The sequence below is a fragment of the Thermococcus camini genome (assembly GCF_904067545.1).
Taxonomy (GTDB): domain Archaea; phylum Methanobacteriota_B; class Thermococci; order Thermococcales; family Thermococcaceae; genus Thermococcus; species Thermococcus camini.
This window is the reverse complement of the sequence record NZ_LR881183.1, coordinates 1,481,786-1,530,933: the sequence shown is the minus strand read 5'-3', so window position 1 is coordinate 1,530,933 and position 49,148 is coordinate 1,481,786. Positions and strand designations below refer to the sequence as shown.

The window sequence follows — 49,148 nt, the reverse complement described above, 5'->3', positions numbered from 1 at the left end:
TCTTCCCACTTTGCCTTAAATAGAATCCTCCTGCCAACATGGGTAGCGAGAAAATCGAAAGCGGCGGAGCCACAGCTATCCCTATAATACCTGAGATTACTGCCATTCCCATCAGAAAGTTTCCCAGCTTCACCCTGAACTGTCCTTCTTCCCCGGTGTACAGGGGAGGTCTCATCAATCTCACCGGCGGTCTTTCAGAGCGAGCGCGTCCTTCAGAATCTTAGCGTGGTCGAAGGCCAGCGGCAGCTTTAGTGCCTCATCCATGGGGAAGACATGCACTTCTTTGGCGTCGTCCCCGGCCTTCAGTTTTCCGGTTCCAACCGCCAGAAATGCCGTCGTCACGGTGTGCCCCCTCGGGTCTCTGTTTGGGTCGGAGTAAACGCCGACGAGCTTGATGAGCCTCACGTCGAGACCTGTTTCCTCCTTCGCCTCCCTCTTTGCCGCGTCCTCAACGGTTTCCCCGTACTCAACGAATCCCCCGGGCAGGGCGTAGTGACCTTTGAACGGTTCGTGCTTCCGTTTTATGAGGACAACGCCGCCGTTGTAGAGTATCACAACGTCTGCGGTGAGGCCTATGCACCTATGTGACTCGACCTTGAGCTCCGGATGGGTTCTGGAGAGAAACTCTCTGAGCTCCTCCCTTACGGGGGTTATATCGTAGCCCTTCGGGGCCTTAACGAGCAGAACGTATCGGTCCATGCCATCACCTCAGGGAAGTCTCTCATCATTTCTCAGTATGCTGACGTTTCATCATCGGCGGTCATAATTATTCCTGAAGATTTATATCGTTAAGCCTTTCGACTGTAACTCTCCTCGCCAGCTCGTTCACTTCGTCCATCGGGAAGTCGAAGCTTCTGCGCTGGAGAAAAAGGGCCGTGAAGGCGCTGGCCCTCTTGAGTGCTTGAATGAAGGGGCAGTCCCGGTAGAACATGGCAAACGATGCCAGAAAAACGTCGCCCGCGCCGGTTGATTCCTCCACCGCAACCCTCGCTGGAGTGTAGGTGTACTTTCGTCCCCGGAGGTATGCCCGTCCAACGTCGGCACCCCGGGAGACCAGCAGCACTTCTATTTTGTCGGGATCGAGGTTTCTTACGAGCTGGGCCTCGGAGGCGTCGGCGTGGAGAACCCTCAGTCCGTTAAAGATGCCGCCGTCTACCCCCGTCAGCTTAAGTCTTCCAGGATTGGGCGACCTGATGAACCCCTGGACGTCTGCAGCAACGAAGTTGCTCCTCCTTTTGGCGAGTGCAACGGTTTCGGGTGTAACCTCGCCTGCAACGGGGTTGAGGATGATTATATCGTAGCTCCCTTGTGGCATGTCGGTTATTCTCTCCGCGACGGAGAGGAGGCTGAGTTCTCTTGTGTTCCCGTCAAGATAACGGAGGCGGTAGGATGTGCTGCTTTCCGCGGGTATCGTATGGAGCACTATGCCCTCTTCCTCAAGTTCCCTGAGCCAGCTTTCTGGGAAATCCTCCCCAACGCTGGTCAGGATCTCGACCGTGCAGAATCTGGACAGGGCCATTGCAGAATAGTACGCCCCGCCCCCGATGCGGTGCTCGACTCCAGAACTCTTAACGATGATATCCCTGACGAGATGACCAACGATTAGGCACCTCATTTTGCCCGCCCAATCTTTACTGTTAGCCACGCTTTCCATAAAAATCTTTTGGAAATTTGCGAAAAGTTTATAAGGGCAAAAACGAAAAGCTTAAAAGGATATGTCCTTTTGGGGTGGGGCTATGAAGCGCCTGGGTAAAGTTTCTCACTATGCAAAGCAGGGGTTCCTGGTTCTCAGGACCGACTGGGTTCCTTCACTCAACGACCCGGTGGTTGACAAAAAGCTCACCGTGGTCGGGGTAGTGAAGGATGTTTTCGGGCCGGTTAAGAGGCCCTATGTGGCCGTCAAGCCGCGGGTCAAGAATCCCGAGAACTACATCGGTGCGTTGCTGTACGTTGATTCCTCCAGGAAGAAATCCGGGTCCGGCAGAAAAGCTCGGTCCGGGAAGAAGCGTTTCAAGGGCAAGCGTTCTCGCCCTGCCCCCAGAAAGAGGGGGTGAGAGCTTTTGGCTGATAAGAATGTATGTCCGGTTTGCGGCTCCGATAAGCTGTTTTATGACCCGAGGAGAGGCGAAATCGTCTGTTCTGTCTGCGGTTACGTTGTTCAGCAGAATGTCGTCGATGAGGGTCCTGAGTGGCGCGCCTTCGATCCCGACCAGAGGGCCAAGCGCGCCAGGACCGGTGCGCCCATGACGCTGATGATCCATGATAAGGGCCTCTCCACCGACATAGACTGGCGCGATAAGGACATACACGGGAACCAGATAACCGGCATGTACCGGACCAAGATGCGCCGCCTGAGGATGTGGCAGAGGAGAATGCGCATAAACGACGCGGCCGAGCGTAACCTGGCCTTCGCCCTGAGCGAGCTGGACAGAATGGCCGCCCAGATGCGCCTCCCGAGGCGCGTCAAGGAAGTCGCGGCCTCGCTCTACAGAAAGGCCGTGATGAAGAAGCTCATCCGCGGGCGCTCGATTGAGGGGATGGTCTCCGCGGCGCTCTACGCGGCGTGCAGGATGGAGAGCATTCCCAGGACTCTTGATGAGGTAGCAGCCGTTTCGAAGGTCACGAAGAAGGAGATAGGAAGGAGCTACCGCTTCCTGGCCAGGGGCCTTGGCCTTAACCTCCGCCCGACCAGCCCGATTGAGTACGTTGACCGCTTTGGCGACGCTCTGAACGTTAGCGCGAGGACGAAGAAGAGGGCCAAGGAGATACTCCGGGAGGCCATTAAGAGGGGCATCACTAGCGGAAAGGGTCCTACAGGTCTCGCGGCGGCGGCACTCTACGTTGCCTCCCTCCTGGAGGGGGAGAAGAAGACCCAGCGCGAGGTGGCGGAGGTAGCGCACGTAACCGAGGTCACCGTGAGGAACCGCTACAAGGAGCTCGTGGAGAAGCTCAACATAAACGTCCCGATATGAGGGATGTCCGTGCTTATAGCGGTGACGAGCGACACCCATTACGGTGATAAGACCCGAAACCCTCCTTCCCTTCTTTTCCAGCACCTTGAGGAGAAAAATCCCGATTTGATACTCCACGCTGGCGACGTTACATCCCATGAGCTTCTGGAGGAGCTTGAGAGGTTCGCACCGGTGGTAGCCGTTCGGGGAAACGCTGATTACCTCAACCTGCCCGAGGAAAGGGTTATCGATGTTGACAACGTTGTAATCGGCCTTCTCCACGGGCCCCAGTTCTTCTCGCTCAACGCCCAGTTTCTGACGCTCAAAGCCCTTGACATGGGGGTCGACCTTCTCATATTTGGCCACACGCACCGTTTCTACCACGATACCTACTCAATCCATGGGAAAAGAGTGGTTCTCCTCAACCCTGGCTCGCCAACGTTCCCCAGGATGGACTCGCCGGGCTTTGTGTTTCTCGAGATTAAGGGAGAAAACATCCGTGTTGAAAGGATTACTTTCTGGTAGGTTCACATCAACTCCCAGAAAAGCTGAGTAAGGAAAAGAAAGGCCATCAGCTCTTGATGGCGAGCTTGATGTCCTCGGCCTTGACGGTCTTCCTGCCGGCGTGGTGGGCAAGGTCGACCGCCTTCCTGGCGATCTCCATGGCCTTCTCCTCGAGGTGCTCGGCCAGGAGCTTGGCGGCGTCCTCGCTGACGCGGGCGGCGCCGGCCTTCCTTATCAGCCTGTCAACTGGGGCAATCGGCAACTCAGCCATTTTCCCAACCTCCTAAACGTTGTTTTGCAGGTATCTGCGTTCTATTCTAGGAAGGAAGGCCTATATAAACTTTTCGGAAACAGGGCCTTCTGGGGGCGATAATCGGCTGTTTTTAGGTGGGGTGTTTAGAAATTAGGCATCCTTCGCCTGCCACCTTATGAACGGCCCAATACAAACCAGAGGGCAAAGTTTTGAAAAGGCAGATCTGCCCTTGAAACCCAGTTTGCCGGAGGGACACAGCTTTGATTTTCAAAAGCGGGGCAGGAGTTTGGAGCGTTGACGCAGGAAAAGTGTCCCCGATACTCATATGGGGGCAGGAGTGTCCCAATAATGAACCACAGCATTTTTATAGGTGGCGGTGCAATCTTTAGGCTACTCAGGAGGTGAAAGCATGGTAGAGAAGTTTGACAAGATATACGACTACTACGTGGACAAGAGCTATGAGCCCAACAAGAAGAGGGACATCATAGCCGTGTTCCGCGTAACCCCTGCCGAGGGGTACACCATCGAGGCGGCCGCGGGAGCGGTTGCTGCCGAGAGCTCAACCGGAACCTGGACGACGCTCTACGAGTGGTACGAGAGGGAGAGATGGGAGAGCCTCTCCGCGAAGGCCTACGACTTCGTTGACATGGGAGATAGAAGCTGGATAGTAAAAATAGCTTACCCTCTGGATATCTTTGAGGAGTTCAACATGCCGGCGTTTCTCGCGAGCATAGCGGGGAACGTCTACGGAATGAAGCGCGTGGACTGGCTCCGTCTTGAGGACATTTACCTGCCCGAGAGGTTCCTGCGCGATTACCCCGGCCCAGCCTTTGGAATAGACGGGGTGAGGAAAAAGCTTGAGATCTATGACAGACCCCTCTACGGCGTGGTTCCAAAGCCGAAGGTCGGCTATTCACCGGAAGAGTTATACCGGCTTGCCCTTGACCTCTTCACCGGCGGGGCAGACTACCTCAAGGACGACGAGAACCTCGCCAGCCCATGGTACAACCGCTTTGAGTCCAGGGTCGAGGTGGTCTCGAAGGCTATGGAAAAGGCGGAAAACGAGACCGGCGAGAAGAAGACCTGGTTTGCAAACATAACCGCACCCATTCTTGAGATGGAGCGCAGGCTTGAAATCCTCGCCGATTATGGTGTTCCCCATGCAATGATCGACATCGTCGTCCTCGGTTGGGGAGTCTTGGACTACATCAGGGAGCTGGCCGAGGATTATGGCATAGCACTCCACGCCCACAGGGCCATGCACGCGGCCTTTGACAGGAACCCGATGCACGGCCTCTCGATGTTCGTCTTAGCCAAGCTCGCGAGGGTTATAGGCGTCGACCAGCTCCACGTCGGAACGGCCGGAGCCGGGAAGCTTGAGGGAAGCAAGTGGGACGTCATACAGTACAAGAGGATCATTACCGAGAACCACTACGTGCCGGATGAAAAGGATGTCTTCCACCTGGAGCAGAAGTTCTACCACATGAAGCCGGTCTTCCCGACCAGCTCGGGTGGTCTTCACCCCGGAAACATTCAACCTGTCATAGAGGCCCTTGGAAAGGACATCGTTCTACAGCTCGGCGGCGGAACGATGGGCCATCCGGACGGACCGGCCGCTGGAGCTAGGGCAGTCAGACAGGCGATAGATGCCATCATGCAGGGCATCCCGCTTGACGAGTACGCCAAGAGCCACAAGGAGCTCGCCAGAGCCCTCGAAAAGTGGGGCCACGTCACTCCAGTCTGATACTGCCAACTTTTTTCTTCCATTTTCGTCTTCCGTTCAACTTTTCACCCGGAGGAGATTTAACGGGTGGGGATGTTCTTCCCCCGGTGGTGTTATGGTTCACCCTGGTGGATTCCTGGAGATCATAACAGGGCCGATGTTCGCGGGCAAAACCACTGAGCTTATAAAGAGGATAGAGCGGCAGACCTTTGCCAAGAGGAAGGCTGCCCTCTTCAAGCCCAGCATCGACAACAGGTATTCCGAGGATGACGTGGTTGCCCACAACGGTCTCAGGTATGAAGCCTTCGTCGTCCCCACGAACGAGGAGGGCGTTGAACTCATCGAGAGGATTACCCTGGGTGAGGGCTTCGAGGTAATCGGGGTTGACGAGGTTCAGTTCTTTCCGCCGGTAATAGTTGAGACGCTGAACCGCCTCGCCGACGAGGGAATCTACGTGATTGCGAGCGGCCTCAACCTCGACTTTAAAGCCGACCCCTTCCCGGTGACCAGGGACCTCCTTGTTCGTGCGGATAACATCGTCTACCTCACCGCCGTCTGCACGGTCTGCGGGAAACCCGCGACCAGGAGTCAGCGTCTTATTGATGGGAAGCCGGCCCCGAGGGACTCTCCGATAATCCTCGTCGGGAGCAGCGAGAGCTATGAGGCACGCTGCAGGGAGCACCACGTTGTTCCATAATCCCCCAATTTTTCTCCCGTATCCACCGAAAAGCTTAAAGTAATCTTTTCTTACATCAGGTTAGGGAAAGGGGGTGAGACCATGGAGTCAAATAAGAACATGGGGAAGTTACTTGACATACTGGGAAACGAGACGCGAAGGAGGATACTCATCCTGCTCACCAAGAGGCCTTACTTTGTGAGCGAGCTTAGCCAGGAGCTTGGGGTGGGCCAGAAGGCGGTCCTTGAGCATCTGAGGATACTCGAGAGCGCCGGGCTCATAGAGGGAAGGACTGAGAAGATACCGCGCGGCAGACCCAGGAAGTACTACACGATAAAGAGGGGCTTCAGAATGGAGGTACTGCTCACCCCGTACACCTTCGGCACTGAGATGTACGAACCGAAGGCCCCCAGGCGGACCAGGGAGTACAACCAGGCCAGGGCGCTCATAAAGTCCACCGAGCCCGCGGACGCCAAGATAGACGAGCTCCTGACGTTTCTAACGGAGATACAGGAGAGGATAAACGAGATAATCCGGACAAAGCAGGAGCTGGAGGAAGTCCGCCTGCTGACGGAGACGTACATAGAGAATTTCTTCAGAAGGGTGGCTCAGGAAAACGAACGGGAGTTCGAGAGGCTCCTGAAGGAGTTCGCCCCCAGGCTGCCGAGAAAGATACTTGAGGACCTGGAGCACTTTTAGGGCGGCCAGAAGGGCCGAAGAGAATAAATCCTAGAAAAGGGCTCAGAGCATCTTGCCCTCTTCCTTCATCCTCACGAGCTTGGTTATGTAGCCCGCTATCCTGTTTCTGATGGTCTTGCTGGTGACGTTGGTGAGTTCCTCAACCTTCTTCTTGTTGTGCTCGAAGTCCCTCGTGAACTCGTTCGGGTAGCGGTCAAACAGCTCGCGGGCAGTTCTCTTGATGAAAGTCTGCTTGATGTTTCCCATCATCAACCCCCCGTTAGCTTGATCCTTACAGCCGTAACTCACATCATAAGAGGCCTTTTAAAAGTTTTCCCAGAACAATTGAAAACAAAGGAGTTCTTCACTTTTTCCCGAACCTCCTGTGGAGGAGTTCGAGCACCTCAACGCTGGTTCCCCGGGGATAGACTTTCCCGAGGGAGTTTACCCTTACAACGGCAAATCCCGCGTGAACCCGCAGGAAACCCTTAACGACACGCCCCAGGCTCATCGTATCACCCGATGTAGTATTTTCTGGTCACACTTAAAAAGTTTTTCACTGGTTTGGCCGGAAATTTATAAACCCCCGCCCGAAGCTGGAACCATGTTGAGAGAAATCATCCGCTGCAGGGGACACGAGAACGTCAGGGCAACCCACAAATCGACGCTTGAGTTCACGAAGGAAAACTACCTCACGCCCCGCGGTGACTGCATACTGTGCATCGAAGCGGACAGGGGCATAAACGACCTGAGCGAGGATTTCAAACGCGCCCTCAAGGCCGGGAAGAGGCTCTTAATCCGCATCAGGGTGGGCGACCTAACCGACGAGGTCCTGGCCGAGGGGAGCCCGGAGCTGATTCTCGAGCACGAATACTCGATGGTCATCAGGAAGAGCACCTACGTGGACGCCAGAACCCTCGCGATAAGGGCCAACAAGGCCGCCAGGGACATAGACAGGAAAATAGTGGAGCTTCTGAAGAACGCCGAGACGATTGCCGAGATTGAGCTGGTGGTGCTCGACTGATTTTTAAACTTTGCAAACTATCTTTTCACATGACGCCTAAAGAAACGGCACTTGCCCTGATGGACGCGGCTCTGAAAGCCGCCGACCCGTACCTCGCGGTGAAAAGGAACCTTGGTATTGAGGGGAACAACCTGGTCGTTTCTGGCGAGAGGTTTCCTGTTCTGGGAAAGGTCTACCTCCTAGCGTTTGGCAAGGCCGCCTGCTCCATGGCAAAAGCTATAGTTGACCTCCTTGGGGAACGGATTGAGGAAGGTGTAATAATCACCAAGTACGGCTACGCCGAAAACTGCCCCAAGCTGGGAAGGCTTAAGGTCATCGAGGCCGGGCATCCTGTTCCGGACGGGAACTCCCTCCTGGGTGGAAGGCTCGGCCTCGAACTGGCGGAAAAGGTTGGAGAAAACGACATTCTCCTCGTCCTCATCTCCGGTGGCGGAAGTGCGCTCTTCCTCCTCCCGGAGAGGGGGATAACCTTGGAGGACAAAATTAGAACGAACGAGCTCCTTCTGAAGAGCGGTGCAAAGATATACGAGATAAACACAGTGAGGAAGCACATCTCGGCGGTGAAAGGCGGTAAGCTGGCAAAACGTGTAAAAGGTACCGTGATAAGTCTCATCCTCTCGGACGTCGTTGGAGACCCGCTTGAGGCGATAGCCTCTGGTCCGACCGTGAAGGATCCGACTACATTCCAGGACGCCTTCCGGATACTGAAGCTCTACGGCGTCTGGGAGAGGCTGCCGGAGAGCGTTAGGAGGCACATCAAGCTGGGACTTGAAGGAAAGGCCGAAGAGACCCTCAAGGAAGATCTGCCCAACGTCCACAACTTCGTAGTCGGAAGCAGCACCCTCGCCTGCGAATCAGCGCTGGCAAAGGCGAGGGAGCTCGGCTACAACGCGGCGATACTCACCACGACCCTCGAAGGCGAGGCCAGGGAGATAGCCCTGGCAATCGGCTCGATAGTCCAGGAGATAGCCAAATACGACCGCCCGGTTCCAAGGCCTGCCGTCCTGGTAGCCGGCGGAGAGTGGACGGTAACTATAGAGGGGGAAGCCGGTCTCGGCGGGCCGAACCAGGAGTTCGCGCTGAGCGTGGCGAGAAAAATAAGCGGTCTGAACGCGGTTGTTTTGGCCGTTGATACCGACGGGACGGACGGGCCAACTGATGCCGCCGGCGGGATAGTGGACGGGAAAGCGCTGGAGAAGCTCAAGAGCGAGGGAATAGATGTCGAGGAAGTCCTCAGGAGGCACGACGCATATAATGCGCTGGAAAAGGCCGGCGCGCTCCTCAAGACTGGCCCGACCGGAACGAACGTGAACTCGCTGGTGGTGGCTGTCATTCCGGAGATACATCAATAAATTTCAAAGCCCCACGAACTCCCAGCCTTCCCTGTGGGTCTCTATTCCCTCTGCCTTCACGTGTAGGCCTCTTATCTCCTTCTTCAGCCCCCACAGGAACTCTTCAAAGGCCTCATCACCGGTCAGGGCCTCGTAGCTCTCCGGATACTCATCGCGGAGGAGCTCCCGGAATTCCCTTCCGGAGGCGCGGAGGTTGAGCACTTCAAAGAAGTAGTAGTCCGAGAAGTCCCTCGTGTCCTCCACTACGGCGGAAACGTCCGTTATCTCTGGAATTATAGGGCTGACGAAGACGTACGTTTTCAGTCCAGCTTCGTGAAGTTCCTTAAGGGCGCTAACCCTCGCCTCGTGAACCGGCGTTAGGGGTTCGAAGAGCCTCTTTTCTCTCCCCCTAAAGCCGTTTATCGTGAGGCCGACCTCTATCGTTTGGAACTCCTTGAAAAGGGCGATGTCCCGGGTTGCCAGGGGGGACTTGGTGAGAACCGAGAGTTCGTTCCTCTTGTCCATGTAGCGCAAAACCTTCCTCGTAAGCTTCAACTCGGCCTCTATCGGCTGATACGGGTCGCTCACCGTTGACATGACGACGCTTCCGGAAACGTGCTTTCTAGCCAGCTCGGGCGCGTTGGTCTTGACTTCGACCCAGCTACCCCATCTCCCGTAGTCCTTCCACCTCGTCAGAAACTTGGCGTAGCAGTACTCGCATGCGAAGGCACAGCCGACGTACTGGTTGGCCACCCACTCTACGCCAGGAATTTTGGATCTGGTGTAGATGCTCTTGGCGCGCCTCTCTATAACCCGAACCTTCATAAGGACTTTTTATCCATTCTCCTTAAAAGGTGAGCGGCAATGCTGAGGGTTCGCCGTCGGCCGGTTAAGTACGCGAGGCTTGAGGTGAGGCCGGACGGGACGGTTGTCGTTACTGCTCCGGATGGTTTCGACGTCGATGCCCTGATCGAGAGGCACCGCGGCTGGCTTGAGGGCAAATTGGCCGAGATAGAATGCCTTCGCGAGATAGCCGAATCTGGCTTTCCCATCAACGGCGAGTTCTACCAAGTCATCCACGGGAGAAAGCCCAAGGTTCACGAGCGGTTCAAGACCGTCGTCCTCTCACCCAATCCCAGCGATGTCCTTGACTGCCTGAAGAAAATCCTCCGAAGGGAACTCCTGCCCCTCGTGGATTCCTACGCCCACAGGATGGGAGTTAAATATGGAAAGGTCTATATTCGCCATCAAAAGAGCCGGTGGGGGAGCTGCTCCCCCAGGGGGAACCTGAACTTTAACGTTCGCCTCATAGCCCTTCCCAGGGAGCTTAGGGAGTACGTTGTAGTCCATGAGCTCGCCCATTTAAGGTATCTCAACCACTCGAAGGCCTTCTGGGAGCTCGTCGAAAGGTTCTACCCCGACTACAAAACCGCGAGGAAGGAGCTCAAGAAGTGGTGGACGATAGTCGAGCTGAACCCCTACTGGAAGTGGCTGGCGAGGGGCGAGGTTTAAAAATGGGGCGTGTAAAAACCAGGAACCTTCTCAAGCTCCTCGCGCTGATGGCCGATGAGGTGATAGTCGGTATTTTCATATTCCTGATACTTCCAGGGATAGGCGTGGAGATTCCCCTCTGGGCAGGCTTGCTCGTGATAGCCGTTCTCTTGGCCAAGGACTTCCTCATAGCGCCCTTTGTTCTCGGCGGTGGAGCGGACAAAAGGCCCGAAACCGGCCCCGAGAGTCTGATGGGGAGAACCGCCCTCGTTGTTGAAGACCTTTCACCTGAGGGAGTCGTCAAAATTGACGGTGAACTCTGGAAGGCGGAATGCACGAACGGAACTGCAAAGGCCGGCGAGGGGGTCAGGGTGGTATCAGTTCGGGGCACTAAGGTGCTCGTGGAACGCCGAGGGTAGCTAAAACCCTTGCGACCTCCTCCGGGTTGTTGGTCGTGAACGAAATCGTCCAGCCCTTCCTCTGATGTATCGTGACGCAGCCCCTGGCCGGCAGGTTGAAGTGTATCGTCCCGTAGCAGGAGGTCCATCCCTCTCCAACCCTAAAGCTAGCGATGTTCTCGATGGGGATCGTTTTCCTGACCACAAGCCCAATGGCGCCCCTTATCCTCAGCTCGCGCTCGTCTATCTCGATTCTGATTGCAATGACATCGAGGAGCAGAACCGTAACTCCAACCGTGGTCGCGAGCATTATCTCAACGCCTTCGCCTGCCTGATACGTAGCGTAGAGGCCCGCGAACATCGCAAGGATCGGGGTCAGCATGATGATCTGAAATACCCTGTTCGTTAGGGTCTCTTCATAGAGTGCCATATTCTCACCGGAGGAACTTCCGGTTAGAGATTTAAACCCTTTTTTCAAACCAAAAGTTGGTGATAGCATGGTCAGGATAATGCCCGTAGACAGGCTGAGCGACGATGAGATTAAGGATATTTTGACGAAGTACAGAAAGATCGCCCTCGTGGGCGCTTCACCGAAGCCCGAACGCGACGCAAACGACGTGATGCGCTACCTAATTGAAAAGGGCTACGAGGTCTACCCTGTTAATCCCCGCTATGACGAGGTTCTCGGAAGGAAGTGCTACCCGAGCGTTTTAGAGGTTCCAGACGAGGTGGAGATAGTCGACCTCTTCGTAAGGCCGGAGTTCACGATGGACTACGTCGAGCAGGCGATAAAGAAGGGCGCAAAGGTCGTCTGGTTCCAGTTCAACACCTACAACAGGGAGGCGTTCAAAAAGGCCGGGGAGAAAGGTTTGGTAGCGGTTGCCCACCGCTGCATAAAGCAGGAGCACGCGAGGCTGATAGGTTAACCGATGCCCAGAATTTTGAGAAGTTCTTTCGTTGTTAGGACTTGGATTTCATCCACTTCTTTCAGTCTTTTATCGTTGCTCCAGAGTGGGGCGTTTATCTTTAAAGAGAGGGCGACAAAATCGACATCGTCTTTGTCTGGGGTTATCTCCAAAGCGAGTGGAATGAACTCGGCGTAGAACTCCTCTTCAACAAACATCACGTGCTCTCGCAGTGTTGAAATCAGAGACTCGAAGTCTTCTGGAGTTATCCTTGCCTTTTTCATTATTACATTTTTATGCTCGTACAGCTCTTCTATGGCGAATTTCGGACTGATAAGCCTTCCAGATAATAGGAAAATTAACTCCCTTGTGGTGGTGGATTTTCCGAAGAAGGAGAACAGCACGTTGGTGTTAACCACGAGAAGAGTATTTTCTCTCAAGGTACCCGCCCCGTCCAGCTTTTGCCTTTCTTCCGAGTTCTATCGCCTCTTCCTCTGTCAACTCTGAGTTCTTAAGGAGTTCGTTTACTCGCTCAAGGCTCTCCAAACGGCTAACTATGGTCTCTGCTATAAGTTTAGCGAGCTTTTCGTCCACTGTGGGGGGCACTCTCAGGACGATGTTTCCCATCCAACCACCAAGTAGAACTACTCACGTTTCCTTATAACAGTTTTTAGCCCCGATACCTCAGCACGTGGATGTCCCTGACGAGTTTGTGCCTCTCCTCGTAGTCAGTGTACTTTCCAAGAACTTCGAAGCCGAGCCTGGCCAGCCACTTCCTCTCCTTTCTGTATATTCCCCCTCCGCTCAGCCTGTAGGCAGGGAAGACGAAGACCACCCTTCCGTTCCTCTTGAGAACGTCGCCGAAGCTCTCGAAGACGGAATAGTAGAATCTGTCCAGCTCATTCGCCAATCTTATCGCTTCCCCCCTGCTCGGGTTCCTTTTGAGGGGCTTTCCGAGGTAGGGTTCCGTGACTACCGCGTCGAACCTCTGCCTGAAGCAGCGCTTCAGCTTTCTCGCATCGCAAACTTCAAGGTGAGCGGAATTTTTAAGGCGGAACTCCTTCCTGAGCCATGAGAGGTTCTTCTTAGCTTCGCTTATTCTCTCCGGATCTCGGTCGCTTCCATAAGCTGAAAGCCCTTGAAGGACAAACTCCTGGACTATCGTCCCTATGCCACAGAAGGGGTCGAGGAAGGCGCCCTTCCTCACCTCCGTCAGGTTCACCATTATCCTTGCGAGCCTGGGAGGGATGGAAAGGATGGGCCTCTGGACGGGCCTCTCCACGTCGAGCTTCTTCAGCTCGAACGGGTCGGTGACCTTCACGGTCTCTCCGACCCAGAAGCTCCCGTCCTCGCGGAAGAGAAAGACGAAGTCCTTAACCTCTGGAAGTCCCTTGAGGATAAGTTCCGCCGGCATCGCGTAAACTTTAGCCGGCTTAAAGAACTTTGAGGGCCCCTCGGCTTTGAACTCCCTCTTTATCGTGCTCCCCAGCTTCCGCCAGAGCTTCCAGTCGCCCTCACCGTAGAGGCTGACCGTGAAAAGCCTCGCATATTCGAGTTCTTTTATGGCATCCTCACCCTCGCCGGCTATCTGGACCAGTTTGAGTGAACCCCCCAGCCAGTGGAAGTACCTCTCCACCGCGGTGGATGACTCAAATACCAGCCAGTCCCGCGCGGACTCGATAACTCTAACTTTAAGGTTGAACCTTCTGGTGAATGCATAAAATTCTGCCTCACTGAGGCGTGGATTTTTGCCAAATATCACCGCGTACATGGTCGCATCCTTCGAGGGAGCCCTTAAAAACGTTCCGAGGGTTAGGTTAATAAGATGTGACGTGCAATAAGGAATAATGGAGGTGTGCAAAATCCACAAACGTACGGGGGATATGTGGCATGATTGTCAAGGAAATCCTCGCTTCCGTTGAGGTAATCCCGGACCCCTATATAAAATCGGTAACGTACGCTAAAATAGGTGAGAGGCTTGCCAAGGCCAGAGATGGCAGTTATAAAACCGCGTTTCTGAAGGCTCTCGAAACGGCGAAGGAGATAGATGATCCCGTGAAGATGTTCCGGGCGCTCCTGTCAGTCGGTTATTCCCTCGGCAGGGCGGGTCTGAAGTCCTCCAAGAGGATATACCTGGGTGTTCTTGAGGACTCACGCGTCCTTCCCGCACCTCCTAGAGACGTTATAATGAGGACTGCCGCCGCCTACATGCTTGCCCTGGGGGAGGTGGGCGAGGCTATCACCTACGCACTGGAGGTGAATGACCGTACCCTCCGGAACGAGATCCTTCTTGAGATCATCCGGACCAACACAAGGATGATTGGAAGGGAGCAGCTTAAGGTAGCCTCCCGCATCAGAAAGAGCAAGCTTGCCCTTGAGTACATTGACGATGAGCCCTATCGCTCCAAGGCCCTTCTCGAGCTGATCAAAGCATACCTCGCCCTCGGGAGCTACGAAAACGGAATCTCGCTGATACTGGAGATAGAGGTGAAGGAGTGGGCGAGGCACGCCTTCAAGGATGTGGCTTTCTACCTGAAGGACCGGGAGGTACTCGGTCACTACATAGATTCCCTTGAGGCCGTTGCCAACGGACTGATTGAGAAGTTTGGGGAGGAGTTCACTGAGGAGCTTGCCCTCGCATTCGCCTTGAGCGGCGAGGGGGTTTCTGCCGCCGAACTCATAAGGCGCCTGGAGAACAGCGATGAGGTGTTTGTTAAAATCGCCCTGGACCTCCTTGAAAGGGATCACAACGTTCTCCCGGCTTTTATCTCGGCCCTTGAAGAGGATGAAGCGGAACTCGTCGGGAAGGCCGTGATGAACCGCATCCTGGAAAGGCCCGAGCTCGGGGGATGGGAGATAATTAAGGCCATAGGCAAGAGCACGTCCAGCGAGGAGGTATGGGCCAAGATCGCCCGCTACTACGTCATTACGGGTGAGCTGGAGGGTGCTATGAAGGTTGGAAGCCTGCTGAGGGACGAGAGGCTTCGCTCGATAGTCATGGCCGACATCGCCCACCACCTGGTCAAGAATGGAGATATTGAGCGTGCCATCGATGCCGCCCTCGAGGTTCGCGACCCCAAATTCTCTTCGATCCTTGTCTCTGAAATCCTGATAAAAGCTCTCGAACAGGAGCTTCCGGGGAGGGTTAAGCAGTGGAACGGCTCAAAGCACTGAGGAAGTCGAGGAGCAATCGGGTAGAGTTTATAGCGGACATGATCTCCCTGCTCCTGGCCGACAAGGAGCTGTACTCCGACGAGGTTCTTTTCAGGGATGCGGTTGAGGAGATATATTCCATCCTGCGCTCGGAGGTCACCGAGAAAGGCAGAAGAGACCTCGTCGAGGCCTATGAGCTTGCGGTTCTCCTCAAGGCGGTAGTGTCCGGCAGGGTTAAGGGTGCCGAGGAGCTGCTGGTGGAGATCAGAAAGAACCTGCCCGGGTGATGGGATGCTCTTTGAGATCGAGGTTTCCACGGGGGAGAAGTTCCAGATAGTTGATATAACCCCCGAGGTCCAGAGGCTCGTCTATCGCTCCGGGGTTAAACATGGCATCGCCGTCATTTTTGTCAAACACACAACCACTGGCCTCCTGATAAATGAAGCTGAAAACGGACTTCTTCGGGACATCAAAGCTAGGATGGAAGAGCTGGTTCCGGAAGATGCCGGCTACGCCCACGACCGTATAGACAGCAACGCCCACTCACACCTGCGGGCGACCCTCTTCCTGAACCCCGAGGTCGTCGTTCCCATAGATGGGGCCGAGCTCCAGCTCGGGACCTGGCAGCGAATACTCTTCATCTAGCTGGACGGCCCGAGGCGCAGGAAGGTTCAGGTCATGGTGTGTCCATGTCCAGAGTTCCCTGAGGAGTAATGTGCCTTCAAACGTACTGGGCGTAGTACGCCAGCCTCTTGATTAGCTCATTGAATCCCTCATAGGTCACCAGCGAAAGCGGAATCGCCTCCTGCTCCAGGCGCTTCTTTATTATCTTTCTAAGCTCCTCAACACGCTCCCGCGGAACCAGATCAATCTTGTTTATGACCACTATGATGGGCTTCTCGTAGCGGAACTTGAGCATGTGGTGAAGCTTCTCCATGCCCCTGTGCAGGCCGACCGTGGCATCGACCATGTGAATTACTATGTCCGCGGAGACTATCTCCTCAATTATCTCCCGGAACTTCTCTTCGCTCAGGACTTTGCCCCTCAGCTCCCTCTGGGGGTCGAAGAGGCCGGCCGTGTCTATGAGGACGAACTCGTCGGCTCCTCCGAGGGGATTTTTCATGCTCTTCGGTATCTTGAGCTTTCCGAAGCGTCTCCGTATCGTCCCCTTGGTCGTCCCGGGGAGGTTCTCCACCTCGGAAATTCTACCTCCTATGAGGGCGTTCATGAGCGTTGACTTGCCGACGTTCTCGGCACCGATGATCGCAACCTTTATCATACCCTCACCCCACAGATATTTACAAGGCTGGCCTATAAAGGTGATGAGCATGCCCAAGCGGGTCAAACTCGGTCATCATTACTATTACATCGTTACGGTTGATGAGCTGAATTCATTCAGGGGTAAGAACGTCGTCATCGAGGGCACCATCGAGGACAAACCCCTGGTGGAGTTCCTCCCCATGGAGCTACCTGGTTACAGGACGACCTTTAAAGTTTCCGGGCTCAGGGTGGAGTTCTCTGGAAGTCCGTGCCTCGGAAAGGGCGAATGGGTGAAGGTCTATGGGAGATTCCTCGGCGACTGCATAATGGCGAGCGCCATCGAGACCGAGAGGGCAGTTTTCACGACGGAGGAGTGAGAATGTCCCTTCTCGACCTTTTTCTGGAAGCCGGAAACCTGAAGAGGCTCCCCAGAACCGGCTGGCTCCTTCGGGGTGTTTCAAACCCCGAGAGCATAGCCGACCACAGCTACCGCGTGGCATTGATAACCCTCTTTCTGGCCGATGAACTGAAGGCGAAGGGCTTTGAGATAGACGTTGAGCGGGCCCTCAAGATAGCCCTTCTCCACGACCTGGCGGAGGCGAGGGTCACAGACATACCCCTGACGGCGCAGTACTACCTCGACAAGGGCAAGGCCGAGAAGAAGGCCGCGATGGAGCTTTTCATTAAAACATCGAATCCGAGGGAGTACTTCAGGCTGTGGAGGGAGTACGAGGAGGGGCTTAGCTTGGAGGGCAGGCTTGTAAAGTTCGCCGACAAGCTGGAGATGCTGATTCAAGCGTATGAGTACGAAAGGACCGGCTTTTCCAATCTCGACGAGTTCTGGGGTGCTCTGGAAAAGCTCCGCGAGAGCGAGTTTTACGAGCACTTCCGGGATCTGGTGGAGGGGCTTGTGGCCTTGAGAAAACAAAATCGTTAACGTTAATTCTTTTGTTTGCTCAAAACGTTTAAATACACGCTTCTGCCCATTCCATTGGTGGTTCCAATGCGGTGGAAGGGCATTGCACTTATGGCTCTCCTCGTGCTGTCGGTTATTTCAGCTGGTTGCATAAACGGTTCCGGCAACTCCGAGCTAAAAGAAACCACCCTTGTGGTCTTTCATGCCGGTTCTCTGAGCGTCCCTTTCAAACAGTTAGAGGATGAATTTGCCAAATACGCGGAGGAAAACCTCGGTTACAGGGTCACCTTCCAGGACGAGGCGAGCGGGAGCGTTAAGGCCGTTAGAAAGGTCACCGACCTGGGCAAGAAGGCCAATATTGTTGCTGTCGCTGACTACACCCTCATTCCCCAGCTGATGGTGCCGAAGTTCACGGACTTCTACGTCCTCTTCGCGACAAATGAGATTGTCATAGCCTTCACAGAGAAGAGCAAGTACGCCGAGGAGATGAAGGCCCACCCGGAGAGATGGTATGAAATCCTCGCGAGACCCGGGGTTACCTTTGGTTTCTCCGACCCGAACCAGGACCCCTGCGGCTACCGCTCCGTCATGGTCATGAAGCTGGCCGATTACTACTACGACAAACCGGTATTCGAGACCCTGGTCGAGAGGAACACGAACATATACTTCAACGGGAGCATAATAGTTGCTCCAAAGGAAATCCAGGTGAAGAGCGATAAGGTCGTCATAAGGCCCAAGGAGACGGATTTAACGGCCCTCGTCGAGAGCGGGAGCCTGGACTACTTCTTCATCTACAAGAGCGTGGCGGAGCAGCACAACTTAACTTATATAACCCTCCCGGACGAGATAAACCTCAAGGACTTCAACAAGGCCGACTTCTACGGTAAGGTGGGCATCTACATCGGCTCCACCGGCAAGGTCATCAAGGCCAAGCCCATCGTCTACGGCGTTACCGTTCCGAAGGACGCGCCCAACAGGGAGCTTGCCATTGAGTTCCTCAGGTACCTCCTGGGCGAGAACGGCAAGCGGGTCTTCCAGGAGAACCACCAGGACTTCATATGGCCGCCGGTTGCCTTCGGCAGCGTCCCGGACGAGATAAAGTCCCTCGTCAAGGTTGAGGGGTGAGGTTTTTATTCACCTTATCCAACTCTATGGGGATCGCCATGGGGAGGGATTACACTCTCTACTTCTTTGCAGCCCTGGGGAGCTTTCTAATACTCTACATAGCCCTGCCCCTGCTCGTCATACTGGCAAAGCAGGCCTCGGACGTGGATATGCTCCTCAAAACCCTTCACGACCCCTACGTTATCGAGGCCCTCAGGAACTCCCTCCTTACAGCGACAGCGACTGCTTTGATAGCACTTCTCCTCGGCGTTCCCCTCGGCTACGTTCTGGCGAGGAAGGAGTTTCCAGGAAAGAGCCTCGTCCAGGCCCTGGTTGATGTCCCCATTGTCATCCCGCACTCAGTCGTCGGAATAATGCTACTCGTTACCTTCTCCAGCGCAATCCTCGACAGCTACAAAGGTATAATAGCGGCCATGCTCTTTGTTTCGGCCCCATTTGCGATAAACGCCGCGCGAGATGGCTTCTTAGCTGTTGACGAGAAGCTCGAAAACGTTGCCAGAACCCTCGGGGCGTCGCGTATGAGAGCGTTCTTCTCAATAGCGCTCCCGATGGCGTTTCCGGCCATAGCGAGCGGGGCCATAATGACGTGGGCTCGTGCTATAAGCGAGGTCGGTGCTATACTCATCGTCGCGTATTATCCTAAAACGGCTCAGGTTCTCGTTATGGAGTACTTCAACAACTACGGCCTGAGGGCCTCGAGACCGATTTCCGTTGTCCTTATCGTGATGAGCCTCACCGTTTTCGTTATCCTGCGCTGGCTCGTGGGGAGGAAGGCCAATGCTTGAGGTCAGAGAAGTCTCCAAGGACTGGAAGGAGTTCCGGCTGAGGGGAATAAGCTTTGACGTGAGCGAGGGGGAGCACTTCATAATCCTCGGCCCGAGCGGGGCCGGGAAGACTGTGCTCCTTGAGATAATAGCGGGCATAATCGAACCCGACGTCGGAAAGATAGTCCTCAACGGTGAGGACATAACCCACTTCCCTCCCGAGAGGCGTGGGCTCGCTTATATCCCCCAGAACTACGCCCTCTTTCCCCACATGAGCGTTTTCGACAACATAGCCTTTGGACTTAAGCTCCGGGGGATTCCAAGGTCTGAAATCGAGAGGAAAGTTGGGGAAATATCCGGGATTCTGGGAATAGGCCACCTCCTCCGCAGAAAACCGAAGACCTTGAGCGGTGGCGAGCAGCAGCGCGTGGCCATAGCGAGGGCCCTTGTTGTGGAACCCGAGCTTCTGCTCATGGACGAGCCATTCGCGAACCTCGACGTTCAGACCAGGGCGAAGCTCATAGGTGAGATGAAGCGCTGGAGGGAAGAGCTTGGCTTCACGGCTTTGCACGTCACCCACTCCTTCGAGGAGGCGGTTAGCCTGGGCGACAGGGTAGGCGTTATGCTCAACGGAAGGCTTGTGCAGGTTGGCCCCGTCAGGGACGTCTTTTCGAGGCCGACGAGCGAAGAGGTCGCTCGCTTCCTCGGCTTCGAGAACATCATCGAGGGCACCGTGGAGGGAAGAATTCTGAGGAGCAACGGGGTCGAGATAGAGCTTCCCGCCGAGACCATGGGAAGGGTTCGCGTTGGCCTAAGGCCGGAGGATATAATACTCTCCCTTGAACCCATCAGGAGCTCGGCCAGAAACGAGTTCAGGGCAACTGTCGAGTCGGTTGAAGAGCTCGGCCCGCTCGTCAGGGTTCATTTGAGAATCGACGGGTTACACCTCAGGGCCTTCATAACCCGCTCCTCGATGTTGGAGATGGGAATAACGAAGGGAAAAGAGCTCTACGTCAGCTTCAAGGCGAGTGCATTACATGTGTTCTGAGCTTGTCCTTTATCTCCACGGGCAGGTTCTCGTAGACATCTTTCAACGCCTCGATGAGCTCCGCTAACTCTTTCGCGGTAAGTGTGGTTGTCTTCGGCCCGATTTCAAGTATCAGCGCGTCGTACTCCTCTGGAGAAACCTCCTCAAGCTCGTCGAGGTGTTCTGCTTTTCTCGGGATAAGGTTCACCTCACCTATCATCCTGCCCTTTCTGATGTGGGCCTCCCTTTCTTCAATCGGAACCTCCTTCGGGCAGTCGTAGCGCTCGACGAAGATTTTGATGTCAACCACCGGGGTTTCGTCGAAGGCGTCGATATCGTCTATGTAGAGCCTCCTCCCTTCGATGCGGTGTATCCTGACGGTGTAGAGCGCCACCGGGTTCGGCCTGTAGGGTGAGCGCGTGGCAAAAACTCCCCTCAGCGGATTCTCCGGGTTGTTGTAGGGGTGAACCTTCAGGACGTTCCTCCTTTCCGGGGTGTCGCTGGCGTGGAACCAGAGGATCAGCTTTATCCAGTCGCCCTCGGCAAGGCCGTCCATAGCTTCCCTGAACTCCGGGAGGATCTCGATGAAGGTCTCTCCGTCCTTTCTCACGTAGCCAACGGGAACGAGTTTGAAGGGTTCGAAGTTCATAGTCATCACCCGAAAAGAAAAGGGACTCAGGTCCCGTGCTCCCAGCTTTCCAGGTATTTCCTCTGCTCCTCGGTGAGCTCCTCGATTTTTATCCCCATCGAGGCGAGCTTTATGCGAGCGACCATCTCGTCTATTTCCCTCGGGAGCACGTAGACCCTCGGTTCAAGCCTCTCGTGGTTGTTCAGTATGTATTCGGCCGCCTTCGCTTGCAGGGCGAAGCTCATATCCATTATTTCCGCCGGGTGGCCGTCTGCCGCGGCGAGATTTACAAGCCTGCCCTCAGCGAGAAGGTAAAGCCTCCTTCCATCTTTGAGCTTGTACTCGGTTATGTTCGGCCTCGGCTCGCTTATCTCGACCGCCAGCTCCTCGAGGTCCGGTTTGCTTATCTCCACGTCGAAGTGGCCGGCGTTGGCTAAAATGACCCCATCCTTCATGACCTCGAAGTGCTCCTTCCTTATGCAGTTGATGTCGCCCGTCGAGGTGATGAAGATGTCGCCCACCTTCGCCGCTTCCATCATGTCCATGACCAAGAACCCGTCCATTCTGGCCTCCAGAGCTCTAATCGGGTCAACCTCGACGACTATAACCGTTGCTCCGAGACCTTTAGCTCTCATCGCTATGCCCCTGCCGCACCAGCCGTAGCCGACTACAACCACGTTTTTTCCGGCAACGAGGAGGTTGGTGGTTCTCAGGATTCCGTCCCACGTTGACTGGCCGGTACCGTAGCGGTTGTCGAATAGGTATTTTGTGTAGCTGTCGTTCACCGCTATGATGGGGAACCTCAACACGCCGTCCTTCTCCATGGCGCGGAGCCTTATGACGCCGGTTGTCGTTTCCTCGCTCGCCCCCCAGAGTCCGTCTATCAGCTCGGTTCTCTCCTTCAGCACCGTCGAGACCATATCCGCGCCGTCGTCTATGATGATGTTCGGTTCTATGTCGAGCGCCTTGTGCAGGAACTCATAGTACTGCTCCCTGTCCTCCCCGCGAATCGCGTAGACCTTGACCCCTGCCTTTGCCAAGGCAGCGACAACGTCGTCCTGGGTTGAGAGCGGGTTGCTGGCCGCCGCCGAGACCTCCGCACCGGCAGCCTTGAGTGTGAGGAGCAGAAAAGCCGTCTTCATCTCAAGGTGCAGTGTTGCCGCGATCCTGACTCCCTTGAAGGGCCTTTTCTCCTCGAATTCCTTTCTTATTGCCTGGAGAACAGGCATAAACCTGGAGACCCAGTCTATCTTTTTCTCGCCGTCCGGGGCCAGGTTGATGTCCTTAACGCAGTAATCCCTCGTGCAGTTCATCATCATCACCGGTGAACCTATGGGGCCATACCTTAAAACACTTGGGCTACCATTTTTGTGTATTCAATTTCATATTTAATGTGGTTCATTCAACCTCCGGAAAGGTTTTTAGGGTGATGGCGCTATAACTGTTGGTGTTCCCATGATACTCGACCTCTCCCTCCCCATCTCGGAAAACACCCCAGTTTACCCGGACGACCCGCCCGTGAGTGTGAAGCTCTGGGCCGTCATCGACAGGGACGGCTACTACATGAACGTCCTGAAGATGGGGGAGCATTCCGGCACCCACGTTGATGCCCCTGCGCACTTTATTCCCGGTGGAAAGACGGTTGATGAGATGCCGCTTGAGAAGTTCATCGGTGAGGGCATCGTTCTGGATGTCAGGGAGGGGGATGGGCCTGTAGGACTCGACGAGATTCCTGATGGCGGCTACTTTGGAAAGATGGTGCTTTTCCTGACGGGCGGCAGGGAGCTCTCCCCTGAGGTGGCGCTGTTCCTGGTGGCGGAAGGTGCAAGGGCAGTCGGGACTGATGCCATGAGCATCGGGGACGACGCCGTTCACAGGATACTCCTGAGTGCGGAGGTCCCCGTTTTCGAGAATCTGGTCAACCTGGAAGTCCTCATCGGGATGGAATTCACCTTTGCAGCTTTTCCCCTGAGAATAGAGGGTGGCTCAGGAAGCCCCGTCAGGGCGGTGGCGATAGTTCAGCGGGGATTGGAATGATTTTCTGACGGTGCTTTGGCCCCCCGTCCATTTTCGACGGTTTCCCCCGTAAGGGAGGCTTTTCTACGCTCCTTCTGCTCCCTGATGTACGGGTACCTCGTTATGTGGCCGCAGTTGAGGCACTTAATGACAACGTGGCCGTTCCTGAGCCTCACCCTGGCGTTAACGCCCGGAACGAGGAAGGAATGGCATTTCTTGCAGTATCGCCTTTTCCACTTTCTCGGCATCCTTATCCTGGCCTTCTGCTGAACCGCGAGGGCTATCTCAACGTAGCGATTGGCCAGCTCTGGCTCATAGGGAAAAACCCTTTCTGCGAGCGTAAAGAGGGTCTCAATCCTCTCTCGGGCGATCCTGCGCTTTTCCCTCTGCTCCCTCTGGCGGATGAATTTTTTCTTGCTCATGGTATCACCGTATCAGTATCAGCTTTCCAGGAAACGGCTCGTAAATGTAGCCGGTGGCTATAAACTTTTCAATCAGATTGAGGGCGTCCCGTTCGTTAAAGCCGTTCTTCAGCATCTCTCTCAGGAACTCCTCCCGGGTAACTTCTCCGAGGGGACTTGTGGAGGCGAGGTCGTGGAAGATCTGGAGGGCCTTCTGGGCACGGGCATCATAGGGAATGTAGCGCTCGTACTCCCTTTCGAGCTTCATTATGACCTCGGGCCGCTTTCTAACGAGCTCACCAAAAACCACGTTCCACTCGTTCAGTATCGTATCATCGATCTCCCTGACGTCTTTAACCGCCCTATCTGTTACCTTTCCGTAGAACCGGGTGATGGCCCCAAAGAGCCTGCTGTCGAGATAGAACCTCATCCCCAGGTGAAGCACGCCGCTGGGTGTCGTCAGCTTCTCAAACGTTTCGCTGTACTCTCTCCTGCCCCATCTTCTCCATTTCAGGTGCTCGTCCCGCAGTTTGCTCAGCTCCCCGTGGTCCATTGATAGATAACGTTCCCTGTTGGTGAAAATCGTCACGAGAAGGTTCGGAATCAGCTGGCGGAATTCCCTGTTCTCCTCGAAGTATGGCTTCTCCTCCCACGGCATGAGCACAAAGGGCGTTTCAGAAATCTTTGCCAGGGGATCGGTTGGATTTGCCTCGACATCCCGGGGCAGCAGACCGATCGCCCTTTTGTTTACTATACGCCCTTCGCTCCATTTCGGCACTCCCGTCAGTCCTTTCCTCGAAGAAGGGATGTAGTATTTCATGTCTGTCCCGTTGGGGTTTCGCGCTCGGAAATCGATGTCCAGTACGGGGTCGCTTATTTCAAGGGCAGTCTCTTTCCTCAGGCGGACCTCCCACGGCAGGCTCGACTGGAAGTATTTCAGGGCCTTCCAGAGGGCCAGGAGCCCCATGTTTTCTTGGTACTTGTAGACGGTGTACTCAAAACCCTCGCCCCATTGGGGGGCCTCGCTTCCCCATAGGATATACGGGACGCCGTAGAGTGAATAGATAAGGGCCTTCATCATGTCCTTGCGGACGTAGATGGTCCTTTCGAATAGGTCAACCACCTCGCGTCTGCTCAGCGCGAACTCCCGGTAGTCCCTCCAGTACTCCGAGTAGTCCCTTCCTTCGATTGAAGCGGCGTGAATCATCCTCAGGTTTCCCCAGCGGTACGCATCTGAGGTTCCCTTCACCACGACGTAGCTCCCGGGCCTGACGTCCCCGCTGACCCCCGTTCCTTCCGTTGCCCGTATCACCAGGTACGTCCTGAACTCCTCCCTCCCGAGCCCCGCCAGCTCCGAGGGTGAGAGGGGGGACAGGAGGTAGTATGCGGCGTCTCTCGGGGCGTTGGGGGGCTTTCTGCCCAGCAGAAAACCTGCTATCTCAACGTCCTCGCCGTTTTTAAGCCGCTGGATTCTCAACTGAAACTCCCTGAGCCGTCTGCCGGGACTCAGCGGCTCCCTTGCCCTCTCCATCCTAAGCAGTTCCAGTATCTCCCTGTCCATCAAACGGTTCTATTGACCGTAAAGTTTATAAACCCTCCGCGGCAGGTATGTATCGGTACGGCGGTCATAGCGGCGGGGTCACACCCGGTCTCGTTTCGACCCCGGAAGTTAAGCCCGCCAGCGATCCCGGGTGTACTGCCCTCCGAGAGGGGGCGGGAAACCGGGGACGCCGCCGGCCACTATCTACCTTCTCACGCAGTTTCTCGCAAGTCTTAAATCGTTTGGGTGCATACTCCTTTTCGATGAGTTCGATGGTTTCCAAAGACGAACTCCTGAGGAGATGGGAGAGAACGGTTGAGAGGCTTTTTCGGGAGAGGGTTATACGAACCGAGGCCGTTAGGAGGGCTTTTCTTAAATACCCGCGCTACCTCTTCGTTGAAAAGCGCTACCGGGACTATGCCCACGTTGATGAACCCCTTCCAATTCCCGCCGGGCAGACGATAAGTGCCCCACATATGGTGGCGATAATGCTCGAGCTGGCGGAGCTGGGGCCCGGGATGACGGTCTTGGAGATAGGAACCGGCAGTGGGTGGAACGCGGCCCTTATAGCTGAGCTTGTAAAGACCGACGTTTATACGATAGAACGGATTCCCGAGCTTGTCGAATTCGCAAGGAGGAATCTTGAGAAAGCTGGGGTGGAAAACGTCCACGTGATTCCCGGGGACGGTACGGAGGGCTTTCCCCCAAAGGCGCCCTACGACAGGATAATCGTCACCGCTGGGGCGCCGAGGGTTCCCGAGCCCCTGGTGGAACAGCTGAAGCCGGGAGGAAAACTGCTGATACCCGTTGGGAGCTATCACCTGTGGCAGGACCTCCTGGAGGTCGTCAAGCTTCCCGACGGTTCAACTGAGACCAAGAACCACGGGGGCGTTGCATTTGTGCCGCTCATAGGGGAGCACGGCTGGAGGGGGTAGGCTTTTAAGCTCCCTCCGGGCTTTTCTTTAGGTGGTACTATGGTGAGGCTCATAGCCTTTGACCTTGAAGGAACTCTGGTCAAATCCATCTCCAGCTGGGTGGAGCTTCACAAGAGGTTTGGAACCTGGGAGAAGGGGAAGGAGTACGCCGAACTCTTCTTTGCGGGAAAGATAGACTACGTGGAGTGGGCCGACCTCGATGCCTCCCTGTGGAAGGGGCACACAAGAGAAGAAATAATGGAATGGGCGAACTCGGTCGAGTACATGGATGGGGCAAAGGAGCTCATCGAGTTTCTGAAGGAGAACGACTTCAAGATAGCGATACTGTCAAGCGGTCTCATGTGCTTGGCTGGAAGGATCGCCAAGGAGCTCGGGGTTGACTACGTTTTTGCCAACGAGCTGATCTTTGAAAACGGCGTCGTTACCGGAAAAGTAAATCCCCTCGTTGACTTCAAGAGCAAGGGGATTATACTCAGGGAGCTTAAGGATGAGCTCAAGCCCGAGCTGACGATAGCGGTTGGCGATGGATACAACGACCTGAGCATGTTTAAAGAAGCAGACGTCAGCATAGCGATAAACCCCCACGAGGGTGTTGAGGGTGACCACAACGTCGAGAGCCTCCACGAGGTCATGGAGATAATCAGGGGGCTGATAGAAGGACGGGGTCAGTGAAGGGCGTGCTCATCACAGTCAGCAAAGCAAAAGCTCGTCATCCCCCTGTTGGCCCGGCCGGAACCCCCGCCTCACTCCTCCGCGGGGTGGGCGGGCGCCGGGCCAGATAAAATTTCGACGGCGGTTTTAAATCCTTTTCTCACAGTCCCGCTATCTTGAGCTGGATCCACCAGAAGATGTCGCCCCAGAAGTAGCTTATCAGGAAGCCTAGGAAGAGCGCCGGGGCGAAGGGCATCGACTTCTTTCTCAGGAACCTGTTTTCAAGCCTTCCTTCCTCCACGAGGCGTCTGAGCTCTTCTATCTGCTCTTTCCTGAGGCCCTCCGCGGAGGATGATGCAATAACCCTCCCGTAGTCGGGCCGGAGGAGGGAGGGGTCCGCTGAGGTGACGGCGTTCTTGATACGCGTGAAGAGGTCGGCCCTGTCCCTGTAGATTTCTCCGTCCCTCTCGAACACGGTTTCCCCTAGTATATCCCACTCTTCAAGCGCTTCGACGGGCACCTCTTCCATCAGGACGCTCCTTCTCATAAACTTCACAAGGGAGAAAAACACCTTGAACAGGTACAGCACTGCGAGGAGCTTTAGGAAAGCCCTTGCCATCGGCAGCGGGTCGATGTATAGGAGATACGCCAGAACGGCTATTCCGATGACGTCCCCGACTTTCCTGAACTTGCCCAGGACGTATATCACCGCTACTGTGAGGATCCACGACCAGATTCCGGCTATAACCACTCCTGTCGTTTCGTAGATCATCAGCCGGAAGCCTAGTGCGGCCATTATCCAGAGGGCAACCTCAGCGGTCAGCCGTGCCCTGTCCGTGAATATCTTTCTTAGCTCCTCGAACTGCCTTCTGGCGATGATCACGCCGAAGGAGTAGATGAATATGAACGGGAAGACCGCTATGATGCTGTTCAGCAGCACGGTCAGTGGATAGAGCGGGTAGCCTATGGCATAGGGGGGCACCATTGACGCGGTCGAGGGCGGGTAAGGAAGCAGTGTGGAGAATCCGGCCAGTATTACGGCGTCGCCGCTGGCCCAGGCGCCGATGTAATAGAGCAGCAGGCCCAGAATAAGTCCCAGAATGAAACCCAGAACCCCGGAAACGGCCGGGATGGTGTTGTGCTGGGTGTGGAGTCCCTGGTAGAGGTAGTAAAGTATGCCAACTTCGACGGCTGGAATCGGTATCCTGTCGAGGAGCCCCTCACTTTCCTCGCTCTCCCATCCGAGGAGCTTTCCGATTAGTGCGAGGGTTGGAAAAACGTGTATATCATCTATGAATCCCGTTTTCATATCGGTATACGAAGTAACGACTCCCATAACCAGCCCCAGAAGAAGGGGAACGTATTCCATGATTTCACCTCAGAGGTCTTCGAGTATCTCCTGTCTCACCTGGGTCACGTAGTTGGAGATGGCCTCGTTCATGTTCTTAACACCGTTGAGCACCACTCTGGCAGCGATGAGCACGAGCACGAGCACTGCAGCCAGCATGAAAAGGTACTCAATGGCCCCCTGAGCGCTTCTTCTCATCTCTCACACCTGACTTTAATTCGGTGCTAAAGGATTTAAAAGTTTCCATCAGCCTTTTAAGCGGGGAGTGGAATCGGGGTCGTGGTGAAGATGAGAGTGTACAGGTTGAGGGTTCGCGAGGAGTACCTGGACTACATAAAGTCCGGGGAAAAGAGGATAGAGGTCAGGGTTGCCTATCCCCAGTTCAGGGGAATGAAGCCCGGCGACAAGATAATCTTTAACGATCAGGTTCCCGCCGTGATCACGGGCGTGAAGGAATACGAGACGTTCCGTCAGGTTCTGAGGGAGGAGCCGATAAAGAAAATCTTTCCAGACGAGCCGAGCTTTGAGAGGGCGGTGAAAAGGTTCCACGGTATGTATCCCAAGTGGAAGGAGAACCGCTACGGAGTCATAGCCATAAGATTCAAGCTCCTCGGTGAGGGGAGATGAGGCACCTAGAGTTCGACGGACGCTACGCAGAGGCGATACTGAGCGGAAGGAAGAGAGCGACGGTGAGGCTGGGCAGGAGACCGAACCTCAAACCCGGAGACGAGGTTCTTATCCATTCGGGCGGCTACGCAATAGGGAAGGCTGTTATCGAGAGGATCGAGAGCAAAACCGTTGGCGAGCTTACCGACGAGGACGCTTTTCTGGACGGTTTTTCGAGCAGGGAGGAGCTGATAAAGGCCCTCAAAAGCCACTACAGGCACGTTAACGACGACTCCATCGCCCACGTTATAGTCTTCCGACTCGTGGAGCGCTTTGAGAAGCCGGTCATGAGCTCGGACTACGCCTACGAGGGTAATCTGCCGGTGGAGATAGCCGAGAAGGCCCTGAAGTACCTAGACCTGTCGGAGGGGGACAGAAAACTCCTGGAACTTTTCCTCCAGGCGGGAAGTCTGAGAAAAGCAGCTTACAGGCTCGGGGGAATGAACAAGAGGTACTTGATTAGGGACGCCCTCAGGAGGGCCTACGAGGAGCTGAAAAAGAGGGGTATCATGGGACCGAATGTTTGAGCCCCTCGAGGACGTTCGTTTTTCCGCCGTTTTTAACGGCAGAAATCACAACCGGAATGAGCTTAAAAGTTCCGCCGTGTATCACACGCTTGAGGTCTCTCATGAACGTCTCCATCTCGAACTCGTCCCGGAATTCCAGCTTGGCTATGAAGTCGTACTCCCCGTAGAGCCAGTACCCTTCGACGGGGAGCTTTTCCAGAACCTCGTCCCGGACGCCCCAGACGAGGAGTATCGCCTCGATTTCCATCACCCCTGCCTCGTCCCCCGGGAGTGGATAAAAGTTTTTCTAATGTTTTTCCGTCATAGGTGCAACTTTCTGAAAGATTTTAGGGTCTAACTTGTCGTTCTGCCGGGCAAGTGTTTTAACGTCGGCCCCCAACTTCCCTGGGGTGGTTGTGATGCTCAGGGCAGTCTTCTTTGACTTCGTGGGCACGCTCATAACGAAGGAGGGTGAAAACGTTACCCATCAGAACATCGTGAGGGAGGTCCTCAGAAGGGCCGGGAGGGAGGGCCTCGATTACATGAGGCTCTGGGAGGAGTACGAGGCCGAAAGCTCCGCAATGTTCAAGGAGCTCGCAGGCAAGCCCTACGTCAAGATCCGGGACGTTGACACCGAGGCCATGCGGAGGGTGGCCGGGCGTTACGGCTTCACCGTTCCGGCGGACTTCTGGGAGATAAGCATCTCCATGCATGAGCGCTATGGGGGGCTCTTTCCCGATGCCGTTGAGACGATTAAGGCCCTCAAAGAGCTTGGCCTCCACATCGGGATCATAACAGACTCGGACAACGACTACATCGGGGCCCACCTCAGGGCCCTCGGTATCTACGACATGTTCGACTCCATAACGACCAGCGAGGATGCCGGTTTCTACAAGCCCCACGAGGGGCCCTTCAGGCTTGCCCTCGAAAGGGCTGGTGTTGAAGCTGGAGAAGCCCTCTACGTCGGCGACAACCCGTCAAAGGACTGCGTTGGTGCGAAGAAAGTGGGAATGCTCAGCGTACTACTTGATCCGAAGGGAGAAAAGAGGGAACTGTGGGGCAACTGCGACTTCGTGGTTTCAAAGCTGGGTGAGGTAGTTGAAATCGTGAAGGGCCTGATGGAAAAATGAGGGGTCGGCAACGGCAGGGCTCTTCATTGGCAAAGCCTCACCTAGCGAAATTCTCGTCATCCCCCTTCTTTTTCACTCCCTGAGCCTCTGGTAGGCCGCGTAAAGCCTCTGGAGAACGGTTATCCATGCGAGGATTGCGACGGCGTAGACACCGTACTCAACGTAGCCGAAGAGGGCTGTGATGATTATTATAAGCAATCTCTCGGCCCTCTCCGCTATGCCAACCGCTAACCTTCCTGAGCCGGCCAGCTCGGCCCTGCACCTCTCGTAGCTCACCAGGTAGCTTCCCATGAAAGCTATGAACGCAACGCGCCAGTCGGCTAGGTTTCCGAGGGCTATCCCGAAGAGCACAGCACCATCGCTTATCCTGTCGAAGGTGGAGTCAAGGAAGGCCCCAAAACGGCTCGTCTTTCCGGTGAGCCTCGCGAGAGTCCCGTCGAGCGCATCTATCAGCGAGCCGAAGAGCAGAACGAGGGCCGCTATGGCCTGTTCGCCGCGGTAGAAGAAGTAAGCACCGAGGAGGCTTATCAGCAGGCCGAGGACGGTTATAGTATTCGGAGTAACACCGGCCCTCGCGAGGGGCCGGACGATGGCTTCAAGGTAACCTCTGACGTTTTCACGGTAGTTATTGAGCACCATCCGCAACCCTCACTCAGGTTCGATTACCTTCTTCCCCTTCTCCTGCGGGATTATCTTTAGTCTGGCGTTCTGGAACTCCTTCCTCAAGCCCCCTCCTTCAAGGAGCCTGTCCAGGAAGACTGCCAAAGCGGCAACCTCGCTGTGGGGCTGGTTCCCAACGGCAACGTTGTAGTCCGCCATCTCGTAGACCTCTCTGGGCACCTTCTCGGCGCCGACGACAACTAGCATGTCCCTGCCTTCCTCCAGCTCTTCCCGGATTCTTGGAATGACGTCGTCTATGTGGATTCCGTACATCGTGAGGTGGACTATCGTCCCCCCGCGTTCCTTCCACTCGCGCATGAACTTCCTCCAGCCCGGGTCGAATGCTATCTCGAAGGGCCCTCCCCATCTCCGGACAACGTCCTCGACGCTGTCCCTCACGTGCTCGTCCACCTCGGCCGCGATGATGATTCTATCCGCCCCGAAGGCCCTCGCTGTTAGGGCCACGTGGGTCGTTATCCTCTTATCCCTCTCGGGTCTGTGTCCAAGGCGAAGGACGGTTATCATCCCACATCACCCGCGAATATTTTCCAGTAGCGCGTGAAATCGTCGCTCCACTCCATGTCCCTGTAAAACTCGTACATGGTTTTTACGTTTTGCTCTATTTTCTTGGTGCTGTACTCCTCCATCACCCTGTTGAGGTCATCGTTGTTTGGTGCCGATGAAAGAAGGAAGAGTGCGTAGAGCCTCTCGTTCTCGTTCAAATTGTTGAGGACCATGGTGAGCTTCGAGCGCAGCTCCGGCTTCAGCCTTCCGCTCACAACGCTTATGAGCCTGTCCTCGAGGTTCGCAATGAAGTCCCCCGTAACGTCAACATGCTCATGACCGCTGAGCTCCGTCGGGCTCTGGGCCACCATCCTGTAGCCGTTCTCGGTTATTATCTGATACAGTCTGGGGAAGTACGGACTGGCCAGGTACTCCTCGAGGGAGCCTATGAAGCCGTGCTCGATGTCCACGACGTACCAGCCGTCCGTGGTGTAGAACTCCGTTACGGGCCTCCGTGTGCAGTCCGTCCCGTTGTACAGCGTTACGATCCTCGCGGGGATATCTATGGAGCGCAACATTGCCGTCGTGAGTATCTGGCCCTCCGCGTAGCTCAGCCTGTCCTGGAGGAGTATCTTATCCGGCTCAAGGGTGGAGGTCGTGTCTCCGAAGGAGTAGGTGCGCATCATCCAGCCGTAGATGGCCTTCGCAGCGCCTGGCTCGGAGCTGGCGTTTCCAATTATCTTGAGGGTGAGGTTCCTGAGCTCCGTCCTGTTGAAAGTGGGAGTTGAGTTGTAGCGCTCGGACCAGTAGCCGTCAACGAGGTATCCGTCGGTGATCCAATGATATTTAAGGTCATACGCGTCCTTAAGCGTTCCGCTGTCCGCGTTCCATGGCCTCCACGTTACCTCAAGGGGCACACTTTCGATGACGCTCTTCTCGGAGCTCCCTATTTTGTATCTGAGTATCGTTGAGATGTATCCTTTCCTGTACGCGTACGGGGCCTTTACAGTGTACCTGAGGGTTATCTTCCCGTTCTCGCTTATGCTCTCCGGAAGCGCGTCCGCACTCACCACCCTCATCCCATCGAGGAGGTCGAGTCTGATATCCAGCAGGTCGATTGGAGCCTCCAGCTTGTTCTTTATTGTGACAGTTATCGTGGAGGTCTCACCGCCATGGAGGGTCTCGGGTCCGCTTATCCCGAGCCCTAGCTCGTCCGACGGGGCCGCGCCCTCCGAGACGAATACTCGGAACTGTCCGTAGAAGCCAGTCCAGGTTCGCTTAAGCTCATCGGTCAGTTCAAGTGATAGCTTGAGGTTGTAGTAACCGGGTATGGCAGGGGCCTTGAGTATCCAGACCAGCTGAACGGAGTGGCCCACCGGCAGTACGTCGGGGAACTTTGGTTCCTGGAGTATCTGGAAGCCCTCGTCGCCCAGGACGAGGGTTGCCCCGGTCAGACCCACCTTTCCGGTGTTGTTGACGAACACGATGACGTGGAGCGTTCCGTCGGGCGCGACGACCGTTCTGTCAATCGAGAACCTAACCTCCGCCGGCGGCTTGAAGAGGCATCCCGAGACCACCACTATGAGAATGAGGAGAGGAACCAGGATGGCTTTTCTCATTTTCATCTTCCAAACCCTTTAAAGCCCCCACCGTTAATAAGTTTTAGGTGGTGGCGATGATAACCCTGACGACTGACTTCGGCCTTAAAGGCCCCTACGTGGGGGAGATGAAGGTTGCCATGCTCAGGGTCAATCCCAACGCGCGGCTCATTGACGTTACCCACTCGATAAGAAGGCACTCCATCGTTGAGGGCTCCTTCGTCATGGAGCAGGTGGTGAAGTACTCGCCTGAGGGAACGGTTCACGTTGGCGTGATAGATCCTGGAGTTGGAACCGAGAGACGAGCGGTTATAATCGAGGGCGAGCAGTTCCTCGTCGTTCCGGACAACGGCCTGGCAACGCTTCCGCTCAAGCACCTCAAGGCGAGGAAAGCCTGGGAGATAGACCTTGAAAAGGTGAAGCGTTTCACGAAGTGGGAGGTAAGCTCGACCTTCCACGGGAGGGATGTGTTCGGTCCTGCGGGGGCGCTCCTCGACGCCGGCATTGAGCCAGGCCAGATAGGAACCGAAATTCCTCTAGAAAGTCTCGTCAGGCTCGACGTGGAGCCGAGGCGCGAAGGGGACTACTGGCTGCTCACGGTACTCTACATTGACGACTTTGGCAACGTTATCCTCAACCTCGAGAACTACGGAAAGCCAAAGGCCGTTGAGCTCACCGATTTCGGCTTGAGCATTCCCTACCTCGACACCTACGGCCAGGTGAAGCCCGGCGAACTGCTGGCTCTCCCAGGAAGCCACGACTACCTTGAGATAGCCGTCAACCAGGGGAGTGCCGCCCAAAAGCTCGGTCTGATGGTTGGAGATAAGGTGAGGGTTAGGTTGATTGGAGGTGATTGAATGGTCAAGCGCGGCCTCTTCGTCGGCCGGTTCCAGCCGGTCCACAACGGCCATATAAAGGCTCTCGAATTCGTTTTTTCGCAGGTTGATGAGGTAATCATTGGTATAGGAAGCGCCCAGGCGAGCCATACTCTAAAGAACCCCTTTACGACGAGTGAGAGGATGGAGATGCTGATTCGCGCCCTTAACGAGGCCGGTATGGACAAGCGCTACTACCTGATTCCGCTCCCGGACATAAACTTCAACGCCATCTGGGCGACCTACGTGGTGAGCATGGTTCCCAGCTTCGACGTCGTCTTCACCGGCAACTCCCTGGTTGCCCAGCTCTTCCGCGAGAAGGGCTATGAGGTCATCGTCCAGCCGATGTTCAGGAAGGACATCCTCTCTGCCACAGAAATAAGGAAGCGCATGATTGAGGGAAAGCCGTGGGAGGAGCTCGTGCCGAAGAGTGTGGCCGAGTTCATCAGGGAGATAAAGGGCTGCGAACGGATAAAGATGCTCGCGACGAACCTTGAGAAGAACGAGAAGGAGTTGCAAGCGCCGATAAGGATTCCGGAGTTTTGAGTTCCCTATGTCTTCAATTTTTCTTCAATGACCCTCAGAACGTCCTCCAGTGAAACCTCCTTGGAAGGCCGAACGTTATCCTTGGAACCGACGTGCTTATGATGTGGAAACGTTTCTACGTTTTTGTGATGGGGCGCGTTGTCCCAGCGGACTATAAGTTTTCCGTTTTTCTGCCATTGGAAAGAGTAGTTGTAATCTTCTTCCGATACAAATTCCCTGACGTAAAGAACGCTTCCATCTATTAGTTCTACCCTGATTTTCAGAAAGTAAAAACTGTCCCCCTCCTTGTAGTCTAGAATTTCGTAGCTTTTGACTGCTAAGCTCTTCTCAAGCAACTCTAACTCTCTGAGCATGCTCAATCTCCCTGAGCCTGCTTTTAAGCTCTTCCAGTTTCTTCACGTAGGCTTTCCACTCAATGTAGTCGTCCCATGCCTCGAAAGACTCCTCCGAGCTTTTGATTTTTTTCTCGAACTCTTCAAACTTCGTCCCGTATTTCTCCTCAAATAGCTTGATTTTCTCGCGTATAGGTGCAAGCTCGGAGATTACCCTCAGCCTCTCGTGGGCCAGCACGTCCCTCTTCGAAATCACAACCTCGCTCATTTCTATCACATCCCTAACTCGCGGTTTTTGGATAAATACCTTTCCCAGCCAGCCACCAGAACATAGCTCCGGCCGCCAAAAACAGCACCAGACTCGCCGCGTACGGGAGAGTCGCGTGAAGGCTTGCCAGTGCTCCGGCAACAAAGGGCGTGAAGAGGCCGAGGACCTTTCTGTAGCTCGATATCGCCGCGTGGAACTCGCTGGCCTCCTCTTTCGGGATAAGTTTGAACATCCACGAGCGGTAGAAGGGGAACCAGAAGGTGTTGCCGAAGTCTGAGAGCGCGTAAATAACCAGTACGAGCCAGAAGGGTGGTGAGAGCGCCATAACTAAGGCGTAGAAGGCGTTTATGAACATGCCCACGCCGATGGCCTGGAAGCCCCTGCCCTTCGGAACCCTCTCGCTGGCGTAGGTACCGATTATTGAGGCCAGACTGCTCGCGCAGGCTATGAGCGTTATCTCAAAGACGGTTTTCTTAAGCACGAAGACGACGTAGTTTATCAGCACTATCTCGGGCGCAAGCTCCCAGGCGAGGGTCAGCAAAGCCTCGAACGCCAGCAGGAGCTTGAACTCTCCGGCCCTAAACGTGAAGCCCTCCGGAGTAATGCGCTCCTCCCGGCCTGCTGAGGGCAGGAAGCGCCAGATGTATGCCACCGTTATCACCGAGAACAGACCGAAGAAGATGAAGGCCCAGCGGTAGTTCTCCGCGCCGGGGTAGAGGTAGCCGAAGATGTAGCCGAGGATGGGAAAGGTTATCAGCCTTGCTATCTCCGGAAGGCGCAGGTGCCAGGCGAATATCTCCTCGTACTTGTCCTCAGGATAGATTATCTGCTCGTAAGCACGGTAGAGAGGATAGAGCACCGTCGAGAGCTTTTCCACAGTCCTTCCGGCAAAGAGCATGAGGGGAGCAACTGCACCCTTCGCAAGGCCGTAGAGGACGTAGGCGATGCCGTCGAGGACATCTATTACAATCAGCCCCTTCTTGATGTCCCATCTGTTGAAGAGCCTGCCGAAGAGATACGTTAGAGGAATCGAGATGATGTTTACAGCGGTAAAGAACGCCCCGACCTCAAGAATGGAGTAGCCTGTCTCCATGAGGTAGAGCGGGAAGAGTATCCAGACGATTAGGCCGGGTGCTATGAGGGTGTGGTAGAGCATGTACGCCTTGGCGTCCTTTGGAATCTCACTCCAGCGCATCTGAAACCCCGTTCAGATTATAGTCGGGGGCTTAAAACGTTTTCCGGGCATTTAACTGGCCCTCTTCAAGAAAAATGCAAAGCCCAGAGCCATTTAGATGCCTTTTATCGAGACGGATTGTTTTCATACCGTTCACTCGGAGACGAGTTTCTTTCTGAACACCAGCACGTTCGGCTCCTCGGTCTCATCCCAGAGGAAAAGGCCGAGTCTCTTAATGCCCGGCAGGAGGGGTTTAACCCCGCTCGGGAGCATTACGTCGAACTCTTCCTTGCCCCTTTCCTTCGCAACCCACGCCATCGCTGGAAGCATGGCCTTTAGTGTTGCCAGGCCGATGTTGAGGGGTGTGAAGGTCGTTCCCTTCTTGGGAACCAAGAAGTGGAAGCCGTCGGTGTTGTAGAGCTCCGCGTTTTCTCTAATCCAGTCCAGGGCTTCTTCACTCCTCCTCGCAAAGCGCCAGCCGATGGGAATTAGACCCAGGGTGAGGTCTTCAAGTGCTAACTCTACTCGCTCCGGCTCCTCAGGCCCAAACTCTTCAGTTTTAGCCCCCAAGACAAAGAACCTGGCCTTGATGTGAAAGCCTGTTCTTTCTGCCATTGCTATGCTCTCGCGGTTGAGGAAGTAGGTCGCGAACTCCAGAGCATCTACCTTCCCCTCGCGGGCGAACTTCTTACCGAGATCCAGCATGAAGCCGTGGAGCTTCCTCCCGTAGCCCCTGCCCCTGTAGTCCGGATGAACCCTGAGGCCTTCGAGCCAGCCGACCTTTCCAGGCAAAAGCGTGAGCTTTGCCGTCCCGATGACCTTACCATCAAGCTCAAGGACGTAGAAGTTATCTCCGAGCCACTCGTCGAAGACCCTCGCAAGGTAATCCTCACCACCCCATGTTAGCTGTGCAATCTCCTCGATGAAGGGTTTATCCTCAGGTCTGGCTTCCCTTATGAGAGGTTCCATACCACCACCCGTTGCCTCATTTGGAAAAACCCTTTTAAGCACCTTTCGTTATTACGTTTGGTGGTGTTAATGAGGCATCTCGCGTTAATCATCATCTCAGTGCTCCTCATCGTTTCCGCCTCCCTCGGCTACGCATACCACGAGAAGAAGACAGAGGTTGATGATGCTGAGAGGGGCTTAATGGCCATCTCCAACACCGCCCTGTTCTGCCTTGAAGAGATGAATGCCCTCGGAATCATGCTCGAAAACAACGTAAGCAAAGACGTCCTTAGGGAAAGGGTGAGCCGGTATGCCTACTGCTCCGTAATGATGGAAAAGGCAGCGTTCTCCCTCTATCTGCTGAATGAAGATGAGAGGTACTGGAGGCTCCATGTGGCGGCCAGTAATCTGGAGGTCTACCTCCACACGGCCATGAACAGTCCAAATCCCGATGAAGTGCTCTCGGACGACGTGAAACTCCTCAATGAAATCTCAAGAGAACTGGGTGCGGTGCTCGAAAACGGAGGGGTGGGTGAACTGTCCCCCGCCCGCGCGGAGAGGCTGTTCAACCTGACGCAGAGGCTATCAAGCTGAGGCGAGGTTTTGGGGGTATCCTCATGGAGCGCTGGGACTTTGACAACTGGGCCGAAAGCTACGACGAGGATGTAACAGCGGAGGACTGGATACACAAGGATTACTGGAAGGTCTTGAAACTCGTGGCCGAGCGGGTTAAAGGACTTGTCCTTGACGTCGGTTGCGGAACCGGAAACATCCTGCGCTTTCTCAACTCTGAGAGCTACGTAGGCGTTGAGCCCTCCGCCGGGATGCGCGAAAGGTTCAGGGAGAAACACGGCTTCGAGCCGCTCGACAGCCACTTCCTGGCACTTCCCCTGCAGGATGGAGTAGCTGACACCGTAATAACCACCTACGCCTTTCACCACGTGCCGAATGAGGAGAAGGAGGACGCAATAAAGGAGATGCTTCGCGTTCTTAAGCCCTGGGGAAGATCCTTATCGCCGACGTGATGTTCGAATCTGAGGAGGAAAAGAGGCGTATATCCGAGGAGGACGACATAACCGAGGAGATAAAGGACGAGTACTTTGCGACCTTCGAGGGGCTGAGGAAAATCTGTGAAAAGCTCGGGATGGAGTGCCGGTTCGAGAGGGCGAACCGCTACGTCTGGATTACCGAGATGCTCACCCCTGACCGGAAAGACTAAATGATTGACCACTCTATGGACAATCATGCCCGATGAAGACCTTGCCAGGGAAGTTCAGGAGCTCAGGAAGGCACTTGAGGAGCTCAGGGAGAGCTTCGCGGTGGTTTCTCAGATGGCACAGGCCTATCTGAGGCTCATCAACCTCTACGCCCAGTACGGCGGGCTTGGCATAGAAGTTGCCGTCCCTGAGATAAAGCATGACCCCATATCGCGTGAAATCGTCCAGATTCTCTTCGACCTGAAGAGGGCCAACGTGAGCCAGATAGCGCGGGAGCTGAAGGGCAGGCGCGGAAAGGCCTCGCGAAATACCGTTCGGGTCAAATTGAAGGAACTCATGGAGCTCGGCATCGTTGTCGAGGTTCCCGGTGAGAGGGGAAAGGTCTATGCACTCTCCCGCGAAGTGGTCAAAAAGTGGCTCGAAATGATCGGAATGCCGATTAGGTTTGATCAGACTAACGATTATTGAGGTGGTTGAGATGGTGGACGAAAAGATGGGAACCCCGAAGAAGCTGGAGGAGCTCCTCGGCGAGCTGGTCGAGGGGATAAGGAACGCAAAGACCGAGGAGGAGGTCGAGCTCCTCAAAAAGAAGGCCGAGATCGTGGAAGACCTCATCGAGGCCTACGAGGGCGACAAGGACCTTGAGAAAATCCCGGCCATCATGGACAAGGTAGGGGACATGATAGAGGACATCCTCGTGCCGCTCAAGGAGCTCCTTAACGAGCTCTACAGCCCGGAGAGGGTTCAGGCGATGGGCAGGAGCGTGGCCGAGTTCTACAAGAACCTGGCCGAGGCTGGAATGGACAGGGATGCGGCCCTTGAGCTGACGAAGGAGTACATGGATGCGATAAACCCCGGCAAGAAGCTCATGGAGATTTTGGCCAGCTTTGGGAAGGGTGGCTTCGGAAACATAACCTTCCCGGGCCCCCCAGGGGGACAGGGGGGAGATGATGGAAAGGAGGAGTGAGCTTGGGGCTCTTTCACTTTTTTCTTCGACTGCCAGTGCTGGCGTTCAGGATGGCTGGTATAGTTAGGGTATCAAATCGGGCGAAGCGGCGGTTCAGGAGGGAACTTGTGGAGAGCGGCCTTCCGGATGAGATTGTTGAGGAGTTGGTTAACTACTTCAACCCGTCCACGCCGCTTAGGGAGATGCTTTTCAGGTTTTCCATGAGATAGCCACTTTCCCTTCTCACTCCCACATTGCCCTGGCGGAGGTTTTAACGCCTGACTTGTCTCCGTAGAGCAGTATCAGTACGTCCATGTCCCCGTAGGTGGAAATCTCAATGTAAACCGCTTTTCCGTTTTTCTCGAAGAGGTCGTTGGTCACTAGGTGTCTCCTCTCATCGTGGGACGGAAGCTCGACGTAGTCCCTCTCGACCCATCCCGTTTCAAGGAACGCTTTCTTTAACTGGAGATAGACCTCCCGGCCGAGGCCGTGGGGGTAGAACAGCACCGCAGCCCTTGCGCCTCCGGAGGAAACGTTTCCCTCCAGCTTGTATATGTATCCGTCGAACCTTAGTTCCTCCTCCGCCGTCCAGTTCCAGGGCTTCACGTCGTTCCTCAGTTTGCCAAAGGAGAGCAGTTCACCGGGACTGGCTCCGCCCGTGCCAACCACATGCCAGAAGAAATCGCTAGTCGAGTATTTGGGCTTCTTGACGACGATCGCGAGGTAGTGGTTGTAGCGGTACTGGACGAACACCGTTAGGGTGTCTGAATCCCGGGCGAAGGTTCTCGCGTAGGGTTCCCTTCCGTCGTCGGTTCTCTCCCAGCCCTCGGCCAGGAGCTTTTTGGTCAGCTCGTCGAGCGCGGTGAGGTAGGCTGTAGCGTTTGGATAAACGAGGAGCATGAACTCAACGTCGCCAGTTCTGCCTGTGTACCAGGCCGCCGCAGGGACTTCGGGAATATCGACGAAGTCGGTCGTGATGTTGAAGTCCTTCCGGAGGTCATCGAGGACCATCGATATTACCGTTCCCGGCCTCACACCTCTCTCGCTGACCGGCTTGAACACTCCCCTTGGTAAGTCATCTCCCCGCTCGAAGGAAAGCCCCCCAGTAGGGTCATACCATTCCCACAATGCGCCCACGAGGTCTTTGACATCCTCCGGGTTCCCGGACAGCAGGGTAACGCGCTCCATACCGGCAATTCTTGCCAGCTCGATGTAGATCCCGGTGTCATCGGCCCCGAAGTAGTCGCCGGCCATCATGCTCCCAGCAGGGTTCTGGGTGTATGTGCTGACGTACTCCCTCTCAACCCAGCCGTTATTTAGGAAAGCTTCCTTGAGCTGGAGGTAAACCTCCCTCCCCTCATGGGGCCGGTAAACAAGGAAAACTGCACTCACGTTGGTTCCCTCAACGGTTCCCTCCAGGGCGTCCAGGTAGCCGGAGAACCTCAAACCCCTCTCCTCGCTCCAGCTGCCCTCGGCCACTTTGACCGGCAGGAAGAGGCCGAGAACCTTGCCCGGGCTTGGCCCCATGGTGATGATGCTCCAAGCGAATTCCGAGAGAAGCTTTGCCCTCTCTTCCGAGTCCCCTCCTGTGATTTTCGCCACGAACAGGACGTAGAAGTAGCGCTCGTAGGTGTAGAAGGCAGTATAGCTCTCGTTTCCCCTCTCCCAGAAGGTTCCAGCTCCCTGCTGGAAGCCGTTCTCCCTCAGGAGTTCCACCACGTACTTCATGGCTTCTTTGGCTGCCGTTGAATTGGGATAGGCAAAGAGGCCGAACTCGATGCCATTAGCTGTTCCGGTAAAGCTTGAGAGGCTCCCAGGGGGCCGGGGCATGTCCACGGGGCTTTCAGTAACGTTGTATTTCTTTGAAATTCTGGAGACCACTTCGCTGATTGAGCCATCTGGAGAATACGAGAACCAGTCCACTCGTTTCGGCTTGAACGTTCCAGAGGGGAACGTGGCTTTTGCTTCTTCCAGCGGGGACGTGTTTTCGGGGATGTGTTCGTCCACGCCTTCGTGGGTCGTCTCAATAACCGGGCTTTCTGTTTTCTCACCCTGCGGGCTGCTGATGCATCCGCCTGACATCGTGATCAGAAGTATAATGAGGAATGGAACAATAATTTCGACGTGCCTCATGGGAAACCCCGGTGATTTTTGGAATTTGAGTTATAAATAGTTTTCCTGTTCGGGTTGTTTTGAAGGGTGTTCGTATTTCCTCTAAACCTCTCGTAAATCAGCTCGTCGAGGTATTTCCCATCGCTCCAGATGTGCTCCCTCAGCCTGCCGGCGAGAGTAAAGCCGTTTTTCTCAAGAACTCTGATCGATGCTTTGTTGTTGGCGTGAACCTTCGCCCAGACCTTACGGAGGTTGAGATGAGCGAAGGCGTATTCGCAGAGGAGCTTAACGGTCTCCGTCCCGTAGCCCTTCCACCTCTCCTCCGGCGAGAGGTAGTAGAGTATCTCTCCCCACCTTGCCTGCCAGTTGATCCAGTTGAAGCCGGCTATGCCCACCAGCTTTCCGCTCTCGTTTTCTATCACCGCAAAAGTGGGACTTTTCTCCTTGTTCTTTTTTAGCTCCTCGTAGAACTCCTCTTCCTCTTCGGGAAGCGTGAAGTAGGACGAGTTGAAGAGATTCCTAACCGTGCTCCTCTCGTTAAACCACTCCCAGCTCTTCTTTAGGTCATCACGGAGGAGTATAGCTAGGGAAACCTTCTCACCCTTTAGGATTACGGGTCTCATTTCTCCCATTCCTCCCTGAGCAGGTCATAGAAGAGCACATCAACATATCCGTCGGGTGTATGTGCGTGCTTCCTCAGCCTACCAACGAGCTTAAAGCCGTTCTTTTCGAGAACTCGGATTGACGCTGTGTTGTTTTCGTACGTCTTGGCGTAGACCTTGCGCAGGTTCAGGTACCGGAAGCAGTACTCAAGGGTCAGCCTGACGGCCTCGGTGGCGTAGCCCTTCCCCCAGTGCTCCCTTCCCAGGAAGTAGCCAATCTCCGCCGTCCCATTCCGAAGGTCTATCCTGCTCACTATCACGGTCCCCACGAGGTTGTTCCCCTCGTTCAGTATCGCAAAGGCCCTCTTTGAAGACTTCTTTAGGGACAGGTTTTCGTACCACCTGTGCCATTCCTCAAGCGTTGAGACGTCCGAGGGATCCGCAAGTGTCCTGACGACTTCACGGTCGTTGTTCCACATCCATATCTTTTCCATATCCTCCTTCAGGAGCACGCCAAGCGAAACCTTTTCGCCCTTCAACACTATCGGACGCATGGGCATCACCTCACAGGATCATACTGAGCAACCATACGAAAACATGGACTTCTTTGTTTTGATTTAAGAATAAATGGAACGCGTATCGGCCTTAGATTGACTGAAATATCATCTCAATCTTCTCTCCTTTCCTCACACCGGTGGCGATGTCCTCCCTTAGCACCTCCACCCAGCCGTCGTTCCAGAGCTCCTTTACCTTTGGCTCCCCTTCCCCGGAAACCTCGACCAGGACGGCCTTTCCAGCGAGCTCACCACCAACGAGGAGTCTATCTTTTGCGGGCAGCAGTGAGGTGGCGCTTCCCTCGCCGAGCTGAATTTCCCGCTCTCCAACCTGAACCCGGAAGTTTTCTCCACGGTAGCCTGCTAAGACGAGCTTTTCCTGCCAGCGGCAGGCGGTGAGGGCTATTCCTTCCGTGAGGATTTCCTCGTGGCGAAGCCCTCCATCGGAGTCAAAATCAAATGACTTAACCTGCCAGCCGTTCTCTTTAACGCTCCCGATAATGAGAAGGGAATCCTCGGACTGAAGCAGAGTGGTGAAGACGGCATCCTCCCAGCTCCCGAAGTCTCTCAGCCAGAGGAGCTCGCCCTCAGGGGAAACCTTTCCGATGAAGAACCCTTATCGCCGGGCTTTCCGGTTTCACCTGCAATGAAAAACCCGTCTCTCCCGGGAAGAATAGAATAGACCGCCCCGTTGTTTCTAACGTTAAGCTTCAGCTCCCAGAGGACGTTTAGGCTTTCGTCGAGCCCCGCCAGATAGGCCTTCCAGCCCTCGCCGCCGTCGGGCGTTGCAGCGCCTTCGACGGCCCCGCCGATTAGATATCCATCTCTGAATTCCGCTATACTGTGGTCCTCCCCGTCATTTTCTCCAGATATAAAACGAGTCTCAACTATCTCCTCTCCGTTAATCCTCGTCAGCATTATTTTGTAGTTTCTCCCGTCGTGGACGCTTCCAACGAGCAAATCGCCGGCCATAGCGACTGGAACGGTCTCAGCGCCGAAGGAGTGGGTTCTCATCTGGGCACCTCCAGAATTACAACCGGAAAAAGTTTTTAAAGTTACATGTGAGTCAAAATTCAGACGAGGTGTACGGGATGGAGAATTCCCTCAGAAACGCCCTCGCAGTTTTTGGAGCAGTCTTCTTGATAGCCATCTTCTTCCTCCCGGCTTATTTCATTGGCAGGTTCTACTTCCTCCTTGTGGCTCTCTACCTAATGGCGTTAGCTGCCTCTGATAAACTCAAACTTGGCAAAGCTGCCGAGAGGGCAATTTCCTTGGCTTTCCTGTTTGTGGTTCTGTACCTCATTGGGAGAAAAGAAGGAGATCCCTGGAACTTCGTGGCGGTTGGAATCCTGGTGGTTGCGTTGGACGGCTTGAAGGGATACATCTCAAGGAGGGAGAAAAATGAAGGTAGCTCTAATCCCGATGAAGGTTGAGGTTGGGAACTTCGAGGCCAACTGGCGGGAGTTTGAGAAGCGCTTTGAGGAGGCCCTGCAACACGACCCGGACTTCGTTGTCTTCCCGGAGTACTGCCTGACGGGTTTTGAGGAGTGGGACTTCAGCGGGGCAGAACTTTACGGCGAAATCCTGGAGAGGGTGAGCGGGCTTGCCAGGGAGGCGGGCGTTTACGTCGTCTTTGGTCTTCTCGAACCCTACAAAAACTGCGTCTACAACTCTGCCCTTCTCATAGGCAGGAACGGTGAGGTTCTGCTGAGGCACCGCAAGTTCCAAGAGCCGATGAGGTTCTACACCGGCAACACCGTCAGAACGGTTAAAACCGAGTTCGGGAAGGTCTCGATAATCATCTGCGGCGACCTGTACAACAAGAGGATAGCGAAGTGGGTTCAGAAAAAGAGACCGGACTTCATCTTCGTGCCGATGGAGTACTCCCCGGACTACGGCGAGCCAAACGAGGAGGATGTGAAGGCAATGTCCGAGCGGGCCGAACTCCTCGGTGTTAGGACGTTTATAGTCAACAGCTACCCGCCGGGCGGGGCTTGGGTCTTCGAGAAGAACGGGACGCTGGTGGCGTCATCGAAGATGGACAGGAGTTTGGTGGTGAGCATCGAAACCCTTAAGTCATGAGCTCCATTCACTCCTTCGGGTGATCCCATGGAGCTCTACGACGTCTCCGAGTTCTGGAAGTTCGACCTCCGCGTCGGCCTCGTAAGGAAGGCGGAAAAGCTGAGGCGCACTAGAAAGCTGATAAAGCTCGACGTGGATTTCGGAAGTGAACTAAGGACGATAATAACCGGCATAGCCGACCAGTACGACCCGGAGGAACTCGAAGGTAAGAAGTTCATATTCCTCCTCAACCTTAAGCCCAGGGAACTCTCGGGTGTTAAAAGCGAGGGCATGCTCCTGGTTGCGGAGAACGAGGACGGAAGGGTCTACCTCATCCCGGTCCCTGATGAAGTTCTACCGGGAACAAGGGTGTGGTAGATGCCCTCAGCCAGATTCGTCGACGATAACGTTGCATTCTCGCGGATGCCCGCTTTGGAAGAAATGGACGAAGTTGCCGGAACCTTCGATGCGGTGGTGGTTCTCGTCGAGGGGTTCGAGCTCCCCTACAGCCTGGACGAATGGCGGAGACGGGGCGTTGAGGTCTTTCACAGCCCCATTCAGGATTTCTCAGCTCCGGGCTTGAACCAGCTCCTCGGAATCCTCCGCTGGATTGAGGCGAAAACTCTGGAGAACAAAAAGGTTCTTATCCACTGCCTCGGCGGCTGTGGGAGGAGTGGGACGATAGCCACTGCCTGGCTTATGTACTCGAAGGGCCTCTCCCTGGAGAAAGCTTTGAGAAAGGTCCGCTCCCTGAGGCCCTGTGCCGTCGAGACCCGCGAGCAGATGGGAGTTTTGAAAGAACTTGAAAGGCTCCTCAGAAGCCGTTGAAGCTTACCACCTCTTCCAGCTTTCTCCTCTCGTACTTCGGCTTCGGGTCTGCGGGGTAGCCGACGGGCAGTATCGTCTGGAGCTTGTAGTCCTTCGGTGCGTTCAACAGCTCCTCGACCGGTTTGGGGTTCGGGGGCGTGTATGTGACGGTTCCAAGGCCGAGCTCTTCGAGAGCAAGGAGGAGGTAGCCGACCGCTATCCAGGTTGACTGGAGCCAGTAGGGGGCCTTGGTGTGTCCGAAGACAAGGATTAGGTAGGGAGCCTCGCTGAGGAATGGCTTCTCCGGCTTGAAGCCCTTCTCCCTCAACCAGGCCATCAGGTCGCCCTTCGTCCTTGAGTAGAACTTTTTCTCTTCCTCCTCGCAGAGCTCCCTTATCTTCCCCTTCAGCCAGTCGTCGTCTATGACTACGAACCTCCAGGGTTGCTGATTTGCCCCGCTCGGCGCTTCCTTAGCGGCTTCGATGGCCTTCATTAAATCATCCTTTGGAGGCTTATCCGGGAGAAACTGTCTCACTGTCTTCCTCCTCTTCGCCAGCTCAAGAACGCGCATGGCATCACCGGTTTCTTTTGGACAAAAGCCGATAAAAACGTTTAGACGTAGAACACCATGCCGTCGTAGGCGACGAGGACTTTGTTCCTCCACCTCTTCCTTACGTACTCGGTTAGCTGGAGGAACGGCAGGTTCTTGTGGGAGATGTGGCTGAGGACGGTTCTCTCGGCGAGCTTGATGCCGATTTCTGCGGCTTCATCAACGTTGTTGTGATACGGGTCATTAAAGCCCGGCGGATAGGTGGCATCAACTACGGCAAGCCTGAGCGGGGCCTTGGCTTTTAAAAACTCCCACGTCTCCTCCGGAAGGCCCTTGGTGTCGTAGAGTATCGCAACGCTCTTTCCGTCCTCCTCGATGAGGTAGCCGAGGGTCTCAACCTGATGGTTGAGCTTTAGGGCGGTGATTCTAAGGGTGTCGAGTTCAACCCTCTCGAAGGGCTTTATCGTTCTTGGCTGAAGGTTCTTGGGTTCGTTGAGGATTAACGCGTCTGCGTGTCCCTCTGGAGCGTAGAGCGGGGTTTCAAGTGCCATCCATCTGAGCTTGTAGAGGCCGTAGATGTGGTCGTGGTGCCAGTGGGTGAGGAAAATAGCCTCCAACGGGACGTTCAGGAAGTCCCTTATGTCGGTTCCAACGTCGAAGAGAACCGCTTTTCCCCTTTCGGTTATGATGGCCAGCGTTGAGGGCCTTCTCTGGGCAAAACCGAACTTTCTGGCTTCGTTGCAGGTCTGACAGGTGCAGAGATGAGCTGGAATGCCCTCGCTTCCGCCGGTACCGATGAAGTAAACTATCATTCAACCACTTGTTTTATGGCGTGAAAGGGGGCGTTATAAAAGTTCCTCGACTTTGACTGGGCTGACCTTTAAAACCTCGACGTATCTTCTGAACCCCTTCTCATCAACGATGTGGAACTCGAAGGGATGGTAATCCGGCAGATTTGCGAGCTTTTCAATCTCGATTTCAAGTCTCGCCCGCTCTTTCAGGCTCTCGGGGACTTTCTCCACCTTTATCAGCAGGTCAACGTCGCTTCCGGCGGTAAACCTTCCGGTCAGAACGCTCCCAAAGACATAGACCTCGCACTCTCCAAAGACCTCTTCACAGGCCCGCTTTATGGAGGGCAAATACTTCCGGTAGTTCTTTATCACGAGGTAGCGTTTTCTGCCCCGCCTGATAAGCTTACTCCTCAATTCTTCTCTCGAACGCATCAACAAGTCCCTCCACGAAGTCCCTAACCTTCAGTGCGAATTCCATCAAATCCTGGGCGTCTTCGCGGTAGTAGATTCTCGGCTCGTAGCGGGCCTTTGTATAGGCATCTTCCAGTTCCCTGAGGGGTCCCCTGTTTTGCCTTATGAACTCGGCGATCTCATCCTCCGCTTCCAGCGCATCGCCAACTCCCTTCAATAATTCCCTTATCGAGTGGGTTCTGAGCCTCACATCGGAGTACTTTATTATCACCGCCTTGAGGTAGAGCTGAAGGGCCTGCTCGACTAGAAAAACAGCCGTATCGTACTTCTCCCTTTCAAAGGCTTCATTTGCCAGCTCAAGGTAGTCCTCAGAGCGTCTTAAGAGCGTCTCAACTTCTTCGTAGTGCATTCCACCACCGGAACTACTTTAATGGTTTTCCCTTAATACCTTTCGATGGAGATGAGGTTCATAGCGGACATGATGCTTGGAAGACTCGCGAGGTGGCTCCGGCTGTATGGTTACGATACCCTTTATGGGGTGGAAGACGACGATGAGATACTCCGGGTTGCCTTGGCTGAGAACCGGGTTCTCCTGACAAGGGACTCTGCCCTCGCAAAGAGGGCCGAAAAGCTGGGGATTAAGTCAATCCTCCTCAACTCGAATTCCCTTGAGGGGCAGGTTGAGGAACTCAGGCGTTTTGGTGTGGAGTTCAGGGAGCTCTTTCCAGCGAATGCACGCTGTCCCAAATGCAACGGACCGATAAGGCCGGCCTCTAAGGGGGAGGTTGAAGGTAGGGTTCCGGAGAGCGTTTACGAGCGCTATGACGAGTTCTACGTCTGCCAGAACTGCGGTCAGATATACTGGCCCGGGAGGCAGTGGCGGGAGATGCTGAAAATAGACCGGAAATTAAGAAAAAATCAGCGGAGCGGGTGATGGCAGGCAACGAAGTGGTTGTGGCTTATCTCCACCAGCTCCGGCTCGTGGGCTATGCAGGTCTCACTCGCGAATGGACACCTGGGATGGAAGCGGCATCCCCTCGGCGGGTTGGCGGCGTTGGGAACCTCCCCCGTTATCTTGAGCTTCTTCTCCTTCTTCCTGCGCGCTATCGATGGAACCGCCTGGATGAGGGCCATGGTGTAGGGATGCGCCGGGTTCTTCAGAACCTCATCGGTCGGGCCGATCTCGACTATTTTTCCAAGGTACATCACCGCTATCCTGTCCGCTATGAGCTTGCCGACCGCTATGTCGTGGGTTATGAAGAGCTGGCTCAGGTTGTACTCCTTCCTGAACGATTCGAGAAGCTCCAGGATCGATGCCCTCATGGAAACGTCTATCATCGAAACAGCTTCATCAGCCACCACGAACTCCGGTTTGAGTATCATCGCCCTGGCTATAACAACGCGCTGTCTCTGGCCGCCGCTCAGGTGGTGGGGATAGCGGTCGTAGAACTCATCCTCTGGCGTTAGACCAACGCGTTTGAGCATTTTTAGGGCAAACTCCCTCGCTTCCTCCTTCTCGGCCAGTCCGTGGACGAGGAGCGGATGGGCTATCGCATCGCCGATCTTCATCCTGGGGCTCAGGCTGGCGTAGGGGTCCTGGAAGATTATCTGCATTCTCCGCCTGAAGGGTCTCATCTCCTCGCGGGAGAGCTTCGTTATATCAGTCCCGTCGAAGATTATCCTGCCGTCGGTTGGTTCTATAAGCCTCAGAACCGTCCTTCCGGCGGTCGTTTTACCGCAACCGCTCTCGCCGATGAGGGCTAAAACCTCCCCCCTGGCTATCTCGAAGCTGATGCCGTCAACCGCCTTGACGTACCGGACCGGGGCCTTCCTAAGGGTCTCCAGGATGTTCCTCTTGATCGGGAAGTATTTCTTCAGATTCTCAACGCGAAGCAGTGGCCCGCTCATTCCCCCGCACCCCCGTAGAGATGGCAGGCCACGAAGTGACCCTTCTCGTACTCTATCATTTCGGGCTCTCTGGAGTCGCAGAGGCCCTTGAGAGCAGAACGCTCCCTGAAAACCGGACACCTCGGGTGGAACCTGCACCCCGGCGGCGGGTTCCTCAGGTCGGGCGGATAGCCGGGAATCGCCCTGACCTCGCTCTCCTTCCAGAGGTCTGGAACCGCCTCGATGAGAGCCTTCGTGTACGGATGGAGCGGGTTCTCGACTATCTGCTCAACGGTTCCGAACTC

The 49,148-nt window shown here is 55.1% G+C and carries 73 protein-coding genes, 1 rRNA gene and 1 pseudogene (2 of these 75 running past the window's edge); 39 read left to right on the top strand and 36 right to left on the bottom strand.

Annotated features, from left to right (window positions below; translation table 11 throughout):
- The 3 genes from TIRI35C_RS08385 to TIRI35C_RS08375 all read right to left on the bottom strand — a co-directional run.
- Positions 1-175 carry the start of a nuclease-related domain-containing protein gene (locus TIRI35C_RS08385; RefSeq protein ID WP_188202488.1) on the bottom strand. The gene continues 500 nt to the left of window position 1, outside the view, so the window shows 175 of its 675 coding nt (coding positions 1-175); the start codon lies at positions 173-175; its stop codon lies off the left edge, out of view.
- Positions 176-180: 5 nt separating this feature from the next.
- The gene (locus TIRI35C_RS08380; RefSeq protein ID WP_188202487.1) at positions 181-699 is read right to left on the bottom strand and encodes an NUDIX domain-containing protein; all 519 of its coding nucleotides are present in this window, start codon (positions 697-699) and stop codon (positions 181-183) included.
- Between the two features lie 67 nt (positions 700-766).
- Positions 767-1,615 carry a carbohydrate kinase family protein gene (locus tag TIRI35C_RS08375; protein WP_188202486.1) on the bottom strand — a complete coding sequence of 283 codons (849 nt, stop codon included), beginning with the start codon at positions 1,613-1,615 and terminating at the stop codon, positions 767-769.
- 121 nt (positions 1,616-1,736) lie between these two features.
- Between TIRI35C_RS08375 and TIRI35C_RS08370 the strand changes: the two genes are divergently transcribed.
- The 3 genes from TIRI35C_RS08370 to TIRI35C_RS08360 are packed head-to-tail and all read left to right on the top strand — an operon-like array spanning position 1,737 to position 3,476.
- Entirely contained in the window at positions 1,737-2,054 is a 318-nt protein-coding gene (locus tag TIRI35C_RS08370; protein ID WP_188202485.1) for a Gar1/Naf1 family protein, read from the top strand.
- Positions 2,055-2,060: 6 nt separating this feature from the next.
- Positions 2,061-2,972: a transcription initiation factor IIB gene (locus TIRI35C_RS08365; RefSeq protein WP_188202484.1), complete on the top strand. Its 912-nt coding sequence runs from the start codon at positions 2,061-2,063 to the stop codon at positions 2,970-2,972.
- A 9-nt stretch (positions 2,973-2,981) separates the two neighbouring features.
- A complete protein-coding gene (locus tag TIRI35C_RS08360) occupies positions 2,982-3,476 on the top strand; it encodes a YfcE family phosphodiesterase (RefSeq protein WP_188202483.1) in 495 nt (164 codons plus the stop codon).
- 46 nt (positions 3,477-3,522) lie between these two features.
- Here the strand turns inward: TIRI35C_RS08360 and hpkB are convergent, their stop codons facing one another.
- Positions 3,523-3,726 (bottom strand): archaeal histone HpkB, encoded by a 204-nt coding sequence (gene hpkB / locus TIRI35C_RS08355; protein ID WP_014013473.1) that lies wholly within the window; start codon positions 3,724-3,726, stop codon positions 3,523-3,525.
- 391 nt (positions 3,727-4,117) lie between these two features.
- Here hpkB and rbcL point away from each other — a divergent pair, with 391 nt between their 5' ends.
- The 3 genes from rbcL to TIRI35C_RS08340 all read left to right on the top strand — a co-directional run bounded on the left by rbcL (position 4,118) and on the right by TIRI35C_RS08340 (position 6,806).
- On the top strand, positions 4,118-5,452 hold the full coding sequence (gene rbcL / locus TIRI35C_RS08350; protein WP_188202482.1) for a type III ribulose-bisphosphate carboxylase: 1,335 nt from the start codon (positions 4,118-4,120) through the stop codon (positions 5,450-5,452).
- A gap of 94 nt (positions 5,453-5,546) precedes the next feature.
- A complete protein-coding gene (locus TIRI35C_RS08345; RefSeq protein WP_188202481.1) occupies positions 5,547-6,128 on the top strand; it encodes a thymidine kinase in 582 nt (193 codons plus the stop codon).
- 81 nt (positions 6,129-6,209) lie between these two features.
- Positions 6,210-6,806, top strand: coding sequence for an ArsR/SmtB family transcription factor (locus TIRI35C_RS08340; protein ID WP_188202480.1), 597 nt, complete (start codon positions 6,210-6,212; stop codon positions 6,804-6,806).
- 42 nt (positions 6,807-6,848) lie between these two features.
- On the opposite strand, the gene TIRI35C_RS08335 is transcribed toward TIRI35C_RS08340, so the two are convergent.
- Positions 6,849-7,052 (bottom strand): 30S ribosomal protein S17e, encoded by a 204-nt coding sequence (locus tag TIRI35C_RS08335; protein ID WP_167891009.1) that lies wholly within the window; start codon positions 7,050-7,052, stop codon positions 6,849-6,851.
- Positions 7,053-7,149: 97 nt separating this feature from the next.
- Positions 7,150-7,296, bottom strand: a complete 147-nt coding sequence (locus TIRI35C_RS08330; protein ID WP_188202479.1) for a hypothetical protein — start codon at positions 7,294-7,296, stop codon at positions 7,150-7,152.
- A gap of 93 nt (positions 7,297-7,389) precedes the next feature.
- Between TIRI35C_RS08330 and TIRI35C_RS08325 the strand changes: the two genes are divergently transcribed.
- The gene (locus tag TIRI35C_RS08325; protein WP_188202478.1) at positions 7,390-7,809 is read left to right on the top strand and encodes a DUF371 domain-containing protein; all 420 of its coding nucleotides are present in this window, start codon (positions 7,390-7,392) and stop codon (positions 7,807-7,809) included.
- 29 nt (positions 7,810-7,838) lie between these two features.
- On the top strand, positions 7,839-9,161 hold the full coding sequence (locus tag TIRI35C_RS08320; RefSeq protein WP_188202477.1) for a glycerate kinase type-2 family protein: 1,323 nt from the start codon (positions 7,839-7,841) through the stop codon (positions 9,159-9,161).
- Between the two features lie 3 nt (positions 9,162-9,164).
- Here TIRI35C_RS08320 and TIRI35C_RS08315 read toward each other — a convergent pair whose 3' ends face one another.
- The gene (locus TIRI35C_RS08315) at positions 9,165-9,965 is read right to left on the bottom strand and encodes an SPL family radical SAM protein (protein WP_188202476.1); all 801 of its coding nucleotides are present in this window, start codon (positions 9,963-9,965) and stop codon (positions 9,165-9,167) included.
- Positions 9,966-10,004: 39 nt separating this feature from the next.
- Here TIRI35C_RS08315 and TIRI35C_RS08310 point away from each other — a divergent pair, with 39 nt between their 5' ends.
- Positions 10,005-10,652, top strand: coding sequence for a M48 family metallopeptidase (locus tag TIRI35C_RS08310; protein WP_188202475.1), 648 nt, complete (start codon positions 10,005-10,007; stop codon positions 10,650-10,652).
- A 2-nt stretch (positions 10,653-10,654) separates the two neighbouring features.
- Positions 10,655-11,050: an NfeD family protein gene (locus TIRI35C_RS08305; protein ID WP_188202474.1), complete on the top strand. Its 396-nt coding sequence runs from the start codon at positions 10,655-10,657 to the stop codon at positions 11,048-11,050.
- On the opposite strand, the gene TIRI35C_RS08300 is transcribed toward TIRI35C_RS08305, so the two are convergent.
- The gene (locus TIRI35C_RS08300; RefSeq protein ID WP_188202473.1) at positions 11,022-11,459 is read right to left on the bottom strand and encodes a hypothetical protein; all 438 of its coding nucleotides are present in this window, start codon (positions 11,457-11,459) and stop codon (positions 11,022-11,024) included. The genes TIRI35C_RS08305 and TIRI35C_RS08300 overlap by 29 nt on opposite strands.
- Positions 11,460-11,526: 67 nt before the next feature.
- Between TIRI35C_RS08300 and TIRI35C_RS08295 the strand changes: the two genes are divergently transcribed.
- Positions 11,527-11,955 carry a CoA-binding protein gene (locus tag TIRI35C_RS08295; protein WP_188202472.1) on the top strand — a complete coding sequence of 143 codons (429 nt, stop codon included), beginning with the start codon at positions 11,527-11,529 and terminating at the stop codon, positions 11,953-11,955.
- Here TIRI35C_RS08295 and TIRI35C_RS08290 read toward each other — a convergent pair.
- Genes TIRI35C_RS08290 through TIRI35C_RS08280 form a run of 3 tightly spaced genes read right to left on the bottom strand, consistent with a single transcriptional unit; the run spans position 11,952 to position 13,705 of the window.
- Positions 11,952-12,374 (bottom strand): PIN domain-containing protein, encoded by a 423-nt coding sequence (locus tag TIRI35C_RS08290; protein ID WP_188202471.1) that lies wholly within the window; start codon positions 12,372-12,374, stop codon positions 11,952-11,954. The genes TIRI35C_RS08295 and TIRI35C_RS08290 overlap by 4 nt on opposite strands.
- Complete coding sequence (locus TIRI35C_RS08285; protein ID WP_188202470.1) at positions 12,346-12,561, bottom strand: hypothetical protein; 216 nt, start codon at positions 12,559-12,561, stop codon at positions 12,346-12,348. Before TIRI35C_RS08285 ends, TIRI35C_RS08290 begins: the two co-directional genes overlap by 29 nt.
- 43 nt (positions 12,562-12,604) lie before the next feature.
- On the bottom strand, positions 12,605-13,705 hold the full coding sequence (locus TIRI35C_RS08280; RefSeq protein ID WP_188202469.1) for a TRM11 family SAM-dependent methyltransferase: 1,101 nt from the start codon (positions 13,703-13,705) through the stop codon (positions 12,605-12,607).
- Positions 13,706-13,824: 119 nt separating this feature from the next.
- On the opposite strand from TIRI35C_RS08280, the gene TIRI35C_RS08275 reads away from it, so the two are divergent.
- The 3 genes and pseudogenes from TIRI35C_RS08275 to TIRI35C_RS08265 all read left to right on the top strand — a co-directional run bounded on the left by TIRI35C_RS08275 (position 13,825) and on the right by TIRI35C_RS08265 (position 15,801).
- Positions 13,825-15,108 carry a prenyltransferase gene (locus TIRI35C_RS08275; RefSeq protein WP_188202468.1) on the top strand — a complete coding sequence of 428 codons (1,284 nt, stop codon included), beginning with the start codon at positions 13,825-13,827 and terminating at the stop codon, positions 15,106-15,108.
- On the top strand, positions 15,087-15,374 hold the full coding sequence (locus TIRI35C_RS08270; protein WP_188202467.1) for a hypothetical protein: 288 nt from the start codon (positions 15,087-15,089) through the stop codon (positions 15,372-15,374). Before TIRI35C_RS08275 ends, TIRI35C_RS08270 begins: the two co-directional genes overlap by 22 nt.
- A 4-nt stretch (positions 15,375-15,378) precedes the next feature.
- Positions 15,379-15,801 (top strand): annotated as a pseudogene (locus TIRI35C_RS08265) (secondary thiamine-phosphate synthase enzyme YjbQ).
- Between the two features lie 7 nt (positions 15,802-15,808).
- Here the strand turns inward: TIRI35C_RS08265 and TIRI35C_RS08260 are convergent.
- The gene (locus TIRI35C_RS08260; protein WP_188202465.1) at positions 15,809-16,366 is read right to left on the bottom strand and encodes an Era-like GTP-binding protein; all 558 of its coding nucleotides are present in this window, start codon (positions 16,364-16,366) and stop codon (positions 15,809-15,811) included.
- A 49-nt stretch (positions 16,367-16,415) separates the two neighbouring features.
- Between TIRI35C_RS08260 and TIRI35C_RS08255 the strand changes: the two genes are divergently transcribed.
- The 5 genes from TIRI35C_RS08255 to wtpC all read left to right on the top strand — a co-directional run bounded on the left by TIRI35C_RS08255 (position 16,416) and on the right by wtpC (position 20,200).
- Positions 16,416-16,724, top strand: coding sequence for a GTP-binding protein (locus TIRI35C_RS08255; protein ID WP_188203156.1), 309 nt, complete (start codon positions 16,416-16,418; stop codon positions 16,722-16,724).
- 2 nt (positions 16,725-16,726) lie between these two features.
- Positions 16,727-17,284, top strand: coding sequence for an HD domain-containing protein (locus TIRI35C_RS08250; protein ID WP_188202464.1), 558 nt, complete (start codon positions 16,727-16,729; stop codon positions 17,282-17,284).
- 66 nt (positions 17,285-17,350) lie between these two features.
- The gene (wtpA, locus tag TIRI35C_RS08245) at positions 17,351-18,388 is read left to right on the top strand and encodes a tungstate ABC transporter substrate-binding protein WtpA (protein ID WP_188203155.1); all 1,038 of its coding nucleotides are present in this window, start codon (positions 17,351-17,353) and stop codon (positions 18,386-18,388) included.
- A gap of 38 nt (positions 18,389-18,426) precedes the next feature.
- Positions 18,427-19,173 (top strand): tungstate ABC transporter permease WtpB, encoded by a 747-nt coding sequence (gene wtpB, locus TIRI35C_RS08240; RefSeq protein ID WP_188203154.1) that lies wholly within the window; start codon positions 18,427-18,429, stop codon positions 19,171-19,173.
- Positions 19,166-20,200, top strand: coding sequence for a tungstate ABC transporter ATP-binding protein WtpC (wtpC, locus tag TIRI35C_RS08235; protein WP_188202463.1), 1,035 nt, complete (start codon positions 19,166-19,168; stop codon positions 20,198-20,200). Before wtpB ends, wtpC begins: the two co-directional genes overlap by 8 nt.
- Here wtpC and tsaA read toward each other — a convergent pair.
- Both tsaA and TIRI35C_RS08225 read right to left on the bottom strand, forming a co-directional pair.
- Complete coding sequence (tsaA, locus tag TIRI35C_RS08230; RefSeq protein ID WP_188203153.1) at positions 20,172-20,828, bottom strand: tRNA (N6-threonylcarbamoyladenosine(37)-N6)-methyltransferase TrmO; 657 nt, start codon at positions 20,826-20,828, stop codon at positions 20,172-20,174. The genes wtpC and tsaA overlap by 29 nt on opposite strands.
- A gap of 26 nt (positions 20,829-20,854) precedes the next feature.
- Positions 20,855-22,120 (bottom strand): adenosylhomocysteinase, encoded by a 1,266-nt coding sequence (locus TIRI35C_RS08225; RefSeq protein ID WP_188203152.1) that lies wholly within the window; start codon positions 22,118-22,120, stop codon positions 20,855-20,857.
- Between the two features lie 142 nt (positions 22,121-22,262).
- Here TIRI35C_RS08225 and TIRI35C_RS08220 point away from each other — a divergent pair, with 142 nt between their 5' ends.
- On the top strand, positions 22,263-22,844 hold the full coding sequence (locus tag TIRI35C_RS08220) for a cyclase family protein (RefSeq protein WP_188202462.1): 582 nt from the start codon (positions 22,263-22,265) through the stop codon (positions 22,842-22,844).
- Here TIRI35C_RS08220 and TIRI35C_RS08215 read toward each other — a convergent pair.
- Both TIRI35C_RS08215 and TIRI35C_RS08210 read right to left on the bottom strand, forming a co-directional pair.
- Positions 22,826-23,245: a ribonuclease P protein component 4 gene (locus TIRI35C_RS08215; protein WP_188202461.1), complete on the bottom strand. Its 420-nt coding sequence runs from the start codon at positions 23,243-23,245 to the stop codon at positions 22,826-22,828. The two genes, TIRI35C_RS08220 and TIRI35C_RS08215, sit on opposite strands and share 19 nt — an antisense overlap.
- Before the next feature lie 4 nt (positions 23,246-23,249).
- Positions 23,250-24,785 (bottom strand): hypothetical protein, encoded by a 1,536-nt coding sequence (locus TIRI35C_RS08210; RefSeq protein ID WP_188202460.1) that lies wholly within the window; start codon positions 24,783-24,785, stop codon positions 23,250-23,252.
- 56 nt (positions 24,786-24,841) lie between these two features.
- On the opposite strand from TIRI35C_RS08210, the gene rrf reads away from it, so the two are divergent.
- The 3 genes from rrf to TIRI35C_RS08195 all read left to right on the top strand — a co-directional run bounded on the left by rrf (position 24,842) and on the right by TIRI35C_RS08195 (position 26,371).
- A 5S ribosomal RNA gene (rrf, locus tag TIRI35C_RS08205) occupies positions 24,842-24,963 on the top strand.
- 73 nt (positions 24,964-25,036) lie between these two features.
- Positions 25,037-25,699 (top strand): protein-L-isoaspartate(D-aspartate) O-methyltransferase, encoded by a 663-nt coding sequence (locus TIRI35C_RS08200; RefSeq protein WP_188203151.1) that lies wholly within the window; start codon positions 25,037-25,039, stop codon positions 25,697-25,699.
- Between the two features lie 39 nt (positions 25,700-25,738).
- Positions 25,739-26,371: an HAD-IB family phosphatase gene (locus tag TIRI35C_RS08195; protein ID WP_188202459.1), complete on the top strand. Its 633-nt coding sequence runs from the start codon at positions 25,739-25,741 to the stop codon at positions 26,369-26,371.
- A gap of 139 nt (positions 26,372-26,510) precedes the next feature.
- Here TIRI35C_RS08195 and TIRI35C_RS08190 read toward each other — a convergent pair whose 3' ends face one another.
- The gene (locus tag TIRI35C_RS08190; protein ID WP_188202458.1) at positions 26,511-27,719 is read right to left on the bottom strand and encodes an A24 family peptidase C-terminal domain-containing protein; all 1,209 of its coding nucleotides are present in this window, start codon (positions 27,717-27,719) and stop codon (positions 26,511-26,513) included.
- A gap of 9 nt (positions 27,720-27,728) precedes the next feature.
- Positions 27,729-27,896 (bottom strand): class III signal peptide-containing protein, encoded by a 168-nt coding sequence (locus TIRI35C_RS08185; RefSeq protein ID WP_014013518.1) that lies wholly within the window; start codon positions 27,894-27,896, stop codon positions 27,729-27,731.
- 90 nt (positions 27,897-27,986) lie between these two features.
- Between TIRI35C_RS08185 and TIRI35C_RS08180 the strand changes: the two genes are divergently transcribed.
- Both TIRI35C_RS08180 and TIRI35C_RS08175 read left to right on the top strand, forming a co-directional pair.
- Complete coding sequence (locus TIRI35C_RS08180) at positions 27,987-28,325, top strand: ASCH domain-containing protein (RefSeq protein WP_188203150.1); 339 nt, start codon at positions 27,987-27,989, stop codon at positions 28,323-28,325.
- Positions 28,322-28,891 (top strand): ASCH domain-containing protein, encoded by a 570-nt coding sequence (locus tag TIRI35C_RS08175; protein ID WP_188202457.1) that lies wholly within the window; start codon positions 28,322-28,324, stop codon positions 28,889-28,891. Before TIRI35C_RS08180 ends, TIRI35C_RS08175 begins: the two co-directional genes overlap by 4 nt.
- On the opposite strand, the gene TIRI35C_RS08170 is transcribed toward TIRI35C_RS08175, so the two are convergent.
- Positions 28,872-29,138 carry a hypothetical protein gene (locus TIRI35C_RS08170; RefSeq protein WP_167892795.1) on the bottom strand — a complete coding sequence of 89 codons (267 nt, stop codon included), beginning with the start codon at positions 29,136-29,138 and terminating at the stop codon, positions 28,872-28,874. The genes TIRI35C_RS08175 and TIRI35C_RS08170 overlap by 20 nt on opposite strands.
- 151 nt (positions 29,139-29,289) lie before the next feature.
- Between TIRI35C_RS08170 and TIRI35C_RS08165 the strand changes: the two genes are divergently transcribed.
- Complete coding sequence (locus TIRI35C_RS08165; protein WP_188202456.1) at positions 29,290-30,000, top strand: TIGR02253 family HAD-type hydrolase; 711 nt, start codon at positions 29,290-29,292, stop codon at positions 29,998-30,000.
- A 72-nt stretch (positions 30,001-30,072) separates the two neighbouring features.
- Here TIRI35C_RS08165 and pgsA read toward each other — a convergent pair whose 3' ends face one another.
- The 3 genes from pgsA to TIRI35C_RS08150 are packed head-to-tail and all read right to left on the bottom strand — an operon-like array spanning position 30,073 to position 32,789.
- Positions 30,073-30,639 (bottom strand): archaetidylinositol phosphate synthase, encoded by a 567-nt coding sequence (pgsA, locus tag TIRI35C_RS08160; protein ID WP_188202455.1) that lies wholly within the window; start codon positions 30,637-30,639, stop codon positions 30,073-30,075.
- 9 nt (positions 30,640-30,648) lie between these two features.
- A complete protein-coding gene (locus tag TIRI35C_RS08155; RefSeq protein ID WP_188202454.1) occupies positions 30,649-31,185 on the bottom strand; it encodes a tRNA (cytidine(56)-2'-O)-methyltransferase in 537 nt (178 codons plus the stop codon).
- The gene (locus tag TIRI35C_RS08150; protein ID WP_188202453.1) at positions 31,182-32,789 is read right to left on the bottom strand and encodes a transglutaminase-like domain-containing protein; all 1,608 of its coding nucleotides are present in this window, start codon (positions 32,787-32,789) and stop codon (positions 31,182-31,184) included. Before TIRI35C_RS08150 ends, TIRI35C_RS08155 begins: the two co-directional genes overlap by 4 nt.
- Positions 32,790-32,839: 50 nt before the next feature.
- Between TIRI35C_RS08150 and TIRI35C_RS08145 the strand changes: the two genes are divergently transcribed.
- Both TIRI35C_RS08145 and TIRI35C_RS08140 read left to right on the top strand, forming a co-directional pair.
- On the top strand, positions 32,840-33,619 hold the full coding sequence (locus TIRI35C_RS08145) for an SAM hydrolase/SAM-dependent halogenase family protein (RefSeq protein ID WP_188203149.1): 780 nt from the start codon (positions 32,840-32,842) through the stop codon (positions 33,617-33,619).
- Entirely contained in the window at positions 33,620-34,183 is a 564-nt protein-coding gene (locus tag TIRI35C_RS08140; protein WP_188202452.1) for a nicotinamide-nucleotide adenylyltransferase, read from the top strand.
- 5 nt (positions 34,184-34,188) lie between these two features.
- On the opposite strand, the gene TIRI35C_RS08135 is transcribed toward TIRI35C_RS08140, so the two are convergent.
- The 4 genes from TIRI35C_RS08135 to TIRI35C_RS08120 form a co-directional block, all read right to left on the bottom strand.
- Positions 34,189-34,536, bottom strand: a complete 348-nt coding sequence (locus TIRI35C_RS08135; protein WP_188202451.1) for a toxin-antitoxin system TumE family protein — start codon at positions 34,534-34,536, stop codon at positions 34,189-34,191.
- Positions 34,511-34,783, bottom strand: coding sequence for a hypothetical protein (locus TIRI35C_RS08130; RefSeq protein ID WP_188203148.1), 273 nt, complete (start codon positions 34,781-34,783; stop codon positions 34,511-34,513). The genes TIRI35C_RS08135 and TIRI35C_RS08130 overlap by 26 nt, the downstream gene beginning before the upstream one ends.
- Before the next feature lie 13 nt (positions 34,784-34,796).
- Positions 34,797-35,978 carry an MFS transporter gene (locus tag TIRI35C_RS08125; RefSeq protein WP_188202450.1) on the bottom strand — a complete coding sequence of 394 codons (1,182 nt, stop codon included), beginning with the start codon at positions 35,976-35,978 and terminating at the stop codon, positions 34,797-34,799.
- Between the two features lie 132 nt (positions 35,979-36,110).
- The gene (locus TIRI35C_RS08120) at positions 36,111-36,926 is read right to left on the bottom strand and encodes a GNAT family N-acetyltransferase (RefSeq protein WP_188202449.1); all 816 of its coding nucleotides are present in this window, start codon (positions 36,924-36,926) and stop codon (positions 36,111-36,113) included.
- Positions 36,927-36,995: 69 nt separating this feature from the next.
- Between TIRI35C_RS08120 and TIRI35C_RS08115 the strand changes: the two genes are divergently transcribed.
- Genes TIRI35C_RS08115 through TIRI35C_RS08095 form a run of 6 tightly spaced genes read left to right on the top strand, consistent with a single transcriptional unit; the run spans position 36,996 to position 39,298 of the window.
- A complete protein-coding gene (locus TIRI35C_RS08115; protein ID WP_188203147.1) occupies positions 36,996-37,499 on the top strand; it encodes a hypothetical protein in 504 nt (167 codons plus the stop codon).
- A 23-nt stretch (positions 37,500-37,522) separates the two neighbouring features.
- Entirely contained in the window at positions 37,523-37,930 is a 408-nt protein-coding gene (locus TIRI35C_RS08110; RefSeq protein WP_246454734.1) for a class I SAM-dependent methyltransferase, read from the top strand.
- Positions 37,930-38,124 (top strand): hypothetical protein, encoded by a 195-nt coding sequence (locus tag TIRI35C_RS11155; protein ID WP_246454733.1) that lies wholly within the window; start codon positions 37,930-37,932, stop codon positions 38,122-38,124. The genes TIRI35C_RS08110 and TIRI35C_RS11155 overlap by 1 nt, the downstream gene beginning before the upstream one ends.
- A 25-nt stretch (positions 38,125-38,149) precedes the next feature.
- Positions 38,150-38,590, top strand: a complete 441-nt coding sequence (locus TIRI35C_RS08105) for a winged helix-turn-helix domain-containing protein (protein ID WP_188202448.1) — start codon at positions 38,150-38,152, stop codon at positions 38,588-38,590.
- Between the two features lie 10 nt (positions 38,591-38,600).
- Positions 38,601-39,089, top strand: a complete 489-nt coding sequence (locus tag TIRI35C_RS08100) for a hypothetical protein (RefSeq protein ID WP_188202447.1) — start codon at positions 38,601-38,603, stop codon at positions 39,087-39,089.
- A 2-nt stretch (positions 39,090-39,091) separates the two neighbouring features.
- On the top strand, positions 39,092-39,298 hold the full coding sequence (locus TIRI35C_RS08095; RefSeq protein WP_246454732.1) for a hypothetical protein: 207 nt from the start codon (positions 39,092-39,094) through the stop codon (positions 39,296-39,298).
- Between the two features lie 13 nt (positions 39,299-39,311).
- Here the strand turns inward: TIRI35C_RS08095 and TIRI35C_RS08090 are convergent, their stop codons facing one another.
- The 4 genes from TIRI35C_RS08090 to TIRI35C_RS11150 all read right to left on the bottom strand — a co-directional run bounded on the left by TIRI35C_RS08090 (position 39,312) and on the right by TIRI35C_RS11150 (position 43,350).
- Positions 39,312-41,201 (bottom strand): hypothetical protein, encoded by a 1,890-nt coding sequence (locus tag TIRI35C_RS08090; RefSeq protein WP_188202445.1) that lies wholly within the window; start codon positions 41,199-41,201, stop codon positions 39,312-39,314.
- Entirely contained in the window at positions 41,198-41,812 is a 615-nt protein-coding gene (locus TIRI35C_RS08085; protein ID WP_246454729.1) for a GNAT family N-acetyltransferase, read from the bottom strand. Before TIRI35C_RS08085 ends, TIRI35C_RS08090 begins: the two co-directional genes overlap by 4 nt.
- Entirely contained in the window at positions 41,800-42,342 is a 543-nt protein-coding gene (locus TIRI35C_RS08080; RefSeq protein WP_343044040.1) for a GNAT family N-acetyltransferase, read from the bottom strand. The genes TIRI35C_RS08085 and TIRI35C_RS08080 overlap by 13 nt, the downstream gene beginning before the upstream one ends.
- A 561-nt stretch (positions 42,343-42,903) precedes the next feature.
- Positions 42,904-43,350: a hypothetical protein gene (locus TIRI35C_RS11150; RefSeq protein WP_246454726.1), complete on the bottom strand. Its 447-nt coding sequence runs from the start codon at positions 43,348-43,350 to the stop codon at positions 42,904-42,906.
- Between the two features lie 68 nt (positions 43,351-43,418).
- Here TIRI35C_RS11150 and TIRI35C_RS08070 point away from each other — a divergent pair, with 68 nt between their 5' ends.
- The 4 genes from TIRI35C_RS08070 to TIRI35C_RS08055 are packed head-to-tail and all read left to right on the top strand — an operon-like array spanning position 43,419 to position 45,225.
- Positions 43,419-43,769 carry a hypothetical protein gene (locus TIRI35C_RS08070; RefSeq protein ID WP_188202444.1) on the top strand — a complete coding sequence of 117 codons (351 nt, stop codon included), beginning with the start codon at positions 43,419-43,421 and terminating at the stop codon, positions 43,767-43,769.
- Positions 43,738-44,418, top strand: coding sequence for a carbon-nitrogen hydrolase family protein (locus TIRI35C_RS08065; protein ID WP_188202443.1), 681 nt, complete (start codon positions 43,738-43,740; stop codon positions 44,416-44,418). The genes TIRI35C_RS08070 and TIRI35C_RS08065 overlap by 32 nt, the downstream gene beginning before the upstream one ends.
- Positions 44,419-44,445: 27 nt before the next feature.
- The gene (locus tag TIRI35C_RS08060) at positions 44,446-44,775 is read left to right on the top strand and encodes a methionine--tRNA ligase subunit beta (protein WP_188202442.1); all 330 of its coding nucleotides are present in this window, start codon (positions 44,446-44,448) and stop codon (positions 44,773-44,775) included.
- Positions 44,776-45,225 carry a protein-tyrosine phosphatase family protein gene (locus TIRI35C_RS08055; RefSeq protein ID WP_188202441.1) on the top strand — a complete coding sequence of 150 codons (450 nt, stop codon included), beginning with the start codon at positions 44,776-44,778 and terminating at the stop codon, positions 45,223-45,225.
- Here TIRI35C_RS08055 and TIRI35C_RS08050 read toward each other — a convergent pair.
- The 4 genes from TIRI35C_RS08050 to TIRI35C_RS08035 are packed head-to-tail and all read right to left on the bottom strand — an operon-like array spanning position 45,212 to position 47,365.
- Positions 45,212-45,775 carry a nitroreductase family protein gene (locus TIRI35C_RS08050; protein WP_188202440.1) on the bottom strand — a complete coding sequence of 188 codons (564 nt, stop codon included), beginning with the start codon at positions 45,773-45,775 and terminating at the stop codon, positions 45,212-45,214. The two genes, TIRI35C_RS08055 and TIRI35C_RS08050, sit on opposite strands and share 14 nt — an antisense overlap.
- Positions 45,776-45,816: 41 nt before the next feature.
- The gene (locus tag TIRI35C_RS08045; protein WP_188202439.1) at positions 45,817-46,566 is read right to left on the bottom strand and encodes an MBL fold metallo-hydrolase; all 750 of its coding nucleotides are present in this window, start codon (positions 46,564-46,566) and stop codon (positions 45,817-45,819) included.
- 33 nt (positions 46,567-46,599) lie between these two features.
- Positions 46,600-46,977 (bottom strand): nucleotidyltransferase domain-containing protein, encoded by a 378-nt coding sequence (locus TIRI35C_RS08040; protein ID WP_188202438.1) that lies wholly within the window; start codon positions 46,975-46,977, stop codon positions 46,600-46,602.
- Complete coding sequence (locus TIRI35C_RS08035; protein WP_188202437.1) at positions 46,949-47,365, bottom strand: HEPN domain-containing protein; 417 nt, start codon at positions 47,363-47,365, stop codon at positions 46,949-46,951. The genes TIRI35C_RS08040 and TIRI35C_RS08035 overlap by 29 nt, the downstream gene beginning before the upstream one ends.
- Positions 47,366-47,416: 51 nt before the next feature.
- On the opposite strand from TIRI35C_RS08035, the gene TIRI35C_RS08030 reads away from it, so the two are divergent.
- A complete protein-coding gene (locus TIRI35C_RS08030) occupies positions 47,417-47,890 on the top strand; it encodes a Mut7-C RNAse domain-containing protein (protein WP_188203144.1) in 474 nt (157 codons plus the stop codon).
- Here the strand turns inward: TIRI35C_RS08030 and TIRI35C_RS08025 are convergent.
- Together TIRI35C_RS08025 and TIRI35C_RS08020 are read right to left on the bottom strand one after the other, a co-directional pair.
- The gene (locus TIRI35C_RS08025) at positions 47,875-48,864 is read right to left on the bottom strand and encodes an ABC transporter ATP-binding protein (protein ID WP_188202436.1); all 990 of its coding nucleotides are present in this window, start codon (positions 48,862-48,864) and stop codon (positions 47,875-47,877) included. The two genes, TIRI35C_RS08030 and TIRI35C_RS08025, sit on opposite strands and share 16 nt — an antisense overlap.
- Positions 48,861-49,148, bottom strand: the 3' end of a protein-coding gene (locus TIRI35C_RS08020; protein WP_188202435.1) for an ABC transporter ATP-binding protein. Its footprint extends 684 nt past the window's final position; the window shows 288 of its 972 coding nt (coding positions 685-972); its start codon lies beyond the right edge, outside the window; its stop codon occupies positions 48,861-48,863. Before TIRI35C_RS08020 ends, TIRI35C_RS08025 begins: the two co-directional genes overlap by 4 nt.

Excerpts from the sequence above, each read along its gene's own strand:
- TIRI35C_RS08380 (WP_188202487.1), bottom strand. The coding sequence starts at position 699 with ATGGACCGATACGTTCTGCTCGTTAAGGCCCCGAAGGGCTACGATATA.
- TIRI35C_RS08375 (WP_188202486.1), bottom strand. The coding sequence starts at position 1,615 with ATGAGGTGCCTAATCGTTGGTCATCTCGTCAGGGATATCATCGTTAAG.
- TIRI35C_RS08370 (WP_188202485.1), top strand. The coding sequence starts at position 1,737 with ATGAAGCGCCTGGGTAAAGTTTCTCACTATGCAAAGCAGGGGTTCCTG.
- hpkB (WP_014013473.1), bottom strand. The coding sequence starts at position 3,726 with ATGGCTGAGTTGCCGATTGCCCCAGTTGACAGGCTGATAAGGAAGGCC.
- rbcL (WP_188202482.1), top strand. The coding sequence starts at position 4,118 with ATGGTAGAGAAGTTTGACAAGATATACGACTACTACGTGGACAAGAGC.
- TIRI35C_RS08345 (WP_188202481.1), top strand. The coding sequence starts at position 5,547 with ATGGTTCACCCTGGTGGATTCCTGGAGATCATAACAGGGCCGATGTTC.
- TIRI35C_RS08340 (WP_188202480.1), top strand. The coding sequence starts at position 6,210 with ATGGAGTCAAATAAGAACATGGGGAAGTTACTTGACATACTGGGAAAC.
- TIRI35C_RS08335 (WP_167891009.1), bottom strand. The coding sequence starts at position 7,052 with ATGGGAAACATCAAGCAGACTTTCATCAAGAGAACTGCCCGCGAGCTG.
- TIRI35C_RS08330 (WP_188202479.1), bottom strand. The coding sequence starts at position 7,296 with ATGAGCCTGGGGCGTGTCGTTAAGGGTTTCCTGCGGGTTCACGCGGGA.
- TIRI35C_RS08325 (WP_188202478.1), top strand. The coding sequence starts at position 7,390 with ATGTTGAGAGAAATCATCCGCTGCAGGGGACACGAGAACGTCAGGGCA.
- TIRI35C_RS08320 (WP_188202477.1), top strand. The coding sequence starts at position 7,839 with ATGACGCCTAAAGAAACGGCACTTGCCCTGATGGACGCGGCTCTGAAA.
- TIRI35C_RS08315 (WP_188202476.1), bottom strand. The coding sequence starts at position 9,965 with ATGAAGGTTCGGGTTATAGAGAGGCGCGCCAAGAGCATCTACACCAGA.
- TIRI35C_RS08310 (WP_188202475.1), top strand. The coding sequence starts at position 10,005 with ATGCTGAGGGTTCGCCGTCGGCCGGTTAAGTACGCGAGGCTTGAGGTG.
- TIRI35C_RS08305 (WP_188202474.1), top strand. The coding sequence starts at position 10,655 with ATGGGGCGTGTAAAAACCAGGAACCTTCTCAAGCTCCTCGCGCTGATG.
- TIRI35C_RS08300 (WP_188202473.1), bottom strand. The coding sequence starts at position 11,459 with ATGGCACTCTATGAAGAGACCCTAACGAACAGGGTATTTCAGATCATC.
- TIRI35C_RS08295 (WP_188202472.1), top strand. The coding sequence starts at position 11,527 with ATGGTCAGGATAATGCCCGTAGACAGGCTGAGCGACGATGAGATTAAG.
- TIRI35C_RS08285 (WP_188202470.1), bottom strand. The coding sequence starts at position 12,561 with ATGGGAAACATCGTCCTGAGAGTGCCCCCCACAGTGGACGAAAAGCTC.
- TIRI35C_RS08280 (WP_188202469.1), bottom strand. The coding sequence starts at position 13,705 with ATGTACGCGGTGATATTTGGCAAAAATCCACGCCTCAGTGAGGCAGAA.
- TIRI35C_RS08275 (WP_188202468.1), top strand. The coding sequence starts at position 13,825 with ATGATTGTCAAGGAAATCCTCGCTTCCGTTGAGGTAATCCCGGACCCC.
- TIRI35C_RS08260 (WP_188202465.1), bottom strand. The coding sequence starts at position 16,366 with ATGATAAAGGTTGCGATCATCGGTGCCGAGAACGTCGGCAAGTCAACG.
- TIRI35C_RS08255 (WP_188203156.1), top strand. The coding sequence starts at position 16,416 with ATGCCCAAGCGGGTCAAACTCGGTCATCATTACTATTACATCGTTACG.
- TIRI35C_RS08250 (WP_188202464.1), top strand. The coding sequence starts at position 16,727 with ATGTCCCTTCTCGACCTTTTTCTGGAAGCCGGAAACCTGAAGAGGCTC.
- wtpA (WP_188203155.1), top strand. The coding sequence starts at position 17,351 with ATGCGGTGGAAGGGCATTGCACTTATGGCTCTCCTCGTGCTGTCGGTT.
- wtpB (WP_188203154.1), top strand. The coding sequence starts at position 18,427 with ATGGGGAGGGATTACACTCTCTACTTCTTTGCAGCCCTGGGGAGCTTT.
- wtpC (WP_188202463.1), top strand. The coding sequence starts at position 19,166 with ATGCTTGAGGTCAGAGAAGTCTCCAAGGACTGGAAGGAGTTCCGGCTG.
- tsaA (WP_188203153.1), bottom strand. The coding sequence starts at position 20,828 with ATGAACTTCGAACCCTTCAAACTCGTTCCCGTTGGCTACGTGAGAAAG.
- TIRI35C_RS08225 (WP_188203152.1), bottom strand. The coding sequence starts at position 22,120 with ATGAACTGCACGAGGGATTACTGCGTTAAGGACATCAACCTGGCCCCG.
- TIRI35C_RS08220 (WP_188202462.1), top strand. The coding sequence starts at position 22,263 with ATGATACTCGACCTCTCCCTCCCCATCTCGGAAAACACCCCAGTTTAC.
- TIRI35C_RS08215 (WP_188202461.1), bottom strand. The coding sequence starts at position 23,245 with ATGAGCAAGAAAAAATTCATCCGCCAGAGGGAGCAGAGGGAAAAGCGC.
- TIRI35C_RS08210 (WP_188202460.1), bottom strand. The coding sequence starts at position 24,785 with ATGGACAGGGAGATACTGGAACTGCTTAGGATGGAGAGGGCAAGGGAG.
- TIRI35C_RS08200 (WP_188203151.1), top strand. The coding sequence starts at position 25,037 with ATGGTTTCCAAAGACGAACTCCTGAGGAGATGGGAGAGAACGGTTGAG.
- TIRI35C_RS08195 (WP_188202459.1), top strand. The coding sequence starts at position 25,739 with ATGGTGAGGCTCATAGCCTTTGACCTTGAAGGAACTCTGGTCAAATCC.
- TIRI35C_RS08190 (WP_188202458.1), bottom strand. The coding sequence starts at position 27,719 with ATGGAATACGTTCCCCTTCTTCTGGGGCTGGTTATGGGAGTCGTTACT.
- TIRI35C_RS08185 (WP_014013518.1), bottom strand. The coding sequence starts at position 27,896 with ATGAGAAGAAGCGCTCAGGGGGCCATTGAGTACCTTTTCATGCTGGCT.
- TIRI35C_RS08180 (WP_188203150.1), top strand. The coding sequence starts at position 27,987 with ATGAGAGTGTACAGGTTGAGGGTTCGCGAGGAGTACCTGGACTACATA.
- TIRI35C_RS08175 (WP_188202457.1), top strand. The coding sequence starts at position 28,322 with ATGAGGCACCTAGAGTTCGACGGACGCTACGCAGAGGCGATACTGAGC.
- TIRI35C_RS08170 (WP_167892795.1), bottom strand. The coding sequence starts at position 29,138 with ATGGAAATCGAGGCGATACTCCTCGTCTGGGGCGTCCGGGACGAGGTT.
- TIRI35C_RS08165 (WP_188202456.1), top strand. The coding sequence starts at position 29,290 with ATGCTCAGGGCAGTCTTCTTTGACTTCGTGGGCACGCTCATAACGAAG.
- pgsA (WP_188202455.1), bottom strand. The coding sequence starts at position 30,639 with ATGGTGCTCAATAACTACCGTGAAAACGTCAGAGGTTACCTTGAAGCC.
- TIRI35C_RS08155 (WP_188202454.1), bottom strand. The coding sequence starts at position 31,185 with ATGATAACCGTCCTTCGCCTTGGACACAGACCCGAGAGGGATAAGAGG.
- TIRI35C_RS08150 (WP_188202453.1), bottom strand. The coding sequence starts at position 32,789 with ATGAAAATGAGAAAAGCCATCCTGGTTCCTCTCCTCATTCTCATAGTG.
- TIRI35C_RS08145 (WP_188203149.1), top strand. The coding sequence starts at position 32,840 with ATGATAACCCTGACGACTGACTTCGGCCTTAAAGGCCCCTACGTGGGG.
- TIRI35C_RS08140 (WP_188202452.1), top strand. The coding sequence starts at position 33,620 with ATGGTCAAGCGCGGCCTCTTCGTCGGCCGGTTCCAGCCGGTCCACAAC.
- TIRI35C_RS08135 (WP_188202451.1), bottom strand. The coding sequence starts at position 34,536 with ATGCTCAGAGAGTTAGAGTTGCTTGAGAAGAGCTTAGCAGTCAAAAGC.
- TIRI35C_RS08130 (WP_188203148.1), bottom strand. The coding sequence starts at position 34,783 with ATGAGCGAGGTTGTGATTTCGAAGAGGGACGTGCTGGCCCACGAGAGG.
- TIRI35C_RS08125 (WP_188202450.1), bottom strand. The coding sequence starts at position 35,978 with ATGCGCTGGAGTGAGATTCCAAAGGACGCCAAGGCGTACATGCTCTAC.
- TIRI35C_RS08120 (WP_188202449.1), bottom strand. The coding sequence starts at position 36,926 with ATGGAACCTCTCATAAGGGAAGCCAGACCTGAGGATAAACCCTTCATC.
- TIRI35C_RS08115 (WP_188203147.1), top strand. The coding sequence starts at position 36,996 with ATGAGGCATCTCGCGTTAATCATCATCTCAGTGCTCCTCATCGTTTCC.
- TIRI35C_RS08110 (WP_246454734.1), top strand. The coding sequence starts at position 37,523 with ATGGAGCGCTGGGACTTTGACAACTGGGCCGAAAGCTACGACGAGGAT.
- TIRI35C_RS11155 (WP_246454733.1), top strand. The coding sequence starts at position 37,930 with ATGTTCGAATCTGAGGAGGAAAAGAGGCGTATATCCGAGGAGGACGAC.
- TIRI35C_RS08105 (WP_188202448.1), top strand. The coding sequence starts at position 38,150 with ATGCCCGATGAAGACCTTGCCAGGGAAGTTCAGGAGCTCAGGAAGGCA.
- TIRI35C_RS08100 (WP_188202447.1), top strand. The coding sequence starts at position 38,601 with ATGGTGGACGAAAAGATGGGAACCCCGAAGAAGCTGGAGGAGCTCCTC.
- TIRI35C_RS08090 (WP_188202445.1), bottom strand. The coding sequence starts at position 41,201 with ATGAGGCACGTCGAAATTATTGTTCCATTCCTCATTATACTTCTGATC.
- TIRI35C_RS08085 (WP_246454729.1), bottom strand. The coding sequence starts at position 41,812 with ATGGGAGAAATGAGACCCGTAATCCTAAAGGGTGAGAAGGTTTCCCTA.
- TIRI35C_RS08080 (WP_343044040.1), bottom strand. The coding sequence starts at position 42,342 with ATGCCCATGCGTCCGATAGTGTTGAAGGGCGAAAAGGTTTCGCTTGGC.
- TIRI35C_RS11150 (WP_246454726.1), bottom strand. The coding sequence starts at position 43,350 with ATGAGAACCCACTCCTTCGGCGCTGAGACCGTTCCAGTCGCTATGGCC.
- TIRI35C_RS08065 (WP_188202443.1), top strand. The coding sequence starts at position 43,738 with ATGAAGGTAGCTCTAATCCCGATGAAGGTTGAGGTTGGGAACTTCGAG.
- TIRI35C_RS08060 (WP_188202442.1), top strand. The coding sequence starts at position 44,446 with ATGGAGCTCTACGACGTCTCCGAGTTCTGGAAGTTCGACCTCCGCGTC.
- TIRI35C_RS08055 (WP_188202441.1), top strand. The coding sequence starts at position 44,776 with ATGCCCTCAGCCAGATTCGTCGACGATAACGTTGCATTCTCGCGGATG.
- TIRI35C_RS08050 (WP_188202440.1), bottom strand. The coding sequence starts at position 45,775 with ATGCGCGTTCTTGAGCTGGCGAAGAGGAGGAAGACAGTGAGACAGTTT.
- TIRI35C_RS08045 (WP_188202439.1), bottom strand. The coding sequence starts at position 46,566 with ATGATAGTTTACTTCATCGGTACCGGCGGAAGCGAGGGCATTCCAGCT.
- TIRI35C_RS08040 (WP_188202438.1), bottom strand. The coding sequence starts at position 46,977 with ATGCGTTCGAGAGAAGAATTGAGGAGTAAGCTTATCAGGCGGGGCAGA.
- TIRI35C_RS08035 (WP_188202437.1), bottom strand. The coding sequence starts at position 47,365 with ATGCACTACGAAGAAGTTGAGACGCTCTTAAGACGCTCTGAGGACTAC.
- TIRI35C_RS08030 (WP_188203144.1), top strand. The coding sequence starts at position 47,417 with ATGAGGTTCATAGCGGACATGATGCTTGGAAGACTCGCGAGGTGGCTC.
- TIRI35C_RS08025 (WP_188202436.1), bottom strand. The coding sequence starts at position 48,864 with ATGAGCGGGCCACTGCTTCGCGTTGAGAATCTGAAGAAATACTTCCCG.